This is a genomic window from Paenibacillus sp. CMM36, assembly GCF_053570945.1.
Window position 1 is genome coordinate 461,371 of the sequence record NZ_JBSEDY010000003.1, and the last position, 40,566, is coordinate 501,936.

37 protein-coding genes, 1 rRNA gene and 1 pseudogene (1 of these 39 only partly in view) are annotated in these 40,566 nt (G+C 46.6%); 28 read left to right on the forward strand and 11 right to left on the reverse strand.

Going from position 1 to position 40,566, the window contains the following annotated elements:
- Positions 1 to 2,266, reverse strand: the 5' portion of a protein-coding gene (acnA, locus tag ACWA2B_RS09355; protein WP_449291957.1) for an aconitate hydratase AcnA. The gene continues 446 nt to the left of window position 1, outside the view; 2,266 of the gene's 2,712 nt are visible here — the first part of the coding sequence; it begins with the start codon at positions 2,264 to 2,266; its stop codon lies beyond the left edge, outside the window.
- A 419-nt stretch (positions 2,267 to 2,685) separates the two neighbouring features.
- On the opposite strand from acnA, the gene ACWA2B_RS09360 reads away from it, so the two are divergent.
- The 14 genes from ACWA2B_RS09360 to ACWA2B_RS09425 all read left to right on the forward strand — a co-directional run bounded on the left by ACWA2B_RS09360 (position 2,686) and on the right by ACWA2B_RS09425 (position 17,365).
- Positions 2,686 to 3,681, forward strand: coding sequence for an amidase domain-containing protein (locus tag ACWA2B_RS09360; protein WP_069011283.1), 996 nt, complete (start codon positions 2,686 to 2,688; stop codon positions 3,679 to 3,681).
- A 73-nt stretch (positions 3,682 to 3,754) separates the two neighbouring features.
- Positions 3,755 to 4,843 (forward strand): D-alanine--D-alanine ligase, encoded by a 1,089-nt coding sequence (locus tag ACWA2B_RS09365; RefSeq protein ID WP_039270664.1) that lies wholly within the window; start codon positions 3,755 to 3,757, stop codon positions 4,841 to 4,843.
- Positions 4,844 to 4,944: 101 nt separating this feature from the next.
- The gene (locus ACWA2B_RS09370) at positions 4,945 to 5,268 is read left to right on the forward strand and encodes a hypothetical protein (protein ID WP_013308754.1); all 324 of its coding nucleotides are present in this window, start codon (positions 4,945 to 4,947) and stop codon (positions 5,266 to 5,268) included.
- Positions 5,269 to 5,407: 139 nt separating this feature from the next.
- Positions 5,408 to 6,409, forward strand: a complete 1,002-nt coding sequence (gene uvsE / locus ACWA2B_RS09375; protein ID WP_069011284.1) for a UV DNA damage repair endonuclease UvsE — start codon at positions 5,408 to 5,410, stop codon at positions 6,407 to 6,409.
- 174 nt (positions 6,410 to 6,583) lie between these two features.
- A complete protein-coding gene (locus tag ACWA2B_RS09380; protein WP_013308756.1) occupies positions 6,584 to 7,450 on the forward strand; it encodes an inositol monophosphatase family protein in 867 nt (288 codons plus the stop codon).
- Between the two features lie 39 nt (positions 7,451 to 7,489).
- A complete protein-coding gene (locus ACWA2B_RS09385; protein ID WP_029515768.1) occupies positions 7,490 to 7,732 on the forward strand; it encodes a hypothetical protein in 243 nt (80 codons plus the stop codon).
- A gap of 124 nt (positions 7,733 to 7,856) precedes the next feature.
- Positions 7,857 to 9,587, forward strand: coding sequence for a sensor histidine kinase (locus ACWA2B_RS09390; protein ID WP_209018226.1), 1,731 nt, complete (start codon positions 7,857 to 7,859; stop codon positions 9,585 to 9,587).
- On the forward strand, positions 9,565 to 11,124 hold the full coding sequence (locus ACWA2B_RS09395; protein ID WP_449291958.1) for a response regulator transcription factor: 1,560 nt from the start codon (positions 9,565 to 9,567) through the stop codon (positions 11,122 to 11,124). The genes ACWA2B_RS09390 and ACWA2B_RS09395 overlap by 23 nt, the downstream gene beginning before the upstream one ends.
- 175 nt (positions 11,125 to 11,299) lie before the next feature.
- Positions 11,300 to 12,592, forward strand: a complete 1,293-nt coding sequence (locus ACWA2B_RS09400; protein ID WP_069011286.1) for an ABC transporter substrate-binding protein — start codon at positions 11,300 to 11,302, stop codon at positions 12,590 to 12,592.
- A 228-nt stretch (positions 12,593 to 12,820) separates the two neighbouring features.
- Positions 12,821 to 13,729, forward strand: coding sequence for a carbohydrate ABC transporter permease (locus tag ACWA2B_RS09405; protein ID WP_023987015.1), 909 nt, complete (start codon positions 12,821 to 12,823; stop codon positions 13,727 to 13,729).
- A gap of 5 nt (positions 13,730 to 13,734) precedes the next feature.
- A complete protein-coding gene (locus ACWA2B_RS09410; RefSeq protein ID WP_013308762.1) occupies positions 13,735 to 14,574 on the forward strand; it encodes a carbohydrate ABC transporter permease in 840 nt (279 codons plus the stop codon).
- Between the two features lie 113 nt (positions 14,575 to 14,687).
- Positions 14,688 to 15,800 (forward strand): rhamnogalacturonan acetylesterase, encoded by a 1,113-nt coding sequence (locus ACWA2B_RS09415; protein ID WP_449291965.1) that lies wholly within the window; start codon positions 14,688 to 14,690, stop codon positions 15,798 to 15,800.
- A gap of 73 nt (positions 15,801 to 15,873) precedes the next feature.
- Positions 15,874 to 16,908, forward strand: a complete 1,035-nt coding sequence (locus ACWA2B_RS09420) for a glycoside hydrolase family 88/105 protein (RefSeq protein ID WP_449291959.1) — start codon at positions 15,874 to 15,876, stop codon at positions 16,906 to 16,908.
- Between the two features lie 55 nt (positions 16,909 to 16,963).
- Positions 16,964 to 17,365: a sensory rhodopsin transducer gene (locus ACWA2B_RS09425; RefSeq protein WP_029515761.1), complete on the forward strand. Its 402-nt coding sequence runs from the start codon at positions 16,964 to 16,966 to the stop codon at positions 17,363 to 17,365.
- A gap of 95 nt (positions 17,366 to 17,460) precedes the next feature.
- On the opposite strand, the gene ACWA2B_RS09430 is transcribed toward ACWA2B_RS09425, so the two are convergent.
- The 3 genes from ACWA2B_RS09430 to ACWA2B_RS09440 all read right to left on the reverse strand — a co-directional run bounded on the left by ACWA2B_RS09430 (position 17,461) and on the right by ACWA2B_RS09440 (position 21,149).
- Entirely contained in the window at positions 17,461 to 18,420 is a 960-nt protein-coding gene (locus tag ACWA2B_RS09430) for a DMT family transporter (protein WP_029515760.1), read from the reverse strand.
- Between the two features lie 207 nt (positions 18,421 to 18,627).
- Positions 18,628 to 19,944 (reverse strand): glutamate-1-semialdehyde 2,1-aminomutase, encoded by a 1,317-nt coding sequence (locus ACWA2B_RS09435; protein ID WP_274386683.1) that lies wholly within the window; start codon positions 19,942 to 19,944, stop codon positions 18,628 to 18,630.
- A gap of 83 nt (positions 19,945 to 20,027) precedes the next feature.
- Positions 20,028 to 21,149 carry an LCP family protein gene (locus ACWA2B_RS09440; RefSeq protein WP_449291960.1) on the reverse strand — a complete coding sequence of 374 codons (1,122 nt, stop codon included), beginning with the start codon at positions 21,147 to 21,149 and terminating at the stop codon, positions 20,028 to 20,030.
- A 103-nt stretch (positions 21,150 to 21,252) separates the two neighbouring features.
- On the opposite strand from ACWA2B_RS09440, the gene ACWA2B_RS09445 reads away from it, so the two are divergent.
- Genes ACWA2B_RS09445 through bcp form a run of 4 tightly spaced genes read left to right on the forward strand, consistent with a single transcriptional unit; the run spans position 21,253 to position 24,392 of the window.
- Positions 21,253 to 22,293 (forward strand): ABC transporter ATP-binding protein, encoded by a 1,041-nt coding sequence (locus ACWA2B_RS09445; protein ID WP_029515757.1) that lies wholly within the window; start codon positions 21,253 to 21,255, stop codon positions 22,291 to 22,293.
- Positions 22,286 to 23,080, forward strand: a complete 795-nt coding sequence (locus ACWA2B_RS09450) for an ABC transporter permease (protein WP_025718034.1) — start codon at positions 22,286 to 22,288, stop codon at positions 23,078 to 23,080. The genes ACWA2B_RS09445 and ACWA2B_RS09450 overlap by 8 nt, the downstream gene beginning before the upstream one ends.
- Before the next feature lie 4 nt (positions 23,081 to 23,084).
- Positions 23,085 to 23,873, forward strand: a complete 789-nt coding sequence (locus tag ACWA2B_RS09455; protein ID WP_025718032.1) for an ABC transporter permease — start codon at positions 23,085 to 23,087, stop codon at positions 23,871 to 23,873.
- A 42-nt stretch (positions 23,874 to 23,915) separates the two neighbouring features.
- Entirely contained in the window at positions 23,916 to 24,392 is a 477-nt protein-coding gene (bcp, locus tag ACWA2B_RS09460) for a thioredoxin-dependent thiol peroxidase (protein ID WP_029515756.1), read from the forward strand.
- 68 nt (positions 24,393 to 24,460) lie between these two features.
- On the opposite strand, the gene ACWA2B_RS09465 is transcribed toward bcp, so the two are convergent.
- Genes ACWA2B_RS09465 through ACWA2B_RS09485 form a run of 5 tightly spaced genes read right to left on the reverse strand, consistent with a single transcriptional unit; the run spans position 24,461 to position 29,721 of the window.
- Positions 24,461 to 25,576 (reverse strand): GerAB/ArcD/ProY family transporter, encoded by a 1,116-nt coding sequence (locus tag ACWA2B_RS09465; protein WP_069011288.1) that lies wholly within the window; start codon positions 25,574 to 25,576, stop codon positions 24,461 to 24,463.
- Positions 25,577 to 25,593: 17 nt separating this feature from the next.
- The gene (locus tag ACWA2B_RS09470) at positions 25,594 to 25,830 is read right to left on the reverse strand and encodes a hypothetical protein (protein ID WP_029515754.1); all 237 of its coding nucleotides are present in this window, start codon (positions 25,828 to 25,830) and stop codon (positions 25,594 to 25,596) included.
- Positions 25,831 to 25,859: 29 nt separating this feature from the next.
- Positions 25,860 to 26,969, reverse strand: coding sequence for a GerAB/ArcD/ProY family transporter (locus ACWA2B_RS09475; protein ID WP_029515753.1), 1,110 nt, complete (start codon positions 26,967 to 26,969; stop codon positions 25,860 to 25,862).
- A 5-nt stretch (positions 26,970 to 26,974) separates the two neighbouring features.
- A complete protein-coding gene (locus ACWA2B_RS09480; protein ID WP_209949435.1) occupies positions 26,975 to 28,183 on the reverse strand; it encodes a Ger(x)C family spore germination protein in 1,209 nt (402 codons plus the stop codon).
- Positions 28,180 to 29,721: a spore germination protein gene (locus ACWA2B_RS09485; RefSeq protein WP_029515751.1), complete on the reverse strand. Its 1,542-nt coding sequence runs from the start codon at positions 29,719 to 29,721 to the stop codon at positions 28,180 to 28,182. Before ACWA2B_RS09485 ends, ACWA2B_RS09480 begins: the two co-directional genes overlap by 4 nt.
- A gap of 195 nt (positions 29,722 to 29,916) precedes the next feature.
- On the opposite strand from ACWA2B_RS09485, the gene ACWA2B_RS09490 reads away from it, so the two are divergent.
- Positions 29,917 to 30,150, forward strand: coding sequence for a hypothetical protein (locus ACWA2B_RS09490; RefSeq protein WP_029515750.1), 234 nt, complete (start codon positions 29,917 to 29,919; stop codon positions 30,148 to 30,150).
- Between the two features lie 6 nt (positions 30,151 to 30,156).
- Here ACWA2B_RS09490 and ACWA2B_RS09495 read toward each other — a convergent pair whose 3' ends face one another.
- A complete protein-coding gene (locus ACWA2B_RS09495) occupies positions 30,157 to 30,813 on the reverse strand; it encodes a DedA family protein (protein ID WP_029515749.1) in 657 nt (218 codons plus the stop codon).
- Between the two features lie 145 nt (positions 30,814 to 30,958).
- Between ACWA2B_RS09495 and guaA the strand changes: the two genes are divergently transcribed.
- A complete protein-coding gene (guaA, locus tag ACWA2B_RS09500) occupies positions 30,959 to 32,497 on the forward strand; it encodes a glutamine-hydrolyzing GMP synthase (protein WP_013308777.1) in 1,539 nt (512 codons plus the stop codon).
- A gap of 393 nt (positions 32,498 to 32,890) precedes the next feature.
- Entirely contained in the window at positions 32,891 to 33,508 is a 618-nt protein-coding gene (locus ACWA2B_RS09505; RefSeq protein ID WP_322251831.1) for a Type 1 glutamine amidotransferase-like domain-containing protein, read from the forward strand.
- A gap of 145 nt (positions 33,509 to 33,653) precedes the next feature.
- On the opposite strand, the pseudogene ACWA2B_RS09510 reads toward ACWA2B_RS09505, so the two are convergent.
- Positions 33,654 to 34,783, reverse strand: a pseudogene (locus ACWA2B_RS09510) (Gfo/Idh/MocA family protein).
- A gap of 130 nt (positions 34,784 to 34,913) precedes the next feature.
- On the opposite strand from ACWA2B_RS09510, the gene ACWA2B_RS09515 reads away from it, so the two are divergent.
- The 7 genes from ACWA2B_RS09515 to ACWA2B_RS09545 form a co-directional block, all read left to right on the forward strand.
- Entirely contained in the window at positions 34,914 to 35,759 is an 846-nt protein-coding gene (locus ACWA2B_RS09515; protein WP_069011293.1) for a LysR family transcriptional regulator, read from the forward strand.
- A 21-nt stretch (positions 35,760 to 35,780) separates the two neighbouring features.
- On the forward strand, positions 35,781 to 36,452 hold the full coding sequence (locus ACWA2B_RS09520) for an SGNH/GDSL hydrolase family protein (RefSeq protein WP_069011295.1): 672 nt from the start codon (positions 35,781 to 35,783) through the stop codon (positions 36,450 to 36,452).
- A gap of 153 nt (positions 36,453 to 36,605) precedes the next feature.
- Positions 36,606 to 37,076, forward strand: a complete 471-nt coding sequence (locus ACWA2B_RS09525) for a MarR family winged helix-turn-helix transcriptional regulator (protein WP_039270704.1) — start codon at positions 36,606 to 36,608, stop codon at positions 37,074 to 37,076.
- A gap of 19 nt (positions 37,077 to 37,095) precedes the next feature.
- A complete protein-coding gene (locus ACWA2B_RS09530) occupies positions 37,096 to 38,034 on the forward strand; it encodes an NADP-dependent oxidoreductase (protein WP_449291961.1) in 939 nt (312 codons plus the stop codon).
- A gap of 40 nt (positions 38,035 to 38,074) precedes the next feature.
- Entirely contained in the window at positions 38,075 to 38,464 is a 390-nt protein-coding gene (locus ACWA2B_RS09535) for a nuclear transport factor 2 family protein (protein WP_220027006.1), read from the forward strand.
- Between the two features lie 222 nt (positions 38,465 to 38,686).
- A complete protein-coding gene (locus ACWA2B_RS09540) occupies positions 38,687 to 40,057 on the forward strand; it encodes an NCS2 family permease (RefSeq protein ID WP_023987039.1) in 1,371 nt (456 codons plus the stop codon).
- Between the two features lie 446 nt (positions 40,058 to 40,503).
- Positions 40,504 to 40,566, forward strand: a 16S ribosomal RNA gene (locus ACWA2B_RS09545); the annotation flags it as partial.

A 40,566-nucleotide genomic window follows, 5' to 3' on the forward strand; every position in this document is an offset into this window, starting at 1 on the left:
CATCCGTTGGCAAGTATTTGGTCACGCCGCCTTCAGTACCTGGAGCCACATTGTTGCGGATACGGATGTTGGCGAATGTACCGCGCATCATGACCTCGTGGTTACCGCGACGGGAGCCGTAGGAGTTGAAATCCTTGCGTTCCACGCCATGCTCCTTCAAGTACAGTCCTGCCGGGCTGGAAGGAGCAATGTTGCCTGCTGGTGAGATATGGTCCGTCGTGACCGAATCATTCAACAGGGCAAGCACACGGGCATTACGGATTTCCTTGATATCCTGCACGCCATCCTGAAGTTTTTCAAAGAATGGTGGATTTTGAATATAAGTTGATTTTTCATCCCATTCATACAGTTCGCCTTCAGGAACCGGAATGGAGTTCCATTTTTCATTGGCAGTAAATACATTTTCGTATTTGCGACGGAACATATCCGGGCTGAGAGACAGGCTGATGGCTTCCTTGATTTCCTCGGAAGTGGGCCAAATGTCTTTCAGGTAGACAGGCTGATTGTCCTGATCGTAACCGAGCGGATCATTCACCAAATCAATGTTCACTGTACCTGCCAGCGCATAAGCGACAACCAGTGGCGGTGAGCCGAGATAGTTGGCTTTGACCTGCGCATGCACACGGCCTTCAAAGTTCCGGTTACCGGAAATAACTGCGCCAACCGTTAAATCATGGTCTGTGATAGCTTGACTCACTTCGTCAGGAAGTGGACCGGAGTTACCGATACAGGTTGCGCAGCCGTAGCCTGCTACATGGAAGCCGAGGGCTTCGAGCGGTCCGATTAATCCCGCTTTTTGCAGGTATTCCGTCACGACGAGGGAGCCTGGCGTCAAGCTTGTTTTAACATAGCCTGGCTTTTTGAGCCCACGCTGCACTGCCTTTTTGGCCAGCAAGCCCGCACCGAGCATAACGCTTGGATTGGAGGTATTCGTGCAGCTTGTGATAGCCGCAATAACGACTGCTCCTGTACCTAACTCGCTGGTGGAGCCGTCCGGATGGGTCAGCGGAATCTTCTGTGCGATTTTTTCATCGCTCAGTCCATAGCCGCCCTTGTCCACCGGGGTACGAATAATGCCTTCAAACGTTTCTTTCATGCGGCCAAGCTCAACACGGTCCTGCGGACGTTTGGGTCCGGCGAGACTCGGTACAACCGAAGCTAGATCCAGCTCAATGGTATCGCTGAACATAGGGTCCGGTGTATCGGATGTGCGGAACATGCCTTGGGCCTTGTAATATTCCTCTACGAGGCTTACTTGCTCATCGGAACGTCCAGTGCTGCGCAGGTAGGCCAGTGTTTCCGCATCGACCGGGAAGAAACCAATCGTTGCGCCGTATTCCGGTGCCATGTTGGCAACTGTCGCACGGTCAGCCAAGCTGATGTTAGCCAGACCAGGCCCGTAAAACTCTACGAATTTGCCGACTACGCCTTTTTTACGCAGCATTTGTGTAACAGTGAGCGCCAGATCGGTGGCGGTAGAGCCTTCCGTCAGACTGCCTGTCAGCTTGAAGCCAATCACATCGGGAGTGACAAAATACAGCGGTTGCCCCAGCATACCCGCCTCTGCCTCAATCCCGCCGACACCCCAGCCAACAACACCAAGGCCGTTAATCATCGTGGTATGGGAGTCTGTTCCTACGAGGGAATCTGGAAAGACGACCGTTTCACCGTCAATGGTTTTGGTAGCGGCAACGGAGGCGAGATATTCCAGATTGACCTGATGGACGATACCTGTGGATGGCGGAACGGCGCGGAAGTTGTTGAACGCCGTTTGCGCCCAGCGCAGAAAACGGTACCGCTCCTCATTACGTTCAAACTCTACATTAATGTTGTAATCCAGCGCATCACTGGTACCGAAAGCATCGACCATGACCGAGTGGTCGATAACGAGATCGACGGGAACGAGCGGATTGATTTGCTTCGGGTCCCCGCCTGCTTTTTTCACCGTATCACGCATAGCTGCCAAATCGACAACTACGGGGACACCGGTAAAATCCTGTAGCACGATGCGTGCAGGAATGAACGGAATCTCCTTGTTGGTGTCCCGATCCTCAGCCCAGCCTGTCAGCTGCTGTACATGTTCTTCAGTGATGGCGCGTCCGTCAAATTGGCGAACCGCGGCTTCCAGCAACACTTTAATGGAGAAAGGCAGCTTGGCGATACCGCTTTTTCCTTGTTCCTCCAGTGCCTTAAGACTGTAGTAGCGATAAGGCTTCCCGTTAACTTCCAGACTACGGGCGATGGAGAATTGATCTTTTCCTGACATAAGTATTACCTCCTTGAAGTGAATGCTTGGGGGAAAATAGGGATGTCGTTTTTTCGACGTCTTGCCCAGTTGGTTTAAATTGGTTGCGTTCTCAATTACATCTTCAGTGCTTCATAACGTGTTAGAGGTTGTGATGAATGCAATTTGTTTCATTAGATGAAACATGATTTCAAAATGATTGCTTTTGGATTAAGTATACCGTTTTCAGGCAGTTCCGTAAAGTTTTTTTGGCCTAAATGATGCCTTGCAGATTGGAAAATAAAACGTTCCGCTCCCTCGCGTTTCGATGTTCATACCAAGCTTTAGAGATTCATACTTATAGATAGAGAGCATATCAGACCAGAGAGGGAAAAAGGAAGTTCTACATCATTCCGGTTATCCCCGGAAAAGGATAGCGGGACGAATTTGGAGGGATAGGGATGGGGGAGCGGGAATGGAAACAGGCCCTTTTTGCTTACGTGAATCAATACAATCGCAGTGAAGTCAATGGTGTACCGCAGCCAGATGAGTATCTGGAGGTGGGCCAGCGGATGGAACGAGCAGCACGTGCGGCCAGATTGGAGCAGTGGTACAACGAACGGGATGCTGTTCCCCTACGCAGCGAGACACGCGCCAAGCCGCTACGAATGGTGCAGGATACGCCGGATGAGGCTGTGGTAGATGTACAACTGCATGTCCGACTCTTTTATGAGAAGGGCGGGATGACTCACCGGGAGGATCGGATTGAACGGGAGCGTCTGACGTTCACACGCGAGGGTGAAGCCTGGCAGGTAGCGAGAATTGAGCGAGATCCGGCAGAAAGGAAGCCAGCGGGGGGAGAGGTTCCTTTTGAACAGGCTTCGTTTAATCAGGGAGGGAGTTTGCCGCTGCTGAATCGCGGTGTGCTGGGCTTTGGTTCGTCCGCACGTCCCAGCCGATATCGCCGTGAAGAAGCAGCGGCTTATGCAGATCAGTGGTGGGATAGCTTTAACCCGGAGTTTGAAGGTTTTGATGTGGATTGCACCAATTATATCTCGCAATGCCTCTTTGCAGGGGGCGCACCGATCCACTATACTGGTAAAAGAGAATCGGGCTGGTGGTATAAAGGACGGGTCGCCGGACGTGAGCTGTGGAGCTACAGTTGGGCAGTTTCCAACAGTCTGGAGCGGTATTTGGGCTCCAGCTCATGGGGTTTGACTGCTGAGCAGGTGAGTCGACCGGAGCAGCTCATGCTGGGGGACGTCATTTTTTACGATTGGGATGGTGACGGAACCTTTCAGCACAGCACGGTGGTAACGGCCTTTGATGCGGGCGGCATGCCGCTAGTCAATGCGCATACGGTAAGCTCCAGACATCGTTATTGGGACTATAAAAATTCGTATGCGTGGACCGACAACACGGTATATCGCTTTTATCACATCGCCGACTATTTTTAAATGAGATGATGGATAACAGGTATAGTGACGCAAATCAGTCATAATGACGAAAGTAGGAAAGCGGAGGATAGGCATGGCAAATCAAAAATTGACCGTAGGGCTGGTGTACGGTGGCAAATCGGGCGAACATGAGGTTTCGCTGCAAACGGCGTATGCGGTAATGAACGCATTTAACTATGAGAAATACGAGATTATTCCTTTTTATATTACGAAGGCTGGCGATTGGCGTAGAGGGGCGCTATTAAGCGCTCCTCTGGCTTCTGTAGAGCAATTGAAGCTGGAACGTGCAGAGGGCGGTACCAAGGCGGCATTAGATACGTTGTTCGGCAAGCTGTACGGAGAGCAGACGCTGGATGTGCTGTTTCCGTTGCTGCACGGCACCTTTGGCGAGGACGGAACGATTCAGGGTCTGTTCGAAATGGCGGATATGCCTTATGTCGGTGCAGGAGTGTTGGCTTCGGCAGCAGGTATGGATAAAGGCGTCATGAAGAAGCTGTTTGAGCATGCAGGATTGCCGCAAGTGAAATACTGTTATTTTAATAGTACACAGTGGGCCCAAACCAGTCATGATCTGGTACGTAATATGGAAACCGAGCTAGGTTATCCTTGCTTTGTCAAACCGGCCAATCTGGGATCAAGTGTCGGTATTTCCAAAGCCAGCAACCGAGAAGAGCTGGAAAAGGCTGTAGATCTGGCTTTGCAATTTGACCTGAAGGTGATTGTCGAGGAGTACGTCGATGCCCGTGAGATTGAGGTCAGCGTACTTGGCAATGACGAGCCGATTGCCTCGGTACCGGGTGAAATTGTATCGTCGAGTGATTATTATGATTATGCTGCCAAATATACGGATGGCCAATCGGAAATGCTTATTCCGGCACCGTTGGATGAGGAAGTGGCAGATCGTATTCGTGAAGCCGCATTACAAGCATTCCGCGCGCTGGAAGGCTGCGGGATTTCCCGTGCCGATTTCTTCGTCAGACGCTCGGACGGACATATTCTTATTAATGAAGTGAATACGATGCCTGGTTTTACACCGTTCAGTATGTATCCATTATTGTGGAGAGAAACCGGCGTATCCTATGCAAGTCTGCTGGACCGCATGATTGCTCTTGCACTGGAGCGTTATGAGCGCAGGTCCGCATTGCACTACGAGAACTCATAAAAGAAACAAAGGGGAGCTGATCACTCTCCTTTTTGTTCATATATATGGCACTTACTTGAGCATTTCACTAAACCCTTAATGATGAAAGGTGGCGGCTACACATGGGCTTTCAAACTGAATTTAACTCCGTATGCAAATTCAAGAGCGAACAAGAACTTTACGAACTGCTGGAATACGGACGTGGCAAAATGGTTAAATCCGGGCTGCGCGTGTTTCCGACAGGCCAGAAGGTCATCGCTTACAGCGTGGACAACGTGGCAGTAGCCATCGTGCAGATTGTGGGCTGTATCGCCGAAATTAATTTCCAGGGCGATGAAGTGACCGAAGTTGAAATGATCCTCATTCGTAAGCTGAATGATGAGGAATCAAGAATTCAGACCGCATTGGCGGATGAAATGTTTTTTGGAGCACAGCAGCAATCCTAGCTGTTTGCTTCTTGCAATTTGTGCGATAACACCGAATCAGCATGTGCTTTTCCGGGTATGATCAGTAGAAAAGGGTTTTAGGTCACAGAACGAAAGCGGCCTTACCATCTACTGCGAACTACTGAAAGGAAGACACCCTATGATCGTAAGGTTAGGTTATGTAGCCATGTCGGTTACCGTGCAAAATGCATCCCCCTCTAAAACCATGACGATGGCCAGCTTTAACAAGATTGGAGACCGAGAAGCTGCGATCCGCAAGCTAGAACGGATAGCAGCTGAAAATCTCCATAATACATTGAGGCTGCTGCGCCATAATCGCGCGAGTGATATCCAGGTCTATCGTTTCTCATCCAAGCTGATTCCGCTCGCGACCCATCAGGATCTGCGGGATTGGAACCCGTTTCAGGCGCTTGCTGCTGACTTTGCAGAGGTTGGGAACTATGTCAAGGCGAATAGGATGAGGGTATCGTTTCACCCCGATCATTTTACAGTGTTAAGCACTCCCCGTCCTGAGGTGTTGGAGAGCTCCATTAATGACTTGAAGTACCACAAAGCGATGCTGGAGGCCATGGGGCTCGGTGCCGAAGCCAAGAACAACATTCATATTGGTGGTGCATACGGAGATAAGGTGACCTCAGGCCAGCGTTTTGTAGAGCAGGTTAGTGCTCTGGATCTTTCGTTAAGAGAACGGTTGACGCTGGAAAATGATGATAAAACATTCAATGCGGTGGAAACACTGGAAGCTTGCAAAATAACGGGCTTGCCGATGGTTCTCGATATTCATCATCAATGGGTCAATAACGAGGGTGAGAAGCCGTGGGAGCTATGGCCGGACATATTGAATACCTGGAAAGGGGAATTGGCCCAAGCCGGATCTTCTACTGATCATCCATTGCCGCCCAAAATTCATGCCTCCAGTCCCAAAAGTGAAAAAGACCCTCGTGGTCATGCAGACGGTGTTCTGGTGGAGCCGTTGCTGACCTTTCTGCGCAATATTGCTGGATATACGGATCGGATTGATGTCATGCTTGAAGCCAAGCTTAAGGATGAAGCGTTATTCGGATTGATGAATGAACTGCGCCTTCAGGAAGATAATGGGGTCAAAGTGCTGGATGGGGCTTCCGTAGAAATTATGCCTTAGAAAGTAGTATTTTGCGGATAAATCTCTCATTTGGGGAAACTTTATGCAGTTTATTGTGTATACTAGAATGTGTAAACTAGCAAACTTGTACTGAAACAGAGATGGTTAAGAGACTGTGCTGTAGGCCAGCTTCGTAAACCACGTAACAATGATATAGAAAGTAGAGTGAACACGTTGAACGAACATGAAAACGAAAAGGTTCCCTATATCGTATCAGGAAAAAGCTATACTGCCGTGGCTATTAACGCGGCATCCAAAGCCGGGGAATGGATTAAGAGCAGGCTGGGAACTGTTGAACATTTGAATACCAAACAGTCTCCTACGGATCTAGTGACCGAGGTAGATAAAGGTGCAGAACAGATGATTCGCAGACTGATTCTGACCCATTTTCCCGATCATGCGATTTTGGGTGAAGAGGGTGTAGAGCCGGGAGCCGAAGCTTCGGCCCGCGCACTAGAGGCTGCCCGTGAAGAGGAATATTTATGGATTATTGATCCGGTAGATGGCACGACCAATTTTGTACACAGTCTGCCGTATTACAGTGTGTCCATTGCCTTGGCCCATCGTGGAGAGGTGATTGTCGGGGTTATTTATGATCCGTCCCGTGATGAAATGTTTGTAGCGGAAAAAGGAAAAGGCGCATATGTACATGGTAATCGCATGCAAGCCTCAAGAGAAGAAACACTGGGAGATAGTCTGGTGTGCATCGGCTTCCCGCCAGATCGTACGTATGCACAACCGCTAAATATGAAAATCACGCAGGTTCTTACACCTCAGGTACGCGGCATTCGGGCGCTGGGCTCGGCAGCATTGCATCTGGCTTATGTGGCGTCGGGACGGTTATCGGCCTATTGCGAAATTGGTTTGAATGCGTGGGATGTAGCAGCGGGCGCTTTGCTGGTGCAGGAATCAGGCGGTACCATTACCGATACATTGGGCAGACCTTATGACCTGAGTGTACGGCATATTGCAGCTACGAATACAGCTATTCATTCTCAACTTATTCAAGTGCTGAAAGAAGCAGACGCAACCGGGTTATAATTCTACGTAGGGACCATCACCCTAAAGGAGGAAATCGCGATGAGTCAATCCGAAGAATTGGAACGCCAGCTCAGTGAACTGCTGACGGAAGGCGAAATTCGTGAGAATGAGGCCCAAAAGCGGGAACGGCTCAGCCCTAAATATGAGGTGCGGGTTCAGACTCATATCGATCCCATTGTTGAGGAAACGCGTAAATACCGGAGTATGGCACGGGAACTTGATGACCGATACGACGAATATATGAGCAAGGCGGACAAATCGAAACCAACCGATCAACGCTAAGCAAATGCAAATACCTCTTGCCGAATGACCAAGGCATGGGGTATTTTGTATGTTATAAAGGAGGCGACAATCACTGATTACCTACTTTAAAAGCGCTTACAAAAATGCTGGAATCCATCATAAAATGGTACTGCTGATCACGGTGCTTATGCTGGTTAATTTTGCAGTTGTTGCAGTCATACTTAAGTACGTATTTCACATTTATGATAATCAAATGTACAAAAAAACATCCGAAGTACTCAATATTTCTTCAATCGGTATAGAAAATGAGCTGAAGGATGTGGAAAAAGTTACTTTCAAGGTAACAACGGACGAGCAGCTTCAACGTTATTTGCTGCAATTGGAAAAAGAGAAATCCCCTTATGCCAAAATGGTGCTGCGTAAAAAAATAACGAATAGGCTTGTCGCCTTTGCCGGCTCTGAAACCTATGTCTATTCTATGATGGTCATCGACAAAGAGGGACAGGTCATGAGTGCGGGCAACCGCGAAGGTATTCCCCAAGAGCTTCGATCCACCCTGTCGGAGCTGGCAGACGAACATGACGGTTCCAATGCATGGTATGCCGCAGGTCATTCCTCCTTGCTGGCAGCTCGGCAGTTCAAATCCTTTACCGATTCCAATTTTACGCTGAATGGGCTCGGAACGCTTGCGATTCGTGTACGAATTGACCGGATTGTAGCGGACCGTGTGCAAACCTCCGGTCGTGACGGACAACTGATGATTACAGATGGAAGGCGGATGATTTATCCCGAAACACCACTTTTGAGTGAGAGTGATATTCAGGCCGAGCTGGGCCGGAAGCAGCCTTACGGGATTGCGACCTACTCAGGAGGAACCTTTTTCGCTGCTCAAATCAAATCTTCTTATACGGATTGGACGTATTTGCATATGACCCCCTTCGATGATATGTTTCGCAGCATTACGATTATCAAAGAAGTTGTAAGCGCTATTTTTGTCATTATGCTTCTTATCGCATTGGCTCTGGGGGCTAGATTGTCAGGGAGCATTACCAAACCGATCGTTCAATTAATCCAGAACATGCGTAAAATAGAAAAAGGCGATCTCGACCGTTTGGAAGAGGAAGCACTTGGTGCGGTCCCCCTTTCCACACAGGATGAGGTAGGCTTGCTTCATCGAACGTACAAGAAAATGATTCGCCGCATTCGTGAGCTCATTAATGAGAATGTTGCCAAGCAGCTATTACTGCGGGAAACAGAGCTAAAGGCGCTCCAGGCCCAGATTAATCCACATTTTTTATACAATACATTAGAGTCCGTGAACTGGCTCGCCAAGGCCAATAAACAGGACCGGATTTCAGAGATGGTGGAAGCACTTGCTTTTCTACTGCGCAGTGCGGTCAGTTTTGAGGAGCAGCTGATTCCGCTTCGAAAAGAGCTGGATATTGTAAGGAGCTACGTAACGATCCAAAAAACACGTTTTGATGAACGTCTCGTTTTCCATCTGGATATTCCGGAAGAACTGATGGATGCACAAATTCCGAAGCTAACGCTTCAGCCCTTGGTGGAGAATGCCATTCATTATGCGCTGGAGCCGCGAATTGAACCCTGTCAGATTGCTATTATTGCGAGAGAAAGCGAGGGTGCTCTATTTCTGCGAGTTGAAGATGACGGACCGGGAATGACGCCGGATTTCTTGGAAAAGCTGCGAAGCGGGCAGGTTACGACTCGTGGGCAGGGCATTGGACTTACGAATATTCAGGAACGGATTAACCTGACATTTGGTACACCTTGGGGGATAGAGCTGCATAGCGAGTCAGGAACAGGAACGTCGATTCATGTCTGTATTCCATATGTGAAAGGGGATCAGGGTCGTGTACAAGGTGCTACTGGTTGATGATGAGCGTATGATTTTGGAAGGCATATCACAGGTGGTTGATTGGGGGAAAGCGGGCACGAGATTGGTTGGCACGGCACGTAACGGGATTGAGGCTTATGATCAGATTCAAGCCAGCCCACCTGATTTTGTGATTAGCGACATCTCTATGCCAGGACTAGACGGTATCGGACTGGTTGCCAAAACGACGGAGCATTTTCCAGACGTCCGTTTCATTCTGTTGTCTGGCTACAAAGATTTTGATTATGCCTGTCGGGCCATGCAATACGGGGTGAAGCACTACTTGTTGAAGCCATGCAATGAGCGGCAAATTCATGAGGCTCTGACCGAGTTGGGACAGGAGCGGGAGGAGCAGGAAGAACGCAAGCAGTTTGTAAACCGGATGAAGCTAGATTTTCAGCGTATGCTGCCCCATGTGAAGGAACACTTTTTGAAGGAGTTTATTTCCTATAAAACTTACGGTAGCCGCGATATCGCATTTTATGAGCGGTTATTCGGAATTGAATTGCAAGATAAGCAGGTTCGAATGCTGCTGCTGCGGGTGGAGGAATCCCATGAGCCGGAGCATCTGTTTGCATTGCAAAATATAGCGGCAGATTTGATGGATGATGTCTTGCTCAGTACGACCATGCAGGGGCAATTGCTCATCGTGCTGGAAAGCGAGGATGATACGTCACGGTTTATGAAACAGATTGAAGCGGTACGTGCGACATTTCATCGCTTTTACAAGCTGGAGGTAACGGTCGCAGTTAGTGAGTCGGATAGTATGCAGCATTCACGGGGGATGTACCGGGAGACACTGCATTGTATGAATCACCGTTTTTACACCGGGGAGGGCAGTCTGATTACGAAGGAGGATTTAGCGGCTGAGGATACCCGGGAGATGGCAGATTTGGAGCTGGACGAGGAGAAGTTCGGTCTGCTGATCAAGGCTGGAAATACGGTGGAGGTTGCACAGGAAGTGGATAGGTTGTTCGGTATTCTGTCCCGTATGAAGCTGGAAATCTCCGTGACCCGCTCCTATGTGCTTCAACTCTATGCTGCTATGATCCGTATATGTCCTGAAGAGGAGCGTGCGGCGTTTACGAGCCGAATGGTGGTGCTGGCAGAGCAAAAAACGCTGGCATGTCTCAAATCTTTTGTACAGGAAGCTGCCGAACGAATGACCGCAATCTATTATAAAAGTAATGTGTATCGCCAATCTTCTACCGTTGATAAAATGATCACTATTATTGAGCAAAACTATAGAAAATCCGATTTGTCGCTGAACGGAGTGGCAGGTCAAATGCTGTATATGAATTCCGACTATTTAGGGAAGATTTTCAAAAAGGTGACGGGGGAAAACTTCTCACACTACGTCAATCGTTATCGGATCGAACGTGCGGCTGAGCATATTCGAGAGACAGGAGATGTAAAGGTGTTTGAGCTGGCCGAATGTTTCGGCTTCGGCGGGAACGCGCAATATTTTAGCCAGGTGTTCAAAAAATGGGCGGGTATGACGCCTTCCGAGTACATTAAATCACATGAACGGGGATGAGCTGATGGAGTCCCACTGTTTTTTAAACCCAGGAAACCTGATTTGTGTATTCCAATGCTTCTCAGCTTTTGGGAAAATAACAACAGGAGCTAATGTAAACGCTATCAAAAATGCGTAAATACGTTGTCACTTGTAATTTGGCTCCTTTCTAGAACAGCGAAAAGGGGAGAGATAGGTGGGCAAAAAGGGATGGTTTCTGATTATAGCTATGCTGCTCGTTTTGACGACAGCATGTAGCGGAGCGGACGGCGGCGGCAATTCGGGCACAAGTGCAGACGGGAAAGTAAAGTTACGTATCGCTTGGTGGGGATCGGATACGCGTCATGAATACACGCAGAAGGTCGTTGATTTGTATAAGCAGAAAAATCCTAATGTAACGATCGATGTGGAATATGCCTCTTTTGATGACTATTGGAAAAAGCTCGCCCCACAGGCTGCGGCTAATCAGTTACCGGATATCGTGCAAATGGACATTTCGTACATTAGCCAATATGCAAAAAATGGTCAACTGGAGGATCTCGCGCCTTACTTAAATCAAAAAATTCAGGTCGCTGACGTGAACGAAAATGTACTCAGTACCGGCGTAATAGCAGGAAAGCAATATGGTATTCCAACAGGTGTCAATGTTCTGGGTTTCCAGTATGATCCGGCGTTGCTCAAGAAAGCAGGTATAGATAAAATTCCTGATAACTGGACATGGGATCAATACAAAGAACTGGCTTTAAAGGCAGCTTCCAATAAAGTATATTTTGACAGCTCGATGGCTGCCGATATTTTCTTCCACTACTATTTGCGTACGCAAGGAAAGACTCTCTACAATGCGGAAGGAACAGGCTTGGGATATGACGACGATAAGCTGTTTGTTGACTTCTTCAGCGGATTGGCTGATCTGATTAAGAAGGGAGCGACTCCGCCTCCTGAAATCATGAACCAGACCAAGGGGATTCTTGAGGAATCCGATATCGTAAAAGGAACAGGCATCGGTATTTGGCAGTGGTCCAATCAGTATGTGGGCTTACAGCAGGTTGTTAACCGCCCCATGGCACTGGCTCCAATGTTTGGGCCGAATATGGAAAAAGGCGTATACATGCAGCCTACGATGTACTGGACGGTTGCTTCCCGTTCACAGGTGAAGGATGAGGCCGCAAAGTTTATTGATTTCTGGATGAATGATGTAGAAGCGAATAAATTGATTAAAGGCGAACGTGGCGTGCCGATTTCCTCCAAAATCAAGGAGGCTGTTGCGCCAGAGTTGAGCGAGCCTACGAAGCAGGTGTTTGAATTTGTAGCTTCCATGGAGCCGAAGGCTTCTCCAATGAGCCCGCCGCCGCCAGTCGGATCGCCGGAAGTGATTGCGACTCTGACCGATTATATTGAACAGGTCAATTTCGGACAGATGACGCCTGAAGACGCAGCGGCCAAATTCCGGGCTGATGCGAATACTATCCTTGCGAATAACAAGCAATAATGAGCGCAATGTGACCTTTAGGATATCTGATACTGTTTAGCATAAGATCGAAGGAACGTTTCGTTAAGTTAACCGTGCGTAGTCCAAAGCATGATTGCGCACGGTTGATTGGACGAACCAACTGCATAAGCACCCTTTGCAGACATCACAATATTATTCACATAACAACGAATTATTAATATTATAAAGTTTTGCTAATTCTTTAAAATGCAACAGAAGGGAGGCTTGATGAGCTTGCGAAATCATCAGAGCTTGAAAGCCAATATGACCGGATATGCGTTTATCAGCCCGTTTATTGTGGGCTTTCTGGCGTTTACGTTAATTCCAATGTTTATTTCGCTGTATCTGTCCTTTACCACCTACAACCTGTTCACCCCGCCCAAATGGATTGGTCTGGGTAACTTCGAAAAAATGTTCACAGGCGACCCGAAATACTGGAATTCGATCAGGGTCACGTTTACGTATGTATTGGTCGGTGTACCGTTGCGACTGATTTTCGCGCTGTTTGTGGCTATGATTTTGAATACCAAGTCGCGTATGGTCGGCACCTATCGGACAATGTACTATCTGCCGTCGATTATCGGAGGTAGCGTTGCGGTATCCATTATGTGGCGGAACATTTTCAGTAATAACGGCATAGTGAACAGCCTGCTTTCGACCTTAGGGGCGACTCCGGTGAAGTGGTTTGGTGACCCGGATGCTTCGCTTACGATGCTAATCACCTTGTCCGTATGGCAATTTGGCTCCTCCATGCTGATTTTTCTGGCAGGTTTGAAGAACATTCCTGTTGAATTGTACGAGGCGTCCAGTGTAGATGGCGCTAAGCCAGTACGAAAATTTTTCAGTATTACGCTACCGTTGCTTAGCCCCATTATTCTATTTAATCTGATTATGCAGACGATCAGTGCCTTTATGACCTTCGTCCCGGCTTATGTTATTTCTAAGGGCGAAGGAGGCCCGATGGATGGAACGATGCTGCATTCACTGTATCTGTTCCGACAGGCGTTTATGTTCAGCAACATGGGATATGCGGCAGCCATGGCTTGGGTCATGCTCATTATGATTGGGATACTGACAGCGATATTATTTATAACCTCCAGATACTGGGTATTTTATGAAACGGAAAAGGGGCGCTGATAACGATGGCATGGAAAACGGTCAAATGGCCAATTTATCACATACTGGTTGCTGCACTGGCGCTCCTGATGCTGTATCCCGTTTTTTGGATGCTGTTCAGCTCGTTTAAAGAAAGTCGGACGATATTCGTCACGGCATCCTCGCTTTTCCCTACAGAATGGATCTGGCAAAACTATGTAACAGGCTGGAAAGGAACGACTGGCTACAACTTTGGCACGTACATTCTGAACTCGCTCACGATCGTGGTGATTTCAACGATTGGAGCCGTGCTTTCCTCCTCATTGATCGCATTTGGCTTTGCGCGCTTGAAATTCAAAGGACGTAACTTGTGGTTTGCTTTGATGATGGTGACGCTTATGCTACCAGGGGATGTGGTACTGGTACCGCAATATATTATTTTCACCAAGCTCGGTTGGATCAATACGATCTTACCGTTGGTGGTACCCTCCTTTTTCGGGATGCCGTTCTTCATCTTTCTGATGGTGCAGTTTATACGTACGATTCCAGGAGAGCTGGATGAAGCGGCAACGATTGACGGATGCGGCAAGTTCCGGCTGTATTTTAGAATTATTTTACCCTTACTCAAGTCGTCGTTGGCTACAGCGGCAATCTTCTCTTTCTACTGGAAGTGGGAGGATTTGCTAGGTCCGGTACTGTATCTGAATTCGCCGGAGAAATATACCGTATCTATTGCACTCAAGATGTTCCTCGACAGCGAGTCGGCTTCCAACTGGGGAGGAATGTTCGCGATGTCTATCCTAAGCCTGCTTCCAGTTATCGCTGTATTCTTCGCATTCCAGAAGCAAATTGTAGAAGGAATGAGTACGAGTGGCTTGAAGGGGTAAGATCCAAAATCCATAGCGTGAGGATATGAGGCTTACGAGTGAAAATGGAAGGTATCCGGGTTTATACAATTAAATGGTTGGGATTTGAGGGCGATGGCTGAGAGGTGAGTAAATTGTGGAGGTTTGATTTTGGTCCGGGGGAACCTGCGGATGGCTACAAGGGAGTGTCTCCGGATTGCGTATATACAACTGAACAGGGCTATGGCTTCGAGACTACGGAGCATGTGTACGGTCGAAAAAGGCAGTGTGCAGCTAAGGATGCACGCACGCAGCTACGAAGCAGCTTTTGTATTCCACTGAACGCTGCATTTGTTGCAGATGTGCCAGACGGGATGTATCTCGTCACTATACTGGTCGGCGATTCGCAGGCGGAAACGCTCACGCGACTCAAGGCTGGTGAAGGCAAGCACATGCTTCCCCCGGTACACACGCTGCCGGGCCAGTTCACCGAAGCCCTGTTTGCGGTGCCAGTCCGGGGTGGTAAGCTGCGCCTCACCGTATCAGGCACCGCGCCACGGCTCAATGCGCTGGAGATTGCGCCAGCGCCACAGACCCTCCGGCTATTCCTAGCCGGAGATTCCACGGTTACGGATCAGGACGCATCCGGTTATCCGTATACTGGCTGGGGCCAGGCTTTGCCCGCCCTGTTCAAGCATGATGTCTGCGTGGATAATCATGCCGTATCGGGACGAAGCTCCAAAAGCTTTGTGGACGAAGGACGGCTGGGTGCCATTTTGGGCGAAATAAAGGCAGGAGATTTCCTGTTCATCCAGTTCGGCCATAATGATCAGAAGCCTGACCCGGAGCGGGCTACAGAGCCTTTTACAACCTACAAGGAGCATCTTCGCCTCTACATCGACGGCGCAAGAAGCCATGGGGCAACCCCGGTACTGGTCACGCCCGTACATCGTCGCTATTTTAATGAGGATGGTACGCTATCTGACACACATGGTGACTATGTATCAGCGGTTCGTGAGCTGGCGGAAGAAGCGAATGTACCGCTGATTGATTTGTCTGCCCGCACGCAGGAGTTATATGAGCAGCTGGGTCCCGAAGAGAGTAAAGAGCTTTTTATGTGGCTGCTGCCTGGTGAATACATGAACTTTTCCGGCGGCTTAGAGGATAACACACATTTTCATGAGAATGGTGCGGTTCGTATTGCAGACATGGTGGTGGATGCTGTGAGGGCACTGGATTTGCAACCGTTACGCATGTATTTACGTTGAAGGACGACCTATTCATATACGGGCGTCAAGGAGGTAACTCACGTGAAACTTACCAAAGGGGGGGGACGTGGAAATGCCTGCATTGATATTTGATGAAGAACAAGTTAAGCAGGTGATCGACCGGGTAGTTGAACGCACATTTCAAATGCACTACAGCTGGGATTGGCCGGGTGGAGTAGCCTTTTACGGAGTATGCGAAGCGTATGAAGCGACAGGGAACGAAAAGTATTTGATCAAGCTGAAAGAATGGATTGACGAAAGTATTGAGGATGGGCTTCCATCTCTCTCGGTGAACGGCGTTTCTGTCGGGCACTGTTTGTTGACGCTTTACCAGGCCATAGGTGAGCAAAAATACCTTGATATTGCCATCGAGATGGCAGAATTTTTGGCCAAAAAAGCGGAACGGTTTGCCGACGGCATTTTCCAGCATACGGTGAACTCACTTCATGATGTATTTCCGCAGCAAGCATGGGTGGACACGATGTTTATGGCCGGTTATTATTTGCTGCGTATCGGTCATCTGTTGGGCAACAAAGAGTATTGGGAGGATGGGGTTCGTCAATATCACGGGCATGAAGAATTTTTGCAGGACCCGGATACGAATCTGTATTATCACGGATGGGATCATGCGAATCAAAGCCGGATGTCAGGAATATATTGGGCGCGCGGCAATTCATGGGCAGCTCTCACGATGGCAAAAGCGCTGAAATTTGTGGAGGTGCAGCATCCATCTTATATGATCATCGATGGCTCGCTGCGTGACCAGCTCAATGCGCTGGTGCGACTGCAATCCCCGGAAGGGCTGTGGCATACGGTGCTGAACGATGATACCTCTTATCTGGAAACCTCGGGCTCGGCAGGAATTGCGACTGCCTTGCTTATGCAAGGAAGATTGTTTAACAAATACACACAAAAGGCGATCGACGGTATTCTTTCCCGCATTAAGGACGACGGCACAGTAACGGGTGTATCCGCTGGAACCGCTGTGATGAACGATATTGACGGCTATCGAAACGTCCCCTACAAACGCATTCAGGGCTGGGGTCAGGGATTGGCGCTTGCTTTTCTGGCTCAACTGTTGCGTACCAAGGAGAATCCATACGGCTAGAAGAAAGGGCATATGCGCTAAAAAGTATTATGGGTAAAGGAAGGAGGCCAATAGTATGGGAAATGCTGAACTTTCTCAGGAAAAGGTGGCTAATCAGCCGCGAGGCAGCCTATTCTGGGTCATCCCCGATGGGTATATTCCACCGGAAAGCCGGGGAGAGCTGCTCAGTCATGAGAGTATATGCGTGCTGAATTGTGGGAGTCGTGTGGCAAATCTAAGTATAGACATCTATTTTGAAGACCGCGAGCCATTGGAGGGATTGATCGAGGTGGTGGAAGGAAGACGAACCCGTCATATCCGAACAGCCTCGTTGGAGAAATCCGGCGAACGGATTCCGACAGGCATTCCTTACGCAATTACGGTCACTAGCGATGTGCCCATCATCGTACAATATAGCAGATTGGACACGACACAGCCGGAATTGGCGTTAATGAGTGTCATGGCGTACCCTATTTAATCCGACGAAGACTAAGAAGTGAAAAAAGAAATCTCCCGGCTGGAATTGCGCAGCTGGGAGATTTCTTTTTTTTGCAGGCAAATTAGTATCTATTTTTAGCCCGTCTTTTGTGATTTTGCCGAAGTTGTTTTGATCGGCGTGAAGTTTTTTCGCCCTCCAAAATTGGTACCCAGCACGCCGATAATGATCATCACAGCCCCAACAATGTGATAGTAGGCGAGCTGCTCCTTCAAAATGTAAGCACCGGCAATCATGGAAATGAGGGTGGATAAATTACCGATCACACTCATTTTGGAGGCTTCGATCCACTTCAAGGCAAAGCTCGATAACAGTGAGGTGACGAGGGTAGACAGAATGCCCAGATAAATCAGTGCCATCCAATAACCAGGCTTCACCAGTGGAGCGGTATAGGCGCTCATGGAGCCGTCTATGGCATGATATCCCAGTGCCACCACGTTAAAAACGATACATCCCAAAATAGAGGTAACGTAGGTCAATTCCATGGGGCTGTACTTTTGTGTTAAGGGCCGTGCCAGTACATTATAACCGGATAGGCATATCGCAGAGAGCACGAGCAGAAGAATACCGCCATAGCTATTGGACGCTAGCGGTGCTCCGCTTTTCATTACAAATATAAAAACCACACCAAAGACAGAGAGCAGTAAGGAAATCTTTTGGACTACTGTTGTACGCTCTTTAATAAAATAAGAAGCTAACAGCAACGTAAAGATGGGAACGGTTGCTTGAATAATTCCACCTTCCGATGAAGAAGTGCTCATCAGCCCGAAGGCTTGCAGTGGAAAATACACTAATGGCGAGAGCAGCGCCAGTGGTAAAATGCGCAGAATGTCACGCAATTTGATGTTGAGCTTAATCCAACCAAGCAGCACTGGAACGGTCAAAGCGATAAAAGACAGCGCAAAGCGGTGGGCGATCACATCCAGCGGGCTCGCCTCTGTGACCGTCAATTTTACAAATAAAAATGAAAATCCAAGTATAGCTGCATAGCTGAGAGCTGCCAGATAGGCGGCTCCATTTCTGGAACGACTGTGCATAATAAACCTCCGTAATCATGACCTTAACCTGTTGTTCTCTCAATATACCCGGAGGGCATAACATGATACAATCCATAAAATCTACAACTGTACGGGTACAGTTGTAAAATAAAAAAAGCCGGAACGAAGTCCCAGAGGTCGAATACCCTTCCCTAAGACTACTTCCAGCTCTTATTAAAATTCATATTCTATCACTTACTGCTGGGTTTACTTCCCTTGTGACATCGCCCGGAACGAATCGTCCGCCGCTTCCAGCGTAGCATCTACATCTTCGTCCGTATGCGCTGTTGTGAGGAACCAGGCTTCGTACTTGGATGGTGCCAGATGAATACCGCGATCCAGCATGTGACGGAAGAAGGATGCAAACGCTTCGCTATCCGTATCCTGCGCCTGCGCGTAGTTCGTGATCGGATGATCACAGAAATGCGTCGAGAACGCTCCACGAATACGGTTGATCGTTAATGGCACGCCATAGCGTTCGGCAGAGGACTGAATACCGTCCGTCAGCCTCACAGCCAGACGTTCCATCTCTTCATACACGCCTTCTCCTTGAAGGACTTCAAGGCAGGCGATGCCTGACGAGATGGACGCCGGGTTGCCTGCCATCGTACCCGCCTGATAAGCCGGGCCCAGTGGGGCAACCTGCTCCATGATCTGCTTGCTGCCACCGTAGGCACCAATTGGCAGACCACCACCCATGATTTTGCCCAGCGCGGTCAAATCTGGCTGAATCGCATCATGGTTGTCCAAACCTGCATACGTTTGGGTAGAGCCGAAGTGGAATCGGAATGCGGTAATGACCTCGTCATAAATGACGAGTGAGCCGTTCGCACGCGCCATGGAGCACAACCCTTCCAAATAACCGGGCTGCGGCATAACCATGCCGAAATTACCGACAATAGGCTCGACCATGACTGCCGCCACATCGTCGCTCCAGCGCTCCAAAGCTTGGCGCAACGCGTCGAGGTCATTGAATGGCACAGTAATGACCTCGCTCGCAATGTTGGTTGTAATGCCTGCACTGTCAGGTATGCCCAGCGTAGAAGGTCCAGAGCCAGCAGCTACAAGTACCAGATCCGAGTGACCATGGTAGCAGCCGGCAAATTTGATGATCTTGTTCCGCCCAGTATAAGCCCGTGCCACACGAATCGTCGTCATGACTGCTTCTGTGCCGGAATTCACAAACCGGACCTTGTCCATAGAAGGAATGGCTTCCTTCAGCATCTTGGCCAGTTTGATTTCCAATACCGTTGAGGTTCCGTATAATACGCCGTTCGCGGCCGCTTCGCTGATCGCCTTGGTAATATGGGGGTGAGCATGTCCGGTAATAATAGGGCCGTAGGCCGCCAAATAATCGATATACCGATTATCATCCTCGTCCCAGAAATGAGCACCTTGAGCGCGTTTCATGAATACTGGAGCACCGCCGCCTACAGCTTTAAAGGAACGTGAAGGGCTGTTAACGCCCCCGACAATATGCTCCAGGGCTTCTTTATATAGTGCTTCGGAGTTTTCCCGTTTCATCATCAAAAACTTCCTTTCCGTTCATTAAAATAGGGTATACACACGCCAAAGGGCAGCGTTCACGGCTGCCCCTGCATACATCATTATAGCTCTTTTTGACCTGTCTTTGTTGTTGATTGTTTGGAAGCATTCTCATCACTGGCTTTACTGCCCCCTGTAAAAGAAGCTTTATCCGTCTTGGTAGACGATGCACTGTCTGGCTGTTTTGTTTCGGGCTGATCCTTATTTTGTTCCTGTGTTTGTGTGGGTGGATTATTAAAAATATCCTGTACATACGTTTTCAGTTCTTCCGGATCGCGGACAGTAAGAACTGCCGCGCCGCCCACATTCTCTTCTCCGAGCATCTTCATCGGTGGAACCTGTTCACTGCCTGCAAAGTTGCTTTGGTACCCCACATTCGCCAGCTTCCACATATCGTTAACACTGAGATTTGTGTCGATGTACGGGTTAACCTGCTCTAAAATGTTCGGCAGGTTGGCGATGGAAGTCGTGGTCTGCATTTTCTGGGCTACGGCCTCCAAAAATGCGCGTTGCCGTCCTGATCGGGAGAAGTCGGACATCGCATCGTGGCGGAACCGCACATATTGAAGCGCCGTGTTGCCATCCAGATGCTGCATACCCTTTTTCAAATCAATGTCGTACTGATGTTTATCTGCATTACTTGTATAATGCATATCCTTTTCCACTTCAAAATCAATCCCGCCTACGGCATCCACCAGTTTGATAAAACCCTGGAAATCCGTGTACACATAATATTGCACCGGAATGCCTAACAGATCGCCAGCCGTCTTCATGGCTGTGTTGGGTCCGTGAGTAATGGCGGTATTAATTCGATTTTTTCCGTAACCGGGAATATCCACGTACGTATCACGCAAAATAGAGAACAGGTGGATTTTTTTCTTGACGGGGTCCAGTGACACGACCATCATGCTGTCTGATCGGGGGACTTCCCCTTTCTGGATACCGCGCCCATCGACACCCATTAGCAAAATATTGACCATATCGGTACCTTCCCACTTGGGCGGTTCTGGCGTACGAACCTGATCGACCTGCTTTACATTTTTGAAGGGGGAGTTAGCACCCTCTTTATGCAGATTATCCAGCTGATTATAAATAGATGTAAAATAGTACACGGCAAAGCCGACAATCGCGACGATTACCACGGCTAGAACCGACCATATCGTCCTTTTGGTTCTGCTTGTCATGGATGCTCTCCCTTTCGCTTTTCAGTTCATTACATTATAATTTCTTTTTGGAGCACAATCAATTTAACTATGGATTTTACAAATCCTGATTGAGAGGTATAACATGCTGGCAATAGATGTGCAGGATCTGCGCAAAACATTTAAGGTTCAAAAAAATCGCGAGGGCTTAAAAGGCGCCTTCCTTGATTTATTTGCCCGCGAATACAACGAGGTAGCCGCGGTCAAAGATATATCTTTCCGTATTCCGCAAGGAGAAATATGCGGTTATATCGGTGAGAATGGCGCCGGAAAGTCCACCACGATTAAGATGCTGACAGGCATTCTCGTGCCGACATCGGGACATCTCAAGGTGGGCGGTTATGTCCCCTATGAGGAACGTGAGAAATTTGTAGGCAACATTGGTGTTGTTTTCGGTCAGCGCAGCCAGCTTTGGTGGGACATCGGTGTGATCGAGTCTTTTCAACTACTGCGGAAAGTATATCAGGTTCCGGCTACTGACTTCAAACGCAGGCTGGATGAGCTGGTGGAGAGACTGCAATTGCAGGATCTGCTAAGCCGCCCGGTACGCAAGCTTAGTCTCGGGCAACGGATGCGCTGTGAGTTGGTAGCAGCCTTGCTGCACAATCCGTCTATTGTTTTTCTGGACGAGCCGACCATTGGGCTTGACATTATGGTGAAGTCCGAAATCCGCGAGTTTCTGAAGGACATGAACCGGGATCACGGTACGACTATTTTGCTGACGACCCATGATTTGCAGGATATTGAAGCGCTGTGCTCGCGCGTCATTATGCTGGATGATGGGAATATCATTTATGATGGTGGTCTTGAGGATCTGAAGGCGCGTTGGGGTACAGGTCGAGAAGTACGGTTCCAGTTCGGCACATCGACCCAATTGGAGCAATTACAGGCATGGACTGCTGATATGCCATTGGCTTGGACGGTGGATAATGATTTGGCTGCCAAGGTATGGATTCCTCTTCATATTAATGTATCGGATGTGCTCGCTTGCGTAGTCGGTCGCACGGACATTACGGATATCAAAATCATTGAAACCAACACGGATGATATCGTCCGCAGTATCTATCAGTCTGGCTCGGCGGAACGCCAGGGCAATCCGGTAGTGGAGGCCAAAGTTCATGCTTAGCGTATACACCGATTTTATTCGTATTCGATTTCTCACGATGCTGGCTTATCGTGTGAACTATTATTCAGGAATCCTTATTTATTGCATGAATATTGGCGTGTATTATTTCACATACAAAGCGATATATGGCGATGCGGGTAGCATTGGAGGCTTTACCGCTGCTCAGATGACGACGTATGTAGCCGTATCGTGGATGGCGAGAGCCTTTTATTTTAACAATCTGGATCGTGAGATATCGACGGATATTCGTGATGGAAGCATTGCAATTCAGATGATCCGACCTTATAACTATGTACTTGTTAAATTTATGCAAGGACTCGGCGAGGGAATGTTCCGTTTTCTGTTGTTTATGATTCCAGGTATGGCGATTGCGTTGCTGCTATTTCCGGTGAAACTTCCCACGGATCCGGTAGCCTGGGTTGGTTTTCTGGTCATGCTGTTTTTCAGCTTTATGATCAACACTCAGATCAATATTATTACTGGATTAACGGCCTTTTTTATCGAAAATAATGAGGGCATGATGCGTATGAAGCGCGTAGTTGTAGATCTGTTTTCTGGATTGATTTTGCCAATTAGTTTGTTCCCAGGCTGGCTGGCGACAATCGCCCAATGGATGCCGTTTCAGGCAATTACCTATTTGCCGGGCTCTGTATTTACGGGACGTGTAAAAGGCGTTGGCATTTGGAATGTACTGGGTATCCAAATCATTTGGCTGGTCGTTCTGCTCGTGCCGATGATCATCATTTGGCGACTGGCGCGCAGACGTCTGTTCGTGCAGGGAGGGTAAGCCGATGATGTACTATTTGGGTCTCATTAGCGAATATTTAAAAAATTACATGAAGTCACGGCTCACCTATCGGGCCGACTTTTGGGTAGAAGTTATTTCAGATCTGTTGTTTCAGGCCACGAATCTTATTTTTATCCTGGTTATTTTTATGCACACAGACAGTTTGGGTGGCTGGAGTGAAAATGAAGTCGTGTTCGTTTATGGATTTTTTATGGTTCCTTACGGACTATTCAGCTGTTTCGTCAACCTTTGGAACTTTAGCGAGCGTTATATTGTAAAAGGTGAACTCGACCGGGTAATGACCCGTCCTGCGTATAATCTGTTCCAGATTTTCCTTGAAAATGTGGACCCGCCCGCACTGGTCGGCTCAGTGATCGGTCTGATTATTATGGGGATCAGCGGGGCACAGATGGACTTGGCTATGGAGTGGTGGTTCATACCGGCGCTGATCATTTTGAGCCTAAGTGCCGTGGCGATCTATACGGGGATATACACCATATTGACTTCCCTTTCGTTTTTTTCGGATGCGCCGACAGGAATTATTCCGCTCATGTACAATATTCAGGGCTACGGACGTTATCCAGTAACGATCTATAACCGAGCCATTCAGGTTGTGCTAACTTGGATACTACCGTTTGCTTTTGTTGGCGTATATCCAGCCTCCCTGTTCCTTCACCGAGAGGACATGCGCCATATGGCGCTCTTAACTCCTGTGATGGGAATTGTCTTTCTGACCTTGGGCTTACTGGCATGGAACTGGGGAATTCGCCGCTACAGAGGGGCAGGCTCATAGGTCAGGTTATATAAGAACCCCCACAAGATAGGAGATGATGAGATGTCCGCGGCATTTACCGTTATTGGACAAGCGGCACCGGATTTTGAATTGCCTGGCAGTGAGGGAAAGCATGTTAAGCTGTCAGATTATCGAGGCAGTAGGGTGTTGATATATTTCTATCCCAAGGACTTGACCTCTAGCTGCTCGACACAGGCTTGTGATTTTCGGGATAAACATACGGAGTTTGAAGGTTTGAACACGGTGATTCTGGGGATAAGCCCTGATCCACTCAAGCAGCATGACAAGTTTATTGCCAAGTACGGACTCCCTTTTCAGTTGTTATCTGATGAAGAGCATCAGGTCGCTGAGACGTATGGTGTATGGCAGCAAAAACAGATGTACGGCAAGCAGTACATGGGCATTGTTCGGTCTACGTTCCTTATTGATGAAAATGGTATCTTAGTTCACGAATGGCGTGGTTTAAGAGTAAAAGGGCACATTGATGCTGCGCTGGCATACATTCAGGATATGGCGTAAGTGAAGAACAAAAAAACCTTTTGGAATCGGATTATGCTTCTTTAAGCATCGGTTTCAAAAGGTTTTTGTTAATTTTTGGATACGTCCTGTCGATGCTTCCACTTTTGCTTGCAGAAATAAACACCCCATAAAACAAGCGGAATGATCAAGCCGTTTGTATAATGCCAGGTAGACATGGGATAAACAAGAGTTCTTACATAATAAAACACATTTGGGGTTATCAAAATGGTCATACCAAACACAAGCGCTCCTGCGGGGATGACAAAGGGGCGGATATTAGAAATTCGGAATAGCTGGGTTGTTCCGAAAGTAAACGCGTAAAAGAAAAGGACACCTTTGAAATAGGCAGCAAGTGCCCAGGTTAAAGTTACTAACGATTCGACTCGTGTAATATAATTGAGCTCGTTAATCTTTGTTGTGAGAGCAGAAGAAATGTATGGACTATAATTGGTCACAAAGGGACCAACGACAAGGAGAGAGAGAAGCAGAAACACGCTAATCAGGAATCCGCCTATAAGAGAGGCGAGCAACATGTCCTTTTTAAAATGGGCTTTTTTGTTTACATAAGGAAAAACCATGAGCATAATAGACATTTCGGCAAAAGGCATAGCCACGCCTGGAACCATTCCTTTAGCAACAGGAGCTAACCCGTTTTCCAAAACAGGCCGTACATTAGAAAGCTGAATTTGTGGCAGGAGTGCAAGGATCAGACCGGAGAAGATTAATATATATGCTGGTAATAGCATCTCGCTAACACGACCGAAAACTTCAATTCCCATTAGCGCAGTAAGCACCATTAGGGAAATTCCCATAACGAGCAGGACATGCAGAGGGGTTTGTACAAATAACTGGGTAGTCAGGTAATCGCCTACCTCTCTAGCAATAAGAGCGGTGTTCATTAAAAAATAAAACAAATACCAGCAGGAGACAATGGTTCCGAATACAGGCCCGAAAATTTTACGGATCGCTTCAATAAGTGTAAGGCCCGGGTAGAGTTCATGGACACGAAGGAGCACGTAAATAATAATTAAACCTAACGGTATGGACAGTATAGAGCTGATCCAGGCATCCTGATGAGCAATATGCGTAATCATAGTCGGATAAATTAAGAGCATATCCCCGATTAAACACATAAACATAAGGACAGTCACTTGCCGAACACTGATACGTTCTTTTTTTGACATTTGTGGCTGCCTCCCTTCTAAAAGCCAAATACATGTGAAATAAAAGCGTTAACAGGGTTATAGATGATCTCTATCAGAATCAGCGGACTTGGCGTAACCTCTAATTTGGCAGCAAGAATACTAAGCCATGTGCCTAATCCGAGCATAACGATGTACACGAACATATCCTTAAAGCGATGCTTTCGGTACAAGCCTGGCAAATCTTTGGCAGCGATGGCTAAGCCGATACAGATAATGATAGTGGTAATCAGCATGTCGATGCTCCTTCCTTTGAGGGTGAGGCTCAACCAGATCCCAGGCTATGATTGCCTTTCGATCTCAACTTGTATACGACAAGCAGCAGTAAAGGCAGGACAACGGAATCCGTCAAATCCCAATAAATCCAAGCGTGGACGATCGTATCCAGATAATAAGTAATGTTGGGTGCCGACACGATAATCAGACCAAACAGGATCATAAAGCTAGGGCCAAGAAAGGTCCGTACATTGTCTAATCGCAGTAGCTGAGTCATTCCTAAGGTAAAGGCATAGAAGTGTAAAATGGTTTTAACAAAGGTAGTGATAATCCAGGCTATGCTCATCATGGATTCAACTCTCTGTAAGAAATTTCCTATGTTGATTTTTTTAGATAGCGTATAAGAGGTATACACACTATGTTCGGTTACAAAAGGGCCCAGAACCATGAGAGAAACCAAGAGTAGCACGCTTAACAGAACGCTGGCAGTAAGTCCGGCTAGCAAAACCGATTTTTTTAGACCCGGTTTTTTGTTCACATAGGGAAAAATCATGAGTAAAAAAGCTAATTCTCCGAATGGGTAGGACAGTGCAAATAGGCTGCCTTCCATAATCTTGGGAATACCTTGCTCCAGCATAGGCTTAAGCTGCTGACTTTCACATTGGGGAAGCAAGCACAGGATTAAAAACAAAGTGAAAGCCAAGCATAATGGTAATAAGATTTGAGCCGTACGAGCAATAGGCTCTAATCCCATATACATCCCCCACATAAGCGCAAGAATTAAGAGTAAATTGATAACAGGCAGAGGCGTCATAACATAAGTCTGGCTGTTCATAAAATCCCCGACCTCTCTTAAATAAATCGCGGAATTCATTAATAAATGGAACAAATACCATATCGAGATGAGGGAGCCTAGCCACGGTCCCAAAATTCTCTGGCAGAGTTGAATAAAGGTGAGATCAGGATATAGCTGATGTACCCGCAGGAGTAGCAGTAATACAGCCAATCCTGCTGGGATACTTAGGAATGAGCTGATCCAGGCATCCTGCTTGGATATGCTTGTAATGAGGGAGGGATACACCAATACGCAGTCTCCGATAATACTCAAAAATACGAGTACGGCTATATTTCTGATGCTGATACGCCCTTTCTCCTCCACCCAGCTCACTCCTTCATTTGTTTTTGGAATGATTCAAACAAGGAACCAATTTTTTTAATCTTTGTCTGTGCCTTATATTCAATCTGTAAGTCCATAAATGGATTTTCTTTTTCTTCTTTTAGTCTTTTCCAAAGCTCGGGTTTGGACTGGTGAATCAGTTGACCAAAGCCGAAAATGTCTGACTTAAACTCATGCCGAACGGTCTCTACGGAATGTTTCATAATTTCAACAATTTTTTCATTGCTTGCGGCTTCAATTTCTTTAATATCGTCCATACTGTCTAGCTTCATATGCTGGCAGTTGACTTCTCGTACTGTGCTGTTGTTGGTAACTGATATAGAGATAACAGGTTCTCCATCACGAATGATTACTTTTTTTTGAGTGTCGCTACTCAAGGTTAATAGGGCAATGTTACCCCCACCCTGACAATCGGTGTGCCCCGTTGTAGACTCCACTTTATCCCTGATGTAACTGAGCCCTTTACTGTCAAGTTCATTGATCCATCCCAGCAATCGGTCTTTTTTGAATACACCATTACCCGAAAACCGCAATATGGTTTCAGGCGATATACTTTTGGTGGCATCCATACCTTTTTCATTGGTCGACTCTATATCTCCCACAGCTTCCAATGCGGGCAGAGTGGACTGGATGTCGGGATTAACCAGATCGCTAAGAAGTTGATCCATGGTTACTTTGGTAGCAGGAGCCCAGGTTTTGGTTAAGGTATCTAACGAAGCAAATAATTTATTTGCCGGCAACTTTTCCATTGGAGTGGGGATCTTTAACATCGTAGAAGCCTTGTTATTCTTGGCTATCGCAATATAAAAGTCACTTCTTGTGAAAGGCTCTCGCATCATGGCTTCAATCGCATCAGCAATTCCCTTTCTCGCATACTCCTCACCTAAAATCAGCATACGAATATGAGATAAGTAAATGGCGCGCGGACTTGTATTCGTCATTTTTTCAATGGCCTCTTGAATCGTGGGTGCAGTGGCCTGATAAGTAACGACTGGAGGGCCTGCACTTGGTGAAGATTTGGAAGCTACAGCAGAAGGAATGACCACCTGAGCGGTTACCTGATACTGGTCTCCTTCTATATCCACACCGATCCCAATAGCTATGCCCAGCTCATTTAATTCTTGGCGATCCCAGCAACCACCTAACAGTAATGCAATCAGGCCCCAGACGAAGAACAAATGTATGGTCTGCTTCATGGTTGATCCCTTCTGGTTTTTGATTTATTACCGATCCGTCTTTTTTTCGTTTTTTGGCGGATCGTATTTTGGATAGAGATGGATTGAGGACGCTTCGTCATATGAGGCCAAGGCAAGCGAAACAGCGTATCTTTCATATCGCTTTCCACATAGGGGCCAAACGGACTCATGTAAGATACTCCAAACGATCTCAGACTGGTCAAGTGCAGCAAAACTACGATTAACCCCATCAATATTCCAAGAAGCCCAAAGGCTGCGGCTAGCATCATTAAGGCGAAGCGTATAATACGAACCGCTATCGACAGGCCGTTTTCTGGAATAACATAGCTGGAGATGGCGGTGATTGACACGATAATGACCATAGCCGCCGAGACAACCCCCGCATCCACGGCTGCTTGCCCAATGACCAATGTGCCTACAATAGATACAGCCTGTCCGACTGTCCTCGGAATTCGGACTCCTGCTTCACGCAAAATTTCATAAGTAATTTCCATGAGCATCGCCTCGACAAAGGCTGGAAACGGTACGCCTTCCCTTTGTGCAGCGAGACTGACCAATAAGTTTGTAGGAATCATCTCTTGATGAAAGGTAGTTACCGCGATATAAACTGCCGGTGCAAGCAAAGCGATAAAAAAGGAAAAGAAACGCAGCAAACGCAGCAACGTGCTGATATCAGCACGTTGGTAATAATCCTCTGCCGACTGGAAAAATTGCACGAATAGCGCAGGAATCAACAGAACAAAGGGTGTCCCGTCCACCAAGATAGCAATCCGCCCCTCCAACAGGCTGGCAGCGACCGAATCCGGACGCTCGCTGTTATAAATGGTGGGAAACGGAGTGAAGGATTCATCCTGAATTTCCTCTTCGATGTAACCCCCTTCCAAAATTCCGTCAATATCAATTCGGTCCAAACGTTCTCTCAGTTCCTGAATAACCCCTTCGTCAGCAATTCCTTTGATATACATCACGGACACATTGGTATGAGTGACTTGACCGATCTGTCTTGTTTCCATCCACAGGCGCGGATCGCGGATTCGCCTACGAATTAGAGCGGTATTGGTACGTAAATTTTCGGTAAAAGCCTCCATTGGACCCCGTACGACACTTTGGGATTGGGGTTCGCTAACACTGCGATCCTCCCAACCGACCGCATCAATCCATATGCCCTTGGCGTATCCGTCCAGCAAAATGATAATACCGCCAGATAGCATCTGGTTGAATAAGGCATCCATTTCGTCCACACTACCTGAGTTACCTGCAATCAAAACTTGATTCTTCAAATAGTCGAATGGTTCTGCGCCCTCCGGTACATGATGTTCATTTACTCGCATCAATGAACGGAGAACGGAATCATGGAGCAATTGAGTATTGACCAGACCATCAATATAAAATAGAGCTGCTGGCCATTTTTGCATCCATAATAGCTCTTTAATGATTACATCTCCGCTGTTTCCAAAGGAGCTTTCGATATGATTCACATTATCCTTCAAGTTAGAGGACACATGAGTAAGTGGACAACTTTTATTCTGATTTGGCATACGTAAAATCCTCCGATATTGGAGTTTGTTGGCTTAGTATGCTCTGAATATATGAATTTATGCCTTGCGATTATAGAAACGAATGCAGTCTGACATTCGCGATTTGCTCCGGTGAAGGGAGGAGTGGTATGTCTTTTGTTGCTGGGGATTTTACTTATGGATTAAGCGGTAGTTGGCTTGCGGGGTAGGGGCCATTTGTCTGGATACATTATTAATACGGGAGACCCCATTGTATTTACAGGGTCCATTGTTGGGCATGCTGACGGCGTAGAGTCAAGGAATCATCGGAGTTCTATGCTTGGTGCAGGGGTGGCGATTGAAATGATGGAGCCGCGTACGTTGGGTTTGGCTGGAGGTGCGGGGTTTATTGTGATATCTATCGTGATTTTGATGTATTATGCAAGGACTCGTAGCCGCAAGGCAGCATGAGTGTGATTACTTCGTGTCATCCTTGTTGCTGGTTTTCACCGACTTTTCGGATTTGCGTAGCGAGCTAAATAGGAAGCTTCTCCACCGGTAAATAATATACAGCAGGATTATGAACCCAACGACTCCCGCAATTCGCAGTGCATACAGCTCTACCAAATGGAAAATGGCATCCCATTGGGGACCAAACAGCTTGCCGATGCTTAGAAAGAGGATGACCCAGAATAAAGCGCCGCTGTAAGCATATAAGACAAATTTACGGAAAGAAAGAACAATAATTCCGGCAAAATAACCGGTAAAATGCCTGACACCGGGGATGAAATATCCAAGGAAAATAAGCCAGTATCCATATCGTTGAAACCATTTTTGTGTTTTCTGAAGCTTGTCCGGCGATAACAAAACCCATTTACCATATTTCTGAATAAAGGGGAGTCCAGCCCACTTTCCGATAAAGTAGGTAATAGTCATACCGATGGTCGTGCCCAAAAAAGCTAGCAGCATCAGTTTACCGAAATCCAGGGTACCGGCATAGGAGAGATATCCCGCATAAGCCATGGTGGTTTCCCCGGGAAATGGTAAAGCAATAAACTCAAGCAGCAAGCCGAAAAAAAGGACGCCGTAGCCGTATTCTTCGAACAATTGCGCGATCCACTTCAGCACATCCATCGTTTACACTCCTACGAACAGATTGAGTATTTTAGAATCAATTCATTTTAACAATCTTTTCATGCCCACTCAACTCCGGTTGATTTCTTGACGTCTTGTTTTATCGTTGCGTATAATGAAACGAACAATTGAGGGAGGCACGGTAATGAATAAGCCTAATGAAATCGTTGTAGTTCTTGATTTTGGAGGACAATACAACCAGTTAATCGCAAGAAGAATTCGGGATCTCGGCGTATATAGCGAGCTCCTTCCATACAATACGCCTGCGGAGAAGCTGAGAGAGCTGGCGCCAAAAGGGATTGTTTTCTCAGGCGGACCTTCCAGCGTATATACAGACAATGCTCCTCAGGTGGATCGGGCAATTTATGACCTGGGCATTCCTATCTTTGGTATTTGTTATGGCATGCAGCTGATGGCTCACCAACTGGATGGTAAGGTAGAACGTGCGGGCAAGCGTGAGTATGGCAAAGCAGACGTGCAATTCAATCAGGATGCCCGCTTGGCTAAAGGACTGGATTCTCGCCAAACCGTATGGATGAGCCATGGGGATCACGTAACAGATCTGCCAACCGGCTTTACACTGGATGCAGGAACAGAGAGTGCGCCGATTGCCGCGATGAGTAACCTGGAGCGGAATCTGTATGCGGTGCAATTCCATCCAGAGGTACGTCATTCCGTTCAAGGTAACGAGATGATCAGCAACTTCCTATATGAAGTGTGCGGTTGTGAAGGCAACTGGACGATGGAGTCGTTCATTGAAGATCAGATTCGCGAGATTCGTCAACAGGTAGGCGACAAAAAAGTATTGTGTGCTTTAAGTGGTGGCGTGGATTCTTCCGTTGTAGCGATGCTTATTCACAAAGCGATCGGTGACCAACTGACGTGTATGTTCATAGACCATGGATTGCTGCGCAAAGGTGAAGCCGAAAGTGTAATGGAGACGTTCGTTGGTAAATTTGATATGAAAGTTGTCAAAATTGACGCACGTGAGCGCTTCTTGTCCAAGCTAGCAGGAGTCGATGATCCGGAACAAAAACGTAAAATTATCGGTAACGAGTTTATCTATGTGTTCGAGGAAGAATCTTCTCAATTCGACGATTTTACTTTCCTGGCACAAGGTACGCTGTATACGGATATTGTAGAGAGCGGAACTGCAACGGCACAGACCATTAAATCCCATCATAATGTGGGTGGTTTGCCGGAGAACATGAAGTTCAAGCTGATCGAGCCGTTGAATGCCCTGTTCAAGGACGAAGTGCGTAAAGTCGGCGAAGAATGTGGACTGCCAGCTGAGATTGTATGGCGTCAACCATTCCCAGGTCCGGGTCTTGCCATTCGTGTACTGGGCGAAGTGACAGAGGACAAGCTAACCATTGTTCGTGAGTCGGATTACATTTTGCGTGAGGAGATTGCTAAAGCCGGTCTGGACCGGGAAATCTGGCAATACTTCACCGCTTTGCCGAATATGAAGAGTGTTGGCGTTATGGGCGATGCTCGTACGTATTCTTACACCGTAGGTATTCGTGCAGTAACCTCCATCGACGGTATGACTGCTGACTGGGCACGTATTCCTTGGGATGTGCTGGAGAAAATCTCCGTTCGTATCGTAAACGAAGTGGATAACGTGAATCGTATCGTGTACGATATCACCTCCAAACCACCAGCAACGATTGAGTGGGAATAAACGCGGGAACTCCCGCCCTGTAACCACGAACCTTTAAGATTTACCAATACAACATCAAGACTCCTCCGTATCGGCGAAGTATCGCTATGCGGTTGGAGTCTTTTTTACGGGGGCAAGCAAGGACGGGATATGAAGTCATTTGTGGTTGCAAAACGGAATATGAAGCTAAAAAAAGGAGATATTATTCAATGGTAATGTATCTCTTTTTTTATATGTTTTTATTAGATTCAAGCTATAAATAGCTTAAATCAAGTATGAAATTAAACGTTCACCTCTTTTTCATGTCATGCTCTAATGGTGTCATGTTTTGATACTAATATATTTTATAATGTACCTAGGTTAAATTGTTACATATCTCGTTTCATTAAACGTTGTTCTAAGGAGAATAAAGAGATGAAAAAATTATTTCTGTCGTCCTCATTTAAGGATGTTGCACCATGCTTAGTCCATTTCGCTGGTGAAAACTTAGAAGGAAAAAAAGTCACCTTCATCCCAACCGCGAGTATTCCAGAGAAAGTTAAGTTTTATGTGAATTCAGGGAAAAAAGCATTAGAGAATTTAGGATTAGTCGTGGATGAAATCGAAATCAGCACAGCACCATTGAATGAAATAGAGAGTAAAATTAGAGAAAATGACTATATTTATATTACCGGAGGCAACACATTTTATTTACTTCAAGAGTTAAGAAGAACCGGGGCTGACAAAATCATTGCTGATGAAGTTAATGCAGGGAAGTTATACATAGGCGAATCGGCAGGTTCGATGATTTTATCACCGAATATCGAATATGCCCAACTTATGGACAATGTGCAGGAGGCGCCTGCTTTGGATTCCTTTGTTGCGCTCGGGACCATTGAATTCTATCCAGTCCCCCACCATACGAACATCCTGTTTAAAAAAGCGGTGGAGAACATCATTGAGGAATATGGCAGCCAATTAAATTTATATCCAATCAGCAACGCGGAAGTTATTTTGGTTGAAGGTGACAGGATAAAAGTTGAGAACACATGACTTCATTAAAAAAAGGTAATTTTTCTGGAGGGAAGTCCACTGCATTACCACCATCGAGTGGAGTAGGGTTTTAACTGATTACAATATAAAGAACATTCAATTCCACATCATCGTGGTACTGAATGTTCTTTTTTATAATTCTACCTTACCATACAATCTTTTTCCCGGTTGCAGCCGATTCCTCGATGCGATCCAGTAGCTGATGCAGCTTTAAGGCATGGTTGAAATCAGGAGCGAGACGGGTGCCCGTCAAAATATCCTCGGCAAATACATGATGAGCCTTGGCTACATTCAGGGTTACCCCTTGTTTTGGAAAATCCAGTCCGCCATCAGGCTCAGCAGTTACACTTATTTGTTCAAACGCCCCATTAGGACCATGACTCTGCGTACTGCTTGGATCGTACGCAAGTTTTTCGAGTGTCAGATTCCCAAATTGAACATGCCCAAGCGTAGGATTCTGTGTCAAACGCAAAATGCCCTTTTTCCCCTGAATCTCTATCTCAAACTTAGAATTCACTCCGCCCTGAATGTGAACGGATATCGGCGCCCCCTTGTCCAATAGTCCGTGAATCAGAATCTGATCGGCTGTATCCTTGGAAATGACTTCACCCGTTTCCTGAATAGTGGCTTCATTATAGCGAGATGATGTGATGGCCGATAGCTCGCGGAATTCGCCAACGATGTATTGCAGCGCATCCAGAGAATGCCCGCCGTTAATCGTTAGTAGATTAGCGCCATTGGCTCTGTTCAGCAAATAAGCAGTGTCCTGATTTACTTGTCCACCTTTGCCGGAAGTAGCTACTTGCATATGGCAGGATAGAATTTCACCAATCTCTCCGCTCTCCACCAACTTTTTCATCGTTTGCACTTCAAGATCTTGCCGTGCCTGCAAGCCGACGGTATGATGAATGCCTGCAGTGCCGCCGCCTTGACCATTTCAGCAGCTTCCGCAGTGTTTGCCCCCAAGGGCCATTCACAAAAAATATGCTTTCTCTCATGAATTGCCGCCATCACCGCCTCATAATGATGGGGAACTTTTACGCTCACCACGACCATGTCTACATCCTCGGAAGCTGCGAGCTTTTTGGCATCATCAAAAGCCAGTGCCGCACCTACTTCTTCTGCACTTTGTCGTGCACTCTCCATACGGGAGGTACCGACGGCAGTGATATCCAGGTTTGAGTGCTTGAGCAACGCCGGAATATGCGTTTGACTAGCCCATTTATTATTCATCGAACCTCCTACGATACCTGCACGAATCTTCTTTATTACCATGTTGCCATACCTCCTAATTTTTAAATGAGGGTGGAAAGTAGCGTCCAAGGTCAATATAATACACTTAACTCATAAATAATAATGCTTGTTTATGATATAGGTATCATTTTATTTGATGGGAGGTGAAGGGATGGATATTGAAAATATGCAGGCATTTGTTTCGGTGGCAGAGCTGAGAAGCCTGACAGAAGCTGCCCAAAAGCTGAATCATCTGCAATCGAATATGACGGCTAAAATAAAGAAGCTGGAGGCCCATTACGGCACAGCGCTATTTTACCGAAAGCCCCGGGGTATGGAGCTGACACCTGCAGGAGAAATCCTATATGCTCAGTTCAAGCAAATGTTGTTGCTGTGGCAAGACACGGAGATGAAAATGAGACCGCAGGAGGAAAAGCTGCGCATCGGTACGATGCAGTCCATTGTTGCGGGGGAAACAACAAGGGCGCTTACGAAGGTATACGAGCTGTACCCGCAGGCCTCGGTTACATTAAAAACCGGAACCACCACGGGAATGGAACGATTGATTCTCGACGGCGAACTCGATATTGCTTTTGTTACAGGGTATCCCGCTAACCCGTATATTCATTATCAAAAATTATGCCGTGAAGAACTGGTACTGGTGGGGAAAGGCATACATGAGGGCTCGGATCTTAAACAGGTACTCCAAGGAGCGTCTATTATCATATTGTCGGATGGCTGCCTGTACCTCACGTATTTAGAGAAGATGTATCAGGACATGCAATTGACCCATGGCGAGGTTGTGGAGGTTGGTGTGTTTGAAACGATGGTACAATTTTCCTTGATGGGAATGGGAATCACCCTCATGTCCAAAAGGCTGGCGCGGCAATTCAAAGTAACATCCTATTTGCCCGCTCCCCCAACCTTTGGCTACATGGATACATATTTAATAACCCGGCCAAATCACGAAATGACAGCGATTGAACATAAATTTATCGAAATCAATAATACGATCTAATAGAGTAGGAGTGGAATTAGATTGACAAATAATCAGGGCAAGTACCAAGGTAGCCATGCCGTATTCCTGGGCGATAGTATTACGTTTGGATATGAATTACGTGATGGAGAAAAGCCATACCCCCACCTCGTGAGTGATGTATTAGGATTCCAAACTTTTGAGAATCATGGCATATCCGGCAGCAGTGTAGCCAGCGGTGGCTTTGAACCGATGTGTGAGCGTTATGAGAAAATGAACCCTCATGCGGACGTGATCTTTTTTATGGGGGGAAGAAACGATTTTTCGATGGGAGAAATATCGTTCGGTAGCTTGGATACGCCATCGACAGAAACGCGTACGTTTTATGGTGCGCTCAAGCATATTGCCGAAGGATTAATTAACCGTTACCCGGACAAGCTGATCGTCTTTTTGACCCCGCCTCACGGATCAAGTGATACCGTTCCTGAGCATCTGCCTAATGCTATCACAGGTCAAGTCTATAGCGCGTATGCACAGGCCGTGAGAGAAGTGGCCTCACTGTATTCTTTCCCGTGCTGCGATCTGTGGAATATCGCTGGAATTCAACCACTGTTGCCTGTGCATAAACAGATGTACTTTACAGGGGAAAATGGTATCCCTGACGGCCTGCACCCGAATCAGGCAGGCCACGAGCGGATGGCGGCTCGTATTATCGGATTTATGAATACACTGTAATGTATGGACTATTTCATCGTTTCATCGAATGACCTTAACTACAATTCAAGAATGCTCAGGCTATTTGTTTAGCTTGAGTATTCTTGAATTGTAGGATTTGTCTATATAGACTTGTCTCAGGACTTGTTTATTTTTAGTGAGGGTGTATAATACTTGATATATCAATTGATAGGTCAAGTATTAGGAGGATGGTTTGTCATCGAACATTGCTCTGAAAAAAGTCAGTTGTTTTATCGCATGCATCTTTTGTGTAAAGAAATGAATAACGCTTTTGAAGCACAGTTAAAAACCAGTTTTACCAAGGTTGAAATTTTGTATCATATTGACCATCGTCAGGAACTAAGCCAGCTAGAGCTCCAACATCTGCTCGTTCTGGATGGTGCAGCAGTGACTCGACATCTACGAAGGCTGGAAGAGGAAGGTCTGATTTTACGTAGTAAAAAAGAGCAGGATAAGCGTGTGACCTATATACGTTTGACCGAATTAGGGGTTCAAGAGCTGCAAGTTTTGTCAGAGCAAAGACAAGCCTTCCAGGAAAAGCTGCTATGTAAGTTTACAGATGAGGAAATTGTGGCTTTGACAGATGTACTACAGCGTATGTCCAACAATGTGAAGAATATATAAATGTGAGGAGGAAATGAATATGAAAGCCATCGTTATAGATCAGTATGGAAGCAAGGATGAATTGAAAGAAAGAGAAGTGCCTACTCCTACACCACTGGCTCATCAGGTTGTAGTCAAAGTGGCGGCTACCTCCATCAACCCAATTGACTGGAAGTTGCGTGAAGGTTACTTAAAACAAATGATGGATTGGGAGTTCCCGATTATTTTAGGCTGGGATGTAGCCGGCACTATTTCGGAAGTAGGCAGCGAGGTCACCGATTGGAAAGTGGGAGATGAAGTGTTTGCACGCCCGGACACCACACGGTTCGGTACTTATGCCGAGTATACCTTGGTGGATGATCACCTGTTGGCGCGTAAACCTGCCTCAATTTCTTGGGAGGAAGCCGCTTCTGTACCTTTGGCGGGGTTGACTGCTTGGCAGGCGCTTTTTACACATGGTCAACTGACCAAAGGGGAAAAAGTATTAATCCACGCAGGTGCAGGTGGCGTAGGCATGTTTGCTATCCAGTTTGCCAAACAAGCCGGAGCCTATGTCATTACTACAGCCAGTGAGCGTAATCATGAATTGCTTGCTTCATTGGGAGCCGACCAAATCATTGACTATCACACAACTCGTTTTGAGGAAGTTTTATCTGATGTGGACGTGGTGTTCGATACGATGGGCGGGGATGTTCAGAAGAATAGCTTTAAGGTAATGAAAAGGGGCACTGGACGGATCATATCCATTGTGAGCAATTTTGACGAAGAGCTGGTAAAGGAGTCCAACGTAACGGCCAAAAATATATGGCTGGAGCCCAACGGACAGCAACTGCAGGAAATTGCCGACCTGTTGGAGCAAAAGAAAGTAAGATCGGTAGTGGGAGCGACGTTTCCTTTTTCGCAAAAAGGCTTATATGATGCACACGCTTTAAGCGAAACCCACCATGCTGTTGGAAAAATTGCAATAACCTTCTCATAAGGATGAATACACATATACAGCACGAATGGAATTGCGCACGATGAAGATTTTAGAAGATTATTTTCACTACTATGATTTAGCAAAAGATGACGAGAAGAGTAGAGAGCGATTAATTAGCCTTTTTTCTGAGAAGATTGAGTTTGTATTGAATGGTGATCGAAAACAAGGTATGAACAGTTGGAAAAGCTTCTTGAATATGTTCTTTGAGGGATCGCTCGAAATCAAGCATATGTATGAAGGTTGGAAACCTGTACCCAGAGAACCTGATACCTATCAAACCAAATGGGCAGTGTGTGGTAAAAAAGCAACAGGCGAAGTTTATACACTTACTGGAGTGGACAAGGCCCGGCTGGATGCGGAAGGTAAGATCGTTTATCTGGAGAATATCCCAGACACAGCGAATGCATTTGATAAGTACAAAAACATCTGATTCCCTTAAATGATAACCCGTTAGCTGCATAATAGCTTGCGGGTTTTCTGTTTTCCGAACAATACATATATGTTTAATTTGTAACATTCGCTTTTTCTGTTGACAAGCAGTAGGTGAGAGCCTAAAATAACGAATGTAATAATATAGCGCATTGAATGCGAATATTACTTCAAACGAACGACAACAATACGAGTATGCTTTGCGTAGGAGGAATTACGACTCATGGAGCGTTTCTTTAAATTAAAGGAACATGGCACGAACGTCCGCACAGAAATTATAGCGGGGATTACTACTTTTATGACCATGGCTTATATTTTGGTGGTCAACAATACCTTTTTAGGTCCGACTGGAGCAGGTATGCCCAGTGAAGCTGTCTTTTTTGCGACGGCCGTAGGTGCAGGTTTGGTTACCATCCTGATGGGGTTATTCGTTAATGTGCCGATCGGCATGGCGCCGGGTATGGGCTTGAATGCTTATTTTATGACTGTAGTCCTGAGTTCTAATGGCATGATTACTTGGCAAGCGGCACTTGGCGCTGTATTTATATCCGGTATCGTCTTTCTGATTTTAACCGTGACACGAGTAAGACAGATGCTGCTTGTTGCGGTTCCGGAAAATTTAAAGACAGCTATTACAGTGGGTATCGGCTTGTTTATTACGATTGTCGGCTTCAAGCTTTGTAATCTGGTTATGGTGAGTATCGTTCCAGGGACAGATGTTGGTCAACCGGTTCCGGGGCATGCTTTTAATTTGATTTTGGGAAGTCTGGTACATCAAAAGGATGCACTGCTGGCCCTAATCGGATTGCTTATTATCGCAGCACTGATGGTCGTTCGGGTTAAAGGTGCATTGCTGATTGGGATCGTAGCTACTACATTAATCGGTATTCCGATGGGAGTAACGAATCTGAGTAGCTTGACAACAGGCAACTGGATTCCTGATTTCAGTAATTTGGCTGTAGGCCAGTTAGACTTGAAAGCAGCTTTGCATATTGGTCTGTTTGATATCATTTTCATTTTCACATTTGTAGAGTTGTTTGATACGTTCGGTACCTTGGTAGGTACGGCTACTCGCGCGGGTATAATGAAAGATAAGAAAAAAGGCGAGAAAATTATCGGTAAAGCGATGCTGGTGGATGCTGTTGGCGTAAGTACCGGTGCTGTATTGGGTACAAGTACGATTACAGCATTCGTAGAAAGCTCCGCAGGGGTAGAAGAAGGCGGACGTACCGGACTGACTGCTGTAACGACAGGTGTTCTGTTCTTGTTGGCCCTGTTTATTGCACCGTTGGCTCTGGTTGTGCCTTCTGCCGCTACTGCTCCAGCTCTGATTATTGTTGGGGTCCTAATGATGAGTCAGGTTCGTAACATTGACTGGGACAACTTCCTGTTGGCGTTTCCTGCATTTTTGACTATCGTGCTGATGCCTTTCACAGGTGGAATCGCGAATGGTATCTCTGCTGGTATTTTGTCTTACGTTGTGCTGGCTGTGTTCAGTAATCTGTTTACCAGCAATAAAGTTAAAATTCACTGGCTCATGTGGGTGCTTGCTATTATTGTAGTGATCCGCTTTGCCTTTATGGGCTCTGAGTAATTAGTAGATATAGAACAAAGAACCTCTTCCTGTTGCTTAAGGGAAGAGGTTCTTTGTTTGTAGTTAGACGCAGATAGATACAACGGAGCTATTATATAGAAGGAAAATGAATAATAAATAAAGTATTATGAATTTCACATAAAAAATGCTTGCAAACGGGATGTGTATATGGTATATTCTAATTCCGGCCAAGAAATACAATATTGCGAGCGAGTGTTACAAAAAACGTTTTAAAAAAATGCTTGCTAAGTTGGTTCGGACATGATATGATATAAGAGTTGATGAAGCGATGTGCTGAATTAACGAAATGAATGTTTGATCTTTGAAAACTGAACAACGAGTGAGTAAAACGATTTTGTTCGCAAAATCAAACAAGAGATATTTTTTATCTCGTCAGTTTCAAAATGAGCTTATCGCTCTTTCTATAAACCAGCTTCGGTTGGTCTTTAATGGAGAGTTTGATCCTGGCTCAGGACGAACGCTGGCGGCGTGCCTAATACATGCAAGTC

What these genes read in the sequence shown, in the direction of transcription:
- ACWA2B_RS09360 (WP_069011283.1), top strand. Translation starts at nt 2,686, where the DNA reads ATGGGGGAGCGGGAATGGAAACAGGCCCTTTTTGCTTACGTGAATCAA.
- ACWA2B_RS09365 (WP_039270664.1), top strand. Translation starts at nt 3,755, where the DNA reads ATGGCAAATCAAAAATTGACCGTAGGGCTGGTGTACGGTGGCAAATCG.
- ACWA2B_RS09370 (WP_013308754.1), top strand. Translation starts at nt 4,945, where the DNA reads ATGGGCTTTCAAACTGAATTTAACTCCGTATGCAAATTCAAGAGCGAA.
- uvsE (WP_069011284.1), top strand. Translation starts at nt 5,408, where the DNA reads ATGATCGTAAGGTTAGGTTATGTAGCCATGTCGGTTACCGTGCAAAAT.
- ACWA2B_RS09385 (WP_029515768.1), top strand. Translation starts at nt 7,490, where the DNA reads ATGAGTCAATCCGAAGAATTGGAACGCCAGCTCAGTGAACTGCTGACG.
- ACWA2B_RS09390 (WP_209018226.1), top strand. Translation starts at nt 7,857, where the DNA reads ATGGTACTGCTGATCACGGTGCTTATGCTGGTTAATTTTGCAGTTGTT.
- ACWA2B_RS09405 (WP_023987015.1), top strand. Translation starts at nt 12,821, where the DNA reads ATGAGCTTGCGAAATCATCAGAGCTTGAAAGCCAATATGACCGGATAT.
- ACWA2B_RS09410 (WP_013308762.1), top strand. Translation starts at nt 13,735, where the DNA reads ATGGCATGGAAAACGGTCAAATGGCCAATTTATCACATACTGGTTGCT.
- ACWA2B_RS09420 (WP_449291959.1), top strand. Translation starts at nt 15,874, where the DNA reads ATGCCTGCATTGATATTTGATGAAGAACAAGTTAAGCAGGTGATCGAC.
- ACWA2B_RS09425 (WP_029515761.1), top strand. Translation starts at nt 16,964, where the DNA reads ATGGGAAATGCTGAACTTTCTCAGGAAAAGGTGGCTAATCAGCCGCGA.
- ACWA2B_RS09430 (WP_029515760.1), bottom strand. Translation starts at nt 18,420, where the DNA reads ATGCACAGTCGTTCCAGAAATGGAGCCGCCTATCTGGCAGCTCTCAGC.
- ACWA2B_RS09435 (WP_274386683.1), bottom strand. Translation starts at nt 19,944, where the DNA reads ATGAAACGGGAAAACTCCGAAGCACTATATAAAGAAGCCCTGGAGCAT.
- ACWA2B_RS09440 (WP_449291960.1), bottom strand. Translation starts at nt 21,149, where the DNA reads ATGACAAGCAGAACCAAAAGGACGATATGGTCGGTTCTAGCCGTGGTA.
- ACWA2B_RS09445 (WP_029515757.1), top strand. Translation starts at nt 21,253, where the DNA reads ATGCTGGCAATAGATGTGCAGGATCTGCGCAAAACATTTAAGGTTCAA.
- ACWA2B_RS09450 (WP_025718034.1), top strand. Translation starts at nt 22,286, where the DNA reads ATGCTTAGCGTATACACCGATTTTATTCGTATTCGATTTCTCACGATG.
- ACWA2B_RS09455 (WP_025718032.1), top strand. Translation starts at nt 23,085, where the DNA reads ATGATGTACTATTTGGGTCTCATTAGCGAATATTTAAAAAATTACATG.
- bcp (WP_029515756.1), top strand. Translation starts at nt 23,916, where the DNA reads ATGTCCGCGGCATTTACCGTTATTGGACAAGCGGCACCGGATTTTGAA.
- ACWA2B_RS09465 (WP_069011288.1), bottom strand. Translation starts at nt 25,576, where the DNA reads ATGTCAAAAAAAGAACGTATCAGTGTTCGGCAAGTGACTGTCCTTATG.
- ACWA2B_RS09470 (WP_029515754.1), bottom strand. Translation starts at nt 25,830, where the DNA reads ATGCTGATTACCACTATCATTATCTGTATCGGCTTAGCCATCGCTGCC.
- ACWA2B_RS09480 (WP_209949435.1), bottom strand. Translation starts at nt 28,183, where the DNA reads ATGAAGCAGACCATACATTTGTTCTTCGTCTGGGGCCTGATTGCATTA.
- ACWA2B_RS09485 (WP_029515751.1), bottom strand. Translation starts at nt 29,721, where the DNA reads ATGCCAAATCAGAATAAAAGTTGTCCACTTACTCATGTGTCCTCTAAC.
- ACWA2B_RS09495 (WP_029515749.1), bottom strand. Translation starts at nt 30,813, where the DNA reads ATGGATGTGCTGAAGTGGATCGCGCAATTGTTCGAAGAATACGGCTAC.
- guaA (WP_013308777.1), top strand. Translation starts at nt 30,959, where the DNA reads ATGAATAAGCCTAATGAAATCGTTGTAGTTCTTGATTTTGGAGGACAA.
- ACWA2B_RS09505 (WP_322251831.1), top strand. Translation starts at nt 32,891, where the DNA reads ATGAAAAAATTATTTCTGTCGTCCTCATTTAAGGATGTTGCACCATGC.
- ACWA2B_RS09515 (WP_069011293.1), top strand. Translation starts at nt 34,914, where the DNA reads ATGGATATTGAAAATATGCAGGCATTTGTTTCGGTGGCAGAGCTGAGA.
- ACWA2B_RS09530 (WP_449291961.1), top strand. Translation starts at nt 37,096, where the DNA reads ATGAAAGCCATCGTTATAGATCAGTATGGAAGCAAGGATGAATTGAAA.
- ACWA2B_RS09535 (WP_220027006.1), top strand. Translation starts at nt 38,075, where the DNA reads ATGAAGATTTTAGAAGATTATTTTCACTACTATGATTTAGCAAAAGAT.
- ACWA2B_RS09540 (WP_023987039.1), top strand. Translation starts at nt 38,687, where the DNA reads ATGGAGCGTTTCTTTAAATTAAAGGAACATGGCACGAACGTCCGCACA.